The sequence below is a fragment of the Acinetobacter sp. PK01 genome (assembly GCF_022819285.1).
GTDB classification, from domain to species: Bacteria; Pseudomonadota; Gammaproteobacteria; order Pseudomonadales; family Moraxellaceae; genus Acinetobacter; species Acinetobacter tandoii.
The window spans coordinates 1,672,472-1,730,142 of the sequence record NZ_CP094643.1 but is presented as its reverse complement, the minus strand read 5'-3'; the positions used below and the strand labels follow the sequence as shown (position 1 = coordinate 1,730,142).

53 protein-coding genes and 1 tRNA gene (2 of these 54 running past the window's edge) are annotated in these 57,671 nt (G+C 39.1%); 20 read left to right on the top strand and 34 right to left on the bottom strand.

Going from position 1 to position 57,671, the window contains the following annotated elements:
* Together MP622_RS08265 and MP622_RS08260 are read right to left on the bottom strand one after the other, a co-directional pair.
* A protein-coding gene (locus MP622_RS08265) for a YbfB/YjiJ family MFS transporter (RefSeq protein ID WP_243793396.1) crosses the window boundary here: on the bottom strand, positions 1-887 show its 5' portion. It extends 313 nt beyond the left edge of the window; the window shows 887 of its 1,200 coding nt (coding positions 1-887); the start codon lies at positions 885-887; the stop codon falls past the left edge of the window.
* A 119-nt stretch (positions 888-1,006) separates the two neighbouring features.
* Positions 1,007-1,624 (bottom strand): flavin reductase family protein, encoded by a 618-nt coding sequence (locus MP622_RS08260; RefSeq protein ID WP_243793395.1) that lies wholly within the window; start codon positions 1,622-1,624, stop codon positions 1,007-1,009.
* Positions 1,625-1,754: 130 nt separating this feature from the next.
* Here MP622_RS08260 and MP622_RS08255 point away from each other — a divergent pair, with 130 nt between their 5' ends.
* The 4 genes from MP622_RS08255 (at position 1,755) to MP622_RS08240 (ending at position 7,483) form a co-directional block, all read left to right on the top strand.
* On the top strand, positions 1,755-3,143 hold the full coding sequence (locus MP622_RS08255) for an L-cystine transporter (protein ID WP_243793393.1): 1,389 nt from the start codon (positions 1,755-1,757) through the stop codon (positions 3,141-3,143).
* A gap of 156 nt (positions 3,144-3,299) precedes the next feature.
* The gene (locus MP622_RS08250) at positions 3,300-4,124 is read left to right on the top strand and encodes a PhzF family phenazine biosynthesis protein (protein WP_016167501.1); all 825 of its coding nucleotides are present in this window, start codon (positions 3,300-3,302) and stop codon (positions 4,122-4,124) included.
* A 129-nt stretch (positions 4,125-4,253) separates the two neighbouring features.
* Positions 4,254-7,019, top strand: a complete 2,766-nt coding sequence (locus MP622_RS08245) for a pitrilysin family protein (RefSeq protein ID WP_243793392.1) — start codon at positions 4,254-4,256, stop codon at positions 7,017-7,019.
* Between the two features lie 131 nt (positions 7,020-7,150).
* Entirely contained in the window at positions 7,151-7,483 is a 333-nt protein-coding gene (locus tag MP622_RS08240; protein WP_243793390.1) for a hypothetical protein, read from the top strand.
* A gap of 53 nt (positions 7,484-7,536) precedes the next feature.
* Here the strand turns inward: MP622_RS08240 and MP622_RS08235 are convergent, their stop codons facing one another.
* Positions 7,537-7,926 carry a DUF3144 domain-containing protein gene (locus MP622_RS08235; RefSeq protein ID WP_016167504.1) on the bottom strand — a complete coding sequence of 130 codons (390 nt, stop codon included), beginning with the start codon at positions 7,924-7,926 and terminating at the stop codon, positions 7,537-7,539.
* 109 nt (positions 7,927-8,035) lie between these two features.
* On the opposite strand from MP622_RS08235, the gene MP622_RS08230 reads away from it, so the two are divergent.
* A complete protein-coding gene (locus MP622_RS08230) occupies positions 8,036-8,668 on the top strand; it encodes a hypothetical protein (RefSeq protein WP_243793389.1) in 633 nt (210 codons plus the stop codon).
* A 7-nt stretch (positions 8,669-8,675) separates the two neighbouring features.
* On the opposite strand, the gene MP622_RS08225 is transcribed toward MP622_RS08230, so the two are convergent.
* Complete coding sequence (locus tag MP622_RS08225) at positions 8,676-10,136, bottom strand: CHAD domain-containing protein (RefSeq protein ID WP_243793386.1); 1,461 nt, start codon at positions 10,134-10,136, stop codon at positions 8,676-8,678.
* 168 nt (positions 10,137-10,304) lie between these two features.
* Entirely contained in the window at positions 10,305-11,768 is a 1,464-nt protein-coding gene (locus MP622_RS08220; protein WP_243793384.1) for a CYTH domain-containing protein, read from the bottom strand.
* A 368-nt stretch (positions 11,769-12,136) separates the two neighbouring features.
* Here MP622_RS08220 and MP622_RS08215 point away from each other — a divergent pair, with 368 nt between their 5' ends.
* Entirely contained in the window at positions 12,137-12,520 is a 384-nt protein-coding gene (locus MP622_RS08215) for a DUF962 domain-containing protein (RefSeq protein ID WP_151504314.1), read from the top strand.
* Positions 12,521-13,026: 506 nt separating this feature from the next.
* Here MP622_RS08215 and gloB read toward each other — a convergent pair.
* Positions 13,027-13,758, bottom strand: a complete 732-nt coding sequence (gene gloB / locus MP622_RS08210; protein WP_243793383.1) for a hydroxyacylglutathione hydrolase — start codon at positions 13,756-13,758, stop codon at positions 13,027-13,029.
* 143 nt (positions 13,759-13,901) lie between these two features.
* Entirely contained in the window at positions 13,902-15,332 is a 1,431-nt protein-coding gene (locus MP622_RS08205) for a pyridoxal phosphate-dependent aminotransferase (protein ID WP_044739460.1), read from the bottom strand.
* 229 nt (positions 15,333-15,561) lie between these two features.
* Here MP622_RS08205 and msrB point away from each other — a divergent pair, with 229 nt between their 5' ends.
* From msrB to MP622_RS08185, 4 genes are read left to right on the top strand one after another with little or no spacing between them, the layout of a single operon-like run.
* On the top strand, positions 15,562-15,981 hold the full coding sequence (gene msrB, locus MP622_RS08200; protein ID WP_016167511.1) for a peptide-methionine (R)-S-oxide reductase MsrB: 420 nt from the start codon (positions 15,562-15,564) through the stop codon (positions 15,979-15,981).
* A complete protein-coding gene (locus MP622_RS08195) occupies positions 15,978-16,460 on the top strand; it encodes a glutathione peroxidase (protein WP_044739461.1) in 483 nt (160 codons plus the stop codon). The genes msrB and MP622_RS08195 overlap by 4 nt, the downstream gene beginning before the upstream one ends.
* A gap of 5 nt (positions 16,461-16,465) precedes the next feature.
* The gene (locus MP622_RS08190; protein ID WP_213064789.1) at positions 16,466-17,344 is read left to right on the top strand and encodes an AraC family transcriptional regulator; all 879 of its coding nucleotides are present in this window, start codon (positions 16,466-16,468) and stop codon (positions 17,342-17,344) included.
* Between the two features lie 47 nt (positions 17,345-17,391).
* Positions 17,392-18,006, top strand: a complete 615-nt coding sequence (locus tag MP622_RS08185) for a LysE family translocator (RefSeq protein WP_104440817.1) — start codon at positions 17,392-17,394, stop codon at positions 18,004-18,006.
* 325 nt (positions 18,007-18,331) lie between these two features.
* Here MP622_RS08185 and MP622_RS08180 read toward each other — a convergent pair whose 3' ends face one another.
* From MP622_RS08180 to MP622_RS08155, 6 genes are all read right to left on the bottom strand, one after another.
* Positions 18,332-19,027 carry an alpha/beta hydrolase gene (locus tag MP622_RS08180; RefSeq protein WP_044739471.1) on the bottom strand — a complete coding sequence of 232 codons (696 nt, stop codon included), beginning with the start codon at positions 19,025-19,027 and terminating at the stop codon, positions 18,332-18,334.
* A 412-nt stretch (positions 19,028-19,439) separates the two neighbouring features.
* On the bottom strand, positions 19,440-20,609 hold the full coding sequence (gene dapC, locus MP622_RS08175) for a succinyldiaminopimelate transaminase (RefSeq protein WP_243793381.1): 1,170 nt from the start codon (positions 20,607-20,609) through the stop codon (positions 19,440-19,442).
* A gap of 25 nt (positions 20,610-20,634) precedes the next feature.
* Positions 20,635-23,301 carry a [protein-PII] uridylyltransferase gene (gene glnD / locus MP622_RS08170; RefSeq protein WP_243793379.1) on the bottom strand — a complete coding sequence of 889 codons (2,667 nt, stop codon included), beginning with the start codon at positions 23,299-23,301 and terminating at the stop codon, positions 20,635-20,637.
* Positions 23,302-23,327: 26 nt separating this feature from the next.
* Positions 23,328-24,542 (bottom strand): formate-dependent phosphoribosylglycinamide formyltransferase, encoded by a 1,215-nt coding sequence (gene purT, locus MP622_RS08165; RefSeq protein WP_171284944.1) that lies wholly within the window; start codon positions 24,540-24,542, stop codon positions 23,328-23,330.
* A 237-nt stretch (positions 24,543-24,779) separates the two neighbouring features.
* On the bottom strand, positions 24,780-25,127 hold the full coding sequence (gene ygaH / locus MP622_RS08160) for an L-valine transporter subunit YgaH (RefSeq protein ID WP_016167518.1): 348 nt from the start codon (positions 25,125-25,127) through the stop codon (positions 24,780-24,782).
* On the bottom strand, positions 25,117-25,875 hold the full coding sequence (locus MP622_RS08155) for an AzlC family ABC transporter permease (protein ID WP_243793373.1): 759 nt from the start codon (positions 25,873-25,875) through the stop codon (positions 25,117-25,119). Before MP622_RS08155 ends, ygaH begins: the two co-directional genes overlap by 11 nt.
* A 101-nt stretch (positions 25,876-25,976) precedes the next feature.
* Here MP622_RS08155 and MP622_RS08150 point away from each other — a divergent pair, with 101 nt between their 5' ends.
* Positions 25,977-26,462, top strand: coding sequence for a hypothetical protein (locus MP622_RS08150; protein WP_026440974.1), 486 nt, complete (start codon positions 25,977-25,979; stop codon positions 26,460-26,462).
* A gap of 435 nt (positions 26,463-26,897) precedes the next feature.
* Here the strand turns inward: MP622_RS08150 and MP622_RS08145 are convergent, their stop codons facing one another.
* Positions 26,898-27,599: a Crp/Fnr family transcriptional regulator gene (locus MP622_RS08145; protein WP_243793371.1), complete on the bottom strand. Its 702-nt coding sequence runs from the start codon at positions 27,597-27,599 to the stop codon at positions 26,898-26,900.
* A 94-nt stretch (positions 27,600-27,693) separates the two neighbouring features.
* Here MP622_RS08145 and MP622_RS08140 point away from each other — a divergent pair, with 94 nt between their 5' ends.
* On the top strand, positions 27,694-28,224 hold the full coding sequence (locus MP622_RS08140; RefSeq protein ID WP_243793370.1) for an Mpo1-like protein: 531 nt from the start codon (positions 27,694-27,696) through the stop codon (positions 28,222-28,224).
* A 198-nt stretch (positions 28,225-28,422) separates the two neighbouring features.
* On the opposite strand, the gene MP622_RS08135 is transcribed toward MP622_RS08140, so the two are convergent.
* The 9 genes from MP622_RS08135 to MP622_RS08095 all read right to left on the bottom strand — a co-directional run bounded on the left by MP622_RS08135 (position 28,423) and on the right by MP622_RS08095 (position 37,836).
* Positions 28,423-29,034 carry a superoxide dismutase gene (locus tag MP622_RS08135; protein WP_243793368.1) on the bottom strand — a complete coding sequence of 204 codons (612 nt, stop codon included), beginning with the start codon at positions 29,032-29,034 and terminating at the stop codon, positions 28,423-28,425.
* A gap of 297 nt (positions 29,035-29,331) precedes the next feature.
* Positions 29,332-30,423 carry a redox-regulated ATPase YchF gene (gene ychF, locus MP622_RS08130; protein ID WP_044739480.1) on the bottom strand — a complete coding sequence of 364 codons (1,092 nt, stop codon included), beginning with the start codon at positions 30,421-30,423 and terminating at the stop codon, positions 29,332-29,334.
* A 113-nt stretch (positions 30,424-30,536) separates the two neighbouring features.
* Positions 30,537-31,196 (bottom strand): methionine ABC transporter permease, encoded by a 660-nt coding sequence (locus MP622_RS08125; RefSeq protein WP_243793367.1) that lies wholly within the window; start codon positions 31,194-31,196, stop codon positions 30,537-30,539.
* Positions 31,177-32,247: a methionine ABC transporter ATP-binding protein gene (locus MP622_RS08120; RefSeq protein ID WP_243793365.1), complete on the bottom strand. Its 1,071-nt coding sequence runs from the start codon at positions 32,245-32,247 to the stop codon at positions 31,177-31,179. Before MP622_RS08120 ends, MP622_RS08125 begins: the two co-directional genes overlap by 20 nt.
* An 11-nt stretch (positions 32,248-32,258) precedes the next feature.
* Complete coding sequence (locus tag MP622_RS08115; RefSeq protein ID WP_104440808.1) at positions 32,259-33,101, bottom strand: MetQ/NlpA family ABC transporter substrate-binding protein; 843 nt, start codon at positions 33,099-33,101, stop codon at positions 32,259-32,261.
* 9 nt (positions 33,102-33,110) lie between these two features.
* Positions 33,111-33,953: a MetQ/NlpA family ABC transporter substrate-binding protein gene (locus MP622_RS08110; protein ID WP_243793364.1), complete on the bottom strand. Its 843-nt coding sequence runs from the start codon at positions 33,951-33,953 to the stop codon at positions 33,111-33,113.
* 31 nt (positions 33,954-33,984) lie between these two features.
* Positions 33,985-35,400 carry an LLM class flavin-dependent oxidoreductase gene (locus tag MP622_RS08105; RefSeq protein ID WP_243793362.1) on the bottom strand — a complete coding sequence of 472 codons (1,416 nt, stop codon included), beginning with the start codon at positions 35,398-35,400 and terminating at the stop codon, positions 33,985-33,987.
* Positions 35,400-36,623, bottom strand: coding sequence for an SfnB family sulfur acquisition oxidoreductase (locus tag MP622_RS08100; RefSeq protein WP_243793360.1), 1,224 nt, complete (start codon positions 36,621-36,623; stop codon positions 35,400-35,402). Before MP622_RS08100 ends, MP622_RS08105 begins: the two co-directional genes overlap by 1 nt.
* Positions 36,624-36,633: 10 nt before the next feature.
* Positions 36,634-37,836 carry an SfnB family sulfur acquisition oxidoreductase gene (locus MP622_RS08095; protein WP_243793358.1) on the bottom strand — a complete coding sequence of 401 codons (1,203 nt, stop codon included), beginning with the start codon at positions 37,834-37,836 and terminating at the stop codon, positions 36,634-36,636.
* Positions 37,837-38,207: 371 nt separating this feature from the next.
* Here MP622_RS08095 and MP622_RS08090 point away from each other — a divergent pair, with 371 nt between their 5' ends.
* A complete protein-coding gene (locus tag MP622_RS08090) occupies positions 38,208-38,978 on the top strand; it encodes a glutathione S-transferase family protein (protein WP_016167533.1) in 771 nt (256 codons plus the stop codon).
* 256 nt (positions 38,979-39,234) lie between these two features.
* Positions 39,235-39,705 (top strand): Lrp/AsnC family transcriptional regulator, encoded by a 471-nt coding sequence (locus MP622_RS08085; protein ID WP_116762633.1) that lies wholly within the window; start codon positions 39,235-39,237, stop codon positions 39,703-39,705.
* 107 nt (positions 39,706-39,812) lie between these two features.
* Here the strand turns inward: MP622_RS08085 and MP622_RS08080 are convergent, their stop codons facing one another.
* The 5 genes from MP622_RS08080 to MP622_RS08060 all read right to left on the bottom strand — a co-directional run bounded on the left by MP622_RS08080 (position 39,813) and on the right by MP622_RS08060 (position 46,331).
* Positions 39,813-40,562 carry a YebC/PmpR family DNA-binding transcriptional regulator gene (locus MP622_RS08080; RefSeq protein WP_016167535.1) on the bottom strand — a complete coding sequence of 250 codons (750 nt, stop codon included), beginning with the start codon at positions 40,560-40,562 and terminating at the stop codon, positions 39,813-39,815.
* A 116-nt stretch (positions 40,563-40,678) separates the two neighbouring features.
* On the bottom strand, positions 40,679-41,239 hold the full coding sequence (locus tag MP622_RS08075) for a 1-acyl-sn-glycerol-3-phosphate acyltransferase (protein ID WP_044739488.1): 561 nt from the start codon (positions 41,237-41,239) through the stop codon (positions 40,679-40,681).
* A 609-nt stretch (positions 41,240-41,848) separates the two neighbouring features.
* Positions 41,849-43,267 carry an FAD-dependent oxidoreductase gene (locus MP622_RS08070; protein ID WP_171284943.1) on the bottom strand — a complete coding sequence of 473 codons (1,419 nt, stop codon included), beginning with the start codon at positions 43,265-43,267 and terminating at the stop codon, positions 41,849-41,851.
* A gap of 33 nt (positions 43,268-43,300) precedes the next feature.
* Positions 43,301-44,626, bottom strand: coding sequence for an APC family permease (locus MP622_RS08065; RefSeq protein ID WP_016167538.1), 1,326 nt, complete (start codon positions 44,624-44,626; stop codon positions 43,301-43,303).
* A 208-nt stretch (positions 44,627-44,834) separates the two neighbouring features.
* Complete coding sequence (locus tag MP622_RS08060) at positions 44,835-46,331, bottom strand: APC family permease (protein WP_151504063.1); 1,497 nt, start codon at positions 46,329-46,331, stop codon at positions 44,835-44,837.
* 676 nt (positions 46,332-47,007) lie between these two features.
* On the opposite strand from MP622_RS08060, the gene MP622_RS08055 reads away from it, so the two are divergent.
* The 3 genes from MP622_RS08055 to MP622_RS08045 all read left to right on the top strand — a co-directional run bounded on the left by MP622_RS08055 (position 47,008) and on the right by MP622_RS08045 (position 49,785).
* Positions 47,008-48,444 (top strand): gamma-aminobutyraldehyde dehydrogenase, encoded by a 1,437-nt coding sequence (locus tag MP622_RS08055; protein ID WP_243793488.1) that lies wholly within the window; start codon positions 47,008-47,010, stop codon positions 48,442-48,444.
* Positions 48,445-48,506: 62 nt separating this feature from the next.
* Positions 48,507-48,983 carry an ester cyclase gene (locus tag MP622_RS08050; protein WP_044739491.1) on the top strand — a complete coding sequence of 159 codons (477 nt, stop codon included), beginning with the start codon at positions 48,507-48,509 and terminating at the stop codon, positions 48,981-48,983.
* A 346-nt stretch (positions 48,984-49,329) separates the two neighbouring features.
* Positions 49,330-49,785: a DUF2147 domain-containing protein gene (locus MP622_RS08045; protein WP_016167542.1), complete on the top strand. Its 456-nt coding sequence runs from the start codon at positions 49,330-49,332 to the stop codon at positions 49,783-49,785.
* Between the two features lie 239 nt (positions 49,786-50,024).
* Here MP622_RS08045 and MP622_RS08040 read toward each other — a convergent pair whose 3' ends face one another.
* Entirely contained in the window at positions 50,025-51,251 is a 1,227-nt protein-coding gene (locus MP622_RS08040; protein WP_243793357.1) for a site-specific integrase, read from the bottom strand.
* A 160-nt stretch (positions 51,252-51,411) separates the two neighbouring features.
* Here MP622_RS08040 and MP622_RS08035 point away from each other — a divergent pair.
* Positions 51,412-51,488: transfer RNA gene (locus MP622_RS08035), tRNA-Ile, on the top strand.
* 383 nt (positions 51,489-51,871) lie between these two features.
* Here the strand turns inward: MP622_RS08035 and MP622_RS08030 are convergent.
* A complete protein-coding gene (locus MP622_RS08030; RefSeq protein WP_044739493.1) occupies positions 51,872-52,162 on the bottom strand; it encodes a hypothetical protein in 291 nt (96 codons plus the stop codon).
* A gap of 296 nt (positions 52,163-52,458) precedes the next feature.
* On the opposite strand from MP622_RS08030, the gene MP622_RS08025 reads away from it, so the two are divergent.
* Positions 52,459-52,656 carry a hypothetical protein gene (locus MP622_RS08025; protein WP_016167557.1) on the top strand — a complete coding sequence of 66 codons (198 nt, stop codon included), beginning with the start codon at positions 52,459-52,461 and terminating at the stop codon, positions 52,654-52,656.
* A gap of 102 nt (positions 52,657-52,758) precedes the next feature.
* Here the strand turns inward: MP622_RS08025 and MP622_RS08020 are convergent, their stop codons facing one another.
* From MP622_RS08020 to mqo, 3 genes are all read right to left on the bottom strand, one after another.
* Entirely contained in the window at positions 52,759-53,244 is a 486-nt protein-coding gene (locus MP622_RS08020) for a hypothetical protein (protein WP_104440795.1), read from the bottom strand.
* Positions 53,245-53,309: 65 nt separating this feature from the next.
* On the bottom strand, positions 53,310-54,584 hold the full coding sequence (locus tag MP622_RS08015; RefSeq protein ID WP_151504029.1) for an MFS transporter: 1,275 nt from the start codon (positions 54,582-54,584) through the stop codon (positions 53,310-53,312).
* Between the two features lie 72 nt (positions 54,585-54,656).
* On the bottom strand, positions 54,657-56,291 hold the full coding sequence (mqo, locus tag MP622_RS08010; protein ID WP_243793355.1) for a malate dehydrogenase (quinone): 1,635 nt from the start codon (positions 56,289-56,291) through the stop codon (positions 54,657-54,659).
* A 12-nt stretch (positions 56,292-56,303) separates the two neighbouring features.
* Here mqo and MP622_RS08005 point away from each other — a divergent pair, with 12 nt between their 5' ends.
* Positions 56,304-56,564 (top strand): hypothetical protein, encoded by a 261-nt coding sequence (locus MP622_RS08005; protein ID WP_026440967.1) that lies wholly within the window; start codon positions 56,304-56,306, stop codon positions 56,562-56,564.
* 269 nt (positions 56,565-56,833) lie between these two features.
* Here MP622_RS08005 and betA read toward each other — a convergent pair whose 3' ends face one another.
* Positions 56,834-57,671: the 3' portion of a choline dehydrogenase gene (betA, locus tag MP622_RS08000; protein WP_243793353.1), read on the bottom strand. The gene runs 830 nt beyond the window's last position; only the last 838 of its 1,668 coding nucleotides appear in the window; its start codon lies off the right edge, out of view — the gene reads right to left on this strand; it ends in the stop codon at positions 56,834-56,836.

Sequence of the window (57,671 nt, the reverse complement as noted above, 5' to 3'; positions counted from 1 at the left end):
GAGAAGCTAAGTACAGCGATTAAAACTGCAAAAATGTAGATGCTGTATAACACTTTAAGCGTGGCAAAATTCCCAAGTCTACGCGCCAAGACGTATGCACTATACGCTCCTAAAGCACTGCCCAGACCGTATAGAATCCAATTGAAATTAATCCAGAACAAATTCAAAACCAATACATGGCTCAAGTAATCAATCCAGAATAAAGAATGGGGAATATAGGCAAATGCACTACAGGCATAAGCAATTAATAAGCTGTAGTAAATGAAACCGACTCGATCTGATTGGGATTGTGTTGCTGGAATAGCTTGGAGTTGGGCTTGAAATGGACGTACCAGAAACCAGAGTAATGCACTTATGCCAAAGGCGAAAGCACATAAGATCAACCACGCAGTAGAAATTGCAATTCGGTCAAGATAAGGCATAAACAGCGTGGCGCATAAAACCCCCAAGCCAATACCACTAAAACCAATAAAGTTGATTTTAAAGCGATGTTGTAAATCGCTACATTGAGCGACCACACTTGGAGATAGAATCATCAGTAAGCCGCCGCTGATGCCTGAAATAAAGCGCCAGATTAAATACCAAATTTCTGAAAAACTGGAAAAGGCGCAAGCAAACAGACTGATTGAACCCACAAAAGCAGCGCTAATGATATAGATGGGCATTTTAGGATTCTGTGGGATTTTCATTGCCCAGTAGGCACCGACTAAATAGCCTAAAAGATTAGCACTGCCTAAAATACTGGCAAAGTTATGACTCCATTCATAGGCTTCACGTGTTGAAGGCAATAAAGCAGTATAGGAAAAGCGCAAAATGCCGATGCCCAAGCACATACTCAAACAAAGAAATACACTGAGTTTGATGGTATTTGAGAACGTCCTGTTCATATAATTTGACTAATTGTTTGAAAAATATACTTGAACTATAAGGTGAAAAATCTAGAAAAACAATCACTGACGTTTCATCTTTAGTTGAGCATCATTCAAGGTTGGGGAAGATTAAAGCCTTAACTTTTGTTGGCATCAACAGCATCACCAATGGTGTAGTAATGACCTCCCGCAACATGATGTACGCTTTTCCAAGATGGGTCAGCTTCATGGTAATACCAATGTCCATCGCGGAACACGCGATCATCTGCATAGGCTGCAATGACTTTACCAATAAATAAATCATGTGCTTGTTGATTGTGTGGTTCGGGTATAAGTTCACAAATGAGCCAAGCAGCACAGCCTTCCACCACAGGTAAGTCAAAACCGTCAAAGTGAAAGAGTGGAGTATGACAATGCTCAAGTTTAGCTGGGTCATCAAACTGGCTGATAGAACCTAAGGCTTGTACCAACTCAATTTGCTTTAAGGTGGGAACTTGTAAGGCAAAATAACCCGATTGTTCAGTTAATTTTCTGGTTTTGGTGCTTTTATCCAGTACGACAGATACTTTGGCTGGAACCAATTCTAGCGCACATGCCCAAGCAGCAGTCATAACATTGGCTTCTTGTTCATGTTGTGCAGATACCAATACGGTTGGGCCATGATTGAGTAAACGATACGCCTTTGCCAGTTCGACAGGTTGAATGTGTGGATTTAACAGCTCAGCCATATTTAGATTCAATAAGATTATTTTCATGGACATATCATAACTCTGATTGTTGCAGGAGTAGTCTAAATTTGAACACTTGGTAAGTCTGTACTGGTAAAGCCAAAAGTCGAATTGAATTTTGATTTATAATAGGGATTACATTATTTAGGGAAAAAACATGAATATGCCCTTAATCATCAATGTCATCCTCTTTGTGGCATTGCTGTTCTTATTAAGTCGGACACGTCATACCGATTGGAGCCTTGCCAAAAAGGTGCTTGCTGGTCTCTGCTTGGGGGTAGTGTTCGGTTTACTCTTGCATGTGGTGTATGGCACAGGTTCAAGCGTGCTGCAAGAGTCAGTGCAATGGTTTAACTTGGTCGGTAAAGGCTATGTCAAGCTGCTGCAAATGGTGGTCATGCCGTTGGTCTTCGTTTCCATTTTAGGCGCGGTGATTAAGCTGCATGATGCAGGTTCACTCGGCAAGATCAGTTTTATTAGTATAGGCACCTTATTGGTTACAACAGCGATTGCCGCTTTTGTGGGTGTGGTGGTAACCAATGCTTTTGGTTTGACCGCGGCAGGTTTGGTTCAGGGGGCGCAAGAAACTGAACGTCTGAATGCCATTCAGACCGACTATGTGGGGCAAGTGACAGATTTACAAGTTCCAGATATGTTTCTCTCTTTTATTCCCACTAATCCTTTTGCTGAACTCACTGGTGCTCACCCGACTTCAATTATTAGTGTGGTAATTTTTGCTGTATTCCTAGGTATGGCTGGCTTGAATTTAATTAAGGCGGATGCAGAGAAAGGGAAAAAATTGCTTGCTGCGATTGAAATTATGCAAGCATGGGTGATGAAATTAGTCCGCTTAATTATGACCCTTACGCCGTATGGTGTATTTGCCTTAATGACCAATATTGTGGCGAATTCAAAATTGGCGGACATTCTGAACTTGGGTGGCTTCCTTGTCGCATCTTATATTGGTCTGGGCATCATGTTTGCTGTGCATGCACTCATTTTGTTGCTTACAGGTGTCAATCCAGTTCAATTCTTTAAAAAGGTTTGGCCTGTATTAACTTTTGCTTTTACCAGTCGCTCTAGTGCAGCCAGTATTCCACTAAATATTGAGGCACAAACGCGCCGTCTGGGCGTGCCTGAGTCGATTGCCAGTTTCTCAGCTTCTTTTGGGACAACCATTGGTCAAAATGGTTGTGCGGGTTTATATCCTGCCATGTTGGCGGTGATGGTAGCACCAACCGTTGGGATTAACCCATTAGATCCAATCTGGATTCTAACTTTAGTCTGTGTCGTAACGCTCAGTTCTGTCGGTGTTGCAGGTGTGGGTGGTGGTGCGACTTTTGCTGCCTTAATTGTATTGCCGATGTTGGGCTTACCCGTGACTTTAGTGGCGCTACTCATTTCGATTGAACCTTTGATTGATATGGGACGTACGGCATTGAATGTGAATGGCTCAATGACTGCCGGAATGGTCACCAGTCAAGTCTTAGGGCAAACTGATCAAACCATTTTTAAACAAGAAAATGTTGATTTAACCGAGAATTAATTTCGCCGTTACGTCATAAATAGGAAAGTCAGTATTTTGGATATTGGCTTTCTTTTTTTGTGTCAGGCAACAATTGTATCCATAAATCAAATAAATTTGTATCTGTTATTGTTTGCCTGTAACGGCATAATCATAATGAAACAATGGAGACAAATCATGAAAATGTATCAAGTCGATGCTTTTAGCAATGCATTATTTAAGGGGAATCCTGCGGCAGTAATTGTGACTGAACAATGGTTAGATGAAGTACTCATGCAAAATATTGCTTTGGAAAATAATCTGTCTGAAACTGCATTTGTAAAAAAGATTGATGCCGAACATTTTGAAATTCGTTGGTTTACACCTACAGCAGAAGTTGATTTTTGTGGGCATGCAACTTTAGCCAGCAGTTTTGTGCTATTTAAAGATTTTACTCCAGCCAAAACCATTCATTTCCATGTGAAAAAATTGGGTGTTTTTGTTGTGAGTCAGGCGGACGATGGAAAAATTTGTATGAATTTCCCAATCCGCCGTGCTGAAAAAGTAGAAGATTATCCTGAACTTTTAACTCAGGCACTGAGTAAGCCATTTAAAAATGTGTATCTGAATCAACAGGCTTTTATTGTTGAGTATGAAAGTGTGCAAGACGTTTTGGATGAGCAACCCAACTTAGAACTGTTAAAGCAATTGGGTTCTTTACGTACTGCTATTACCGCACATAGTTCAAGTGTAGATGTTGCTATTACTGCTTCAAATGCAGAGTATGATTGTGTGTCACGTTATTTTGCCCCTGCAATAGGCATCAATGAAGACCCTGTTACAGGTTCTATTCACACTGCGATAGCGCCATTGTGGGCAGAACGATTAAACAAAACAGAGTTGATTGCATATCAAGCCTCTGCGCGAGGTGGCGAATTGTATTGCAAAATTCTAGATCAGGAGCGGATTGAAATTTCGGGCTATGGCAAACTTTATATGCAGGCAGAGTTGTTCTTAGATTAAACATATTCGAACAAAGCAACGCTCAAAACTGAGGGTTGTTTTGCAAAACTTAACTATAAATCCCATTTTTGATTCCGTAAGATAGGCAGCTTATAAAATATTTATATGACTGAATATATTGGAATTAACATGTTAATGCGGTTGAAAAAACTTACTTTCTCTCTGTTTTTTGTTGGTTTAAGTTCGGCTGCTTGGGCACAGCCTGTTTTGGTCAAATCAGATCATCAAATTGAAGAATATAAATTAGATAACGGTTTTCGCGTGATTTTGGCACCGAATGATAAAGAAAATAAAGTCTATATGAGCACCATTTATCTGACAGGTTCATTGAATGATCCACAAGGTAAAGGGGGCTTGGCACATTTATTAGAACACCTTGCATTCAAGGGCACACAAAATGTTAAAGGCGAAGAATTCCAGCGCAGATTGGATCAATACACTTTAATGACCAATGCCAGTACCGACTATTATTCAACCCGCTATATCAATGTTGTCCGTCCTGAACAAACGGCTTTGAATGAAATCTTGCATTTAGAAGCTGAGCGTATGGATAAATTGGTGCTGCAAGAGAAGTTTGTTCCTTCTGAAATTGCCATTGTGAAACGTGAGCGGGAAGTACGTCTGGATCAACCTTTTGCCGTATTGATGGATCAGATGTGGAAATCGGCTTATGGCAACCAGTATTTAGGACGTTTACCCATTGGCGATTTAAAAGAATTGCAGTCCATCAAAATGAATGAACTGAACCAGTTCTATCGCACGTGGTATGCACCGAATAATGCAGCAATGGTGATTGCAGGTAAATTCGACAAAGGGCAAGTGTTGAAACAGATTGATCAGCAGTTTAGTTCAATTCCTGCACGTCAGATTCCTGCTCAGGTTCAAGTACCGCAGTTGGATGCAAGTAAAATTAAACAGCGTGAATTTACTGTGGCAAAGGGCAGTGATTTAGCCAAATTCAATATTTACTTAAATGGTAAAAATGAACAGATTAAACCCGCTTTAGCTTTATCTCCATTGTTGTATACCATGCAGCCGAGTGGTCATTTGTATCAAAATATGGTGGAAACAGGCACCAGTACTATGGTGCAGGCAACCACATGGCTAGATCGTGATTTTAACTTGGTGTTTATGGGCGCAATTTATGCACCGAATCATAATGCTGAGCAGGTCGATCAAGCGCTTGATCAAGGGGTGGAAAAAGCCCAAGATTTTAATGAAACTGAATTAAAACGCGTGAAAAGTCTCATTCAAAATCAGGCGGATAGCATTCAAAGTAACTCTGCGGCTTTAGGTTCACGTCTGGCGGATTATTTTGTAGCGAGTCAGGGACGTTGGGATCAATATTATGTCGATCTCAATAACATTCAAAACTTAAGTCTGAATGAGGTCAATCAGACCTTAAATCAGTTCTTGGTGAAAGAGCATCGTATTACAGGTGATATTCAGCCAACTCCTGAAGATCAGAAAAAAGCTAAGCAACAGCAGCAGGCAAAAGCGCCAAAGCAGACCTTAGACCAACAGGCTCAAAAAACAGAACCACTCAAAGATGTGAGTGTGTATCAACAAGAAGTAGCACAATATGTTGCAAGCTCTCAGCAATATTTGGAAAAGAACGAGAAGAATATTCAACGCGGTGTATTAAAGAACGGGATGAAATATGCGCTTTATCATGTTGCGACCCGTGACAATAAAACCTATGCCACCATTAATGTTGAGTTCGGTACAGCCCAAAGTTTGATGAACAAAAGTGAAATTATTGATTTCACTTCTTATTTATTGCTCCGTGCTTCAGATAAATACAGTCTGCAAGACATTGCCGATAAATCGATTGATGCAGGTGGTTCAGCAACAGCATCGTCTAATGGCAACGGTATGACCATTCAAATTGTGGCGAAAAAAGAAAAATTTGAAGACTTCTTTAATTATATTGTAGAGGTCATGAAGAACCCGAAGTTTGAGCAGTCACAGTTTGATTTAATCAAGTCACAAACGTTGTCGAGCTTAAACCGTCCATATACGGAACCTGAAACGGTAGCAGCGTTGACGATTGCACGTTTAATCGAAATTTATCCGCAAGGAGATTTGCGCTATCACTTCGAACCTGAATATGCCAAGAAGCAATACCAAGCTTCTACCAATGAGCAAGTGAAGCAGTTGTATCAACAATTTTTTGCCATGAATAATGCACAAATTGCGATTACAGGTGAGTTCAATGCGAAGAAAATGTTGCGCAAAGTAAAGCAGCAGTTTGGTAATTGGAAAGGGACTCAAGCTTATACACAACTGACTTCTGAATATACCCCGTATAAAGCGCAGAAGAAGCATGTGCTGTCTGAACAACGTGAGTTTGGTAGTTATCAGAGCTTACTCACTTTCCCGCTAGGCGAGGATCACCCTGATGCTCCAGCGATGCTGGTTTTTAGTTACATTCTTGGAGATTCTCAGCTCTCTTCACGTTTAGCACAAGAATTACGTGAGAAGAATGCTTTGGTGTATGGTTTTAGCAGTGAAATTCAATTGGATGATTGGGTCAATTCAGGAGCACTGAGCATTGATGCCAATTACACCGCAGGTAAAGCCGAGCAAGTGTCGCAGGCTGTGCATAAGGTTTTACAAGAACTGTTAGATCATGGTGTAACAGAACAAGAGTTAGAAGCGGCTAAAGCTGATATTCTAAAAAACCGCGTAACGGCTTTGGAAGATGAACGCAATATTCATCAAATGTTGACTTCACAGTTGGAACGAAACCGCGATTTATTGTTTCGTAAAAAGCGTGATCAAGCGATTGCCAACTTAACCAAAGCGGATGTAGACCAAGCCATCAAAAAATACATTCATCTTGATCAATTGGTTGAAGTGATGGCTGATCAATATGGACAGCCGAATGACTAAACTTTAAGGTTCTAATCCACTTAAAAACTTCTATAAAAAGTCACATTTTTGTGGCTTTTTATTTTAAAACTTGAAGTTAAGTTAAACAGATGATAAAAAACTTTATATAAATTTTTAATAATGAAAACATCATGTTAATTGAGTCTATCTATATGAAGAAAATTCTAAAAATTTCTGGTTATCTTCTTTTTGTATTTGTCATCGGTACTTCATATGCTACAGCAGCAACTGAAACGCGTACCATCCGTACTGAAAATGGGCAATTGGTATCTCTTGGTGATAGCTATATTCAACTGGTACAGAATATGCAGCAATCGCCAATCTCGGTGCGAAATTACGAGTGGAAAGAAGGTAGAAAGCAGCTTACTACATCGAACCCTGTGTATTTGGTGGGGAATGCTTATTACACTGTTACCATTATCGATAACGTTATTAAAAAGATCGTGTGGGATCGTAAAATTTAAGTCATAAAAAAGCCCTGAGTCTAAACTGAGGGCTTTTTTATTACACCATTAAATTAATGGTCATGATCATGCTTGTTGGCATGGAATTCTTCATTATGACGGAAACGTAAATAATTTTCGAACTGTTCACAGTATTCGTCATAGTTATCTTCCAGCATCATTTGGAATTGCTGAAGGATATAAGACATCACTTGCTCTTTGGCATCACGCATTTCGTTGCCATCTTTGAAATTATTGGCTGCAACCCAAGTATTAAAACGTGCTGTTGCAAACAGCATAGAAGCACTGACTTGACCACGAATTTCAGTGGGCTTGACTTGTTGTCCTTTGGCTGGGCGACAAAATTCATTGGCATGTTTAATAAATTCATCTGCACGTTCAAAAAAAGCAGCATTCAAAGCTTCTTCTTCGGTAACATCGGTAGCGTCAATCTTTTGAACCATGACTGTTCCTAGCTAAAATTTCATTCTGCATTATAGGCAAAGCCTTGCAGAAACAAAACCTTTGACTTAATCTAAAAATAGCCTAAGCATTATAAAAATGGAACACGTTATGTCAGATGCTATTGCAATTCAAAATCTTAAACATGATATTGCACTTTTGCGCCAACAAATTTGGCCACCACAAACTTTGGCAAATGTCGAAGGATTACCCATTTATTATGGTTCGAAAGAAGATGTCGCACACTATTATCAGCAATGGCAAGATTTAATCGAGCGTGCACAACTGTTGAGCCAACCCTTTTTAAATGATGAAATGGTCGATGCCATTCATTTACCCAGTCATCTGAATTTACCGTTGTTTTATTTTCATGTAGATCGGATTCGAATTAATAAAACACGAGCTAAAGAGTCGAAGACTTTCAGGGGGATCGCCAGTTTATTAGATAAATGTGGAGAATATTCCGCAGAGCAGGTTGCAGCGATGCAAGCCTGGTTAAATAGTGATGATCAGGCAGCACTGGTCGCACACCGAGAATTCATTGACCTTAGAACTTATGTGTTTCAGCATGGGCAAAGTGAATATACGCGTACCCGATTTTATGTGAATGGTATTGTGTTAAGTACTGAAGAACATTTTAAGTTGGTGGATGCACGCGATAAGCCACGTAAGCAACGCAGTGATAGCTATAGTGATCCACTGGCGGATAACAAAGTATGGAAAGTCTTTGGAAAATACCGCTAAGTTGTTCTCAAGACCAGAACGGTTTAATTTTCTTGAAGGCTTTGAGTTGCTTGTCGATGTGTTTGAGTTGTTGCTTTTCCTGTTGATTGAGCCAGTCTATCGCACAGTGAATTTCTTCATTTTCAGGCAGTTCATGGAAGAATTGCTCAGCAACCAAAAGATCGTTGTATTGCCCCAAAAGCTCTTGAATCGGTTTAATTGCTTTGAGGTAATCTTTCACTGCTTTATTGCTGTATAGGCTACGCACAAACTCAATGTTGTAACGTAAATGTTTGAAGCATTTACGGAGTTTGTGCTTTTCTTCATCTTCTAGTTGTGAAAAATGACCAATGTCATCTGCAATGCGTTGATGGGTTTTCTTTAAGTTTTTCTCAGCATATTTTAAAAACGGTTTTTTCTTTTTATTTTTGGGACTCAGTTCTGAAGTCATATAGTCCATTAGTTCTAATATTAATTGATTGGTTTCGGTGGACTGGAAAATCCACATCACCTGATTGTGATAACTCTCGGCAGTTGGAATTTCTAAGTGTGAACAGCCCGCTTGCTGTAACTGGGGCAGAAGGGTTTCACGAATGGCATCGGTATCACGCGCATTGCCTAAAGATTGAAATATGATACGGAGCTGAGCTGCCCAGTATGGAGGAATGTCATGAACCAAGTTGGCATAACTTTTTAAAGCACTACGCATACGCCGTATCGCCACACGTGCCTGATGTATATGTTCGCTGTTGTAAAAGCCACTAGCAAGGGCAGTCGCATTTGGCAAGAGATGCTTAAAGGTATTATTTAAGATAGCATGTACAGCGGCATTTGGTGTCATGGCTTGATCTAAAACGACAGGCTTCGCATATTGTGGCAGTAACATATCCTGTTGTTGTAGATATAAATCCCCTCGTTGTGATTTACTTCGTGTGTCTAGCCAAAGTTGATATTTATTCATCCATGGCTCTATGCAGCGAATTAAGTCATGAATGGAACCTTGTACCAGTTCAAACTCAATTTCAAATATTCTTAATTTTTCTTGTTGAAAGACCAAGTGTCCAATGTCGAGGCAAACTTCAATTTCAGACTGATTAAACAGCAGAATTTTTGATATCCGTTCAACATCGGTAGAAAATTTGATTTTAAAATTTTGTGATGCATCTTCAGTGGTGAAAAGAGCAGGTAGTTCGTCTATATGATCCTGGTACAGGGCTAAATTGAGTTTAGGCTGTTTTTTCTTACCAAGGTCAGATTCAAATTCAAAACGCTCGATATGTTGCTCGGTTTTGTATTTTAAGGTTTGAATCCAGTGTCCTTGTTCTAAGCGTAATCGCAGGGCAATCGACTGTTGCGCCAATTGAAAATCTGGAGTGTCGTAGTAGTGGGCGAGTAGGCGTTGCTTATATACCTTAGAGGCACAGAAGTCTTGATAAATCATGTCCTGAAAAGCATCTGGAATCTGAAATTTGAGTTCAATTTCTGACATGTTCTAGCCCTCGCACTGGAGTTTTTAAAATTATTTTAATGGCGCTAAATTTATATCTTGGCTAAAGTGACTGAAGAAGTCCAGTAAAAATATAATTTGTCTATTTTTAGAAGTAGAAATGAAGTACATCCACAAGCTTTGCCCGTGGATGTTGGTCTGTCTAATGGCTTAGAATTTAAGGAACTTACGACTCACCATAAATTGTTCAGTCGCATCTAAAAGCGCTTGAGCATACACTTCTTGTTTGGCGGTTAACCAACCTAAAACAAACCAGTCACTTGCCTCTAATTCGGTTTGCTGTATATAGGCAGCAGATGAACTGAGCGTCAAGTATTCTTCAGCAGCTTGGTGCGCTTCATTTAATGCCTTGCTATATTTTTGCAGGTTTTTCACATCATAAATTGAAGTAAGAATTGGGAAGCTGAATTTGAGTTCGCGAATGCGTTGAGAGAGCTGTTCTAAGCTTTCAAAATTGGTTACATCGGTTTCTGAAAGTTGCTCATGAATCTGTTTATATTGCTGTTGCAAGGTGTTCTGCGCATAGCCTTTTAAATCTAGTTCTTGCGTGGCAGTACTGCTTTGTAAGCTAAACATTAATAGCTCTAAAAAGTGATGTACATTCAGTGTTGAGCGCACTAAATTATTCAGCTTTTCTTGAGCATATAAAATATCTTTGGTTAGGCTTGCTGCTGTGGTTGGGTTTTGCAACAACGCTCCTAGGGTATTCTGCATGTGCTCAAGTTGTTGTAAGTTCTCAAAATGATGTTTAAATGCTGCCAATTGATAGGCCCATTTATCAGAAACATCCTTGCTCCACGTTTTAAATAAAGCTGAAGTTAAATAGAGATGATCCAACGCTACATAGGCTTGCTCAAGATGTTCCTTTTCTGCAACGCCTGCGGAGATGGCTGCAATATTTGGAAGTAGGTGCTGTAACTGTTGCGCGATGAGCGAGCGGACATTGCAGTCGGCACTGTCTTTTTTCACCAGTTGAAATGCTTTGGCTTGCTTGGCTGGGCTCACTGCTTGCTGAGTTGAAAGTAAATGACCCATTTCAGCTTTACTACGAACATCTAACCACAATTGGTATTTTTTTACCCATTCAAAACTAAAGGCAAGCAAAGACTGAATAGAACCTTGTTTGAGTTCAAACTCAACTTCGTGAACTTCTCTTTCTTCAGTTTCAGTGGCTAAGCGGCCAATATCGAGGCTGACTTCAATTTCTGCCTCTTCGAAGTGAATCACACGATAAGTGCGCTGAATATCAGACTCAAATTGTAATTTTAATGAAGCAAACTGATCACCCAAAGCATTTTGCAAAATGGCTAATGCTTCAGATTCATCTTGATAAATCGTTAAATCTAAAGCAGGAGCATGTTCAGAAATACCAAAATCATGATTATGTTCAAAGCGGTGCAAATGGCTTTTTCCGGCTGCTTTTAAGGTTTGAACCCAATGCTCACCTTCAAGGCGTAAGCGTAGGGCAACACCATGTTGTGAAAGTAATTTATCTGGCGTGTCAAAGTATTTGGCTTTCAGATGAATCAAATTTGATTTTTTGGGGTCTAAGGCTTTAAGGAGCATTGTTCTTTTTGCTGTAGGAATTTGAAATTTTAATTCAACTTCAATCATAAATTTGCCTTAGATTACGGTTCAAAAAAAGGGAGCAGCTTTTATTAAAAACTGGTGTGGCTCTTTGGTATTAAATTTTAGCTGAAAAATTCTATGCTGTACGCGTTGATGAGAGAAATTATCGGCAGTTAACTATGCCAAATGGAGGTAAAAAAATACTGCCATTAAAAATCCAAGGGTTATTACATTTTTAAATGTACAGACAGAAAGATTGTCGGATTTGTAATGAAATAGCAATGATAAAATGAGGTTTGCCAATTTTTCAGCAGGAACATGAGCAAAAAGTAATTGACCAATTGAATATTACGCCCAATGATATTGGTGCAAAATCAGAAAACATAATTCAAAACAATCAGGATGATTTGAATATGAATGCAAATGTTCAAGCAAATAGAAGTGTACAGCACCTTCAATCGCCGCAATTACCCATTCGAAATTATAATGAATTTTATCGTTTTTATTTAACCGAGCACCGTAATATCACCAGCAGACGCCTGCATGTGTTAGGAAGTGTCATCGGTGGATATTGGATAGCAAAAGCAATTCGCCATCGTAAACCTAAGTATGTTTTGTATGGTTTAGTGCCTGGTTATGCATGTGCATGGATTGGACACTTTGTCTATGAAAAGAATAAACCTGCGTCTTTCAAACAGCCATTTTACAGTTTTATCTCGGACTGGCGTATGTTGTCTGATATTGTGCGAGGCAACTTGAGTTTAAAGTGTCGTTCATTAGATAAAATTCCAAGTTAATTTTCATTCTTATTAAAGTGTATTTATCTAATAATATTTGATTGAAAATTTAATATAACTATATGTTATAAATTAGCTTTTAGTCTTATATGAAGTATATTTTTCAAATATTTTTAATAAAAATGGCTAGGATGTTTTATCCTTCTGATGTAGTATAAGTTTCGGATTTTTAGATAGTCTGGTATACCACTAAGACATTACAAGTTTCCAATGCCTAGAGTGACCTTTCTCTGGGCTTTTTTTATTTTGAATGTAAATAAAGTAACTCGATTAAAAAATTGAGGCTATACATTGAAAGACTCTCTAATTTTTTGCCCACATTGCCCGTGTGGTTAGTGCAAAAAATTAGAGAGTCATGTTTATTTTCAGTTATTGTTATAATTATTGAAAATAAACAAAATCTTTCGGTTTTATCGTTGTATTTTATTGCTTTTATGACTTTATTAAACCGTGATTTTGATACTTGCTCTATCCCCAGAACTAGGGATTTTTGTTAAATACAAAAATTAAAAGTTATCTTTTAATTCACGTAATTTTTGAAATTCTTCGACACTTTGTACTCTTAAAAAAGGATTGGTTTCGAGTTCAATGGCAATATTGCTGGGGAGTGTGGGTTGACCAAGCATGCGCAAGGCCTCAACTTGTTCAAAACGTTGTTGAATTTCTAGATTATCGGGTTCTACATGTAGCGCAAATTTAGCATTGGAGAGCGTATATTCATGAGTGCAATACACTTGAGTTTGTGGGGGTAATGCCGCCAAACGATTTAAGGAATGATACATTTGTTCAAATGTTCCCTCAAATACCCGACCACAGCCCATTGCAAATAAAGTATCCCCACAAAACACTAGATCTAAAGCATCACTAAAATAAACGATATGTCCTAAGGTGTGTCCTGGCACTGCAATCACATCTATACGAATATCATGAAAATTAAAATGCTCACCATCCGTAAGAGGGTGGGTAATAAACAGAATCTTGCTCAGCTCGTCTCTTGGGCCATAGACTGGAATGTTGCGATTGACCAATAGCGCTGCTACTCCGCCAATATGGTCTTTATGCCAATGCGTCAGCCAGATTTGCTTCAGGTGGAGTTGGTGTTCTTGACAATAATCCTCGACCAATTGTGCTTCGGTTGGGTCTACCGCAACCACTTCATGAGTTTCAGTGTGTTCAAGTAACCAAATATAGTTTTGTAATTGATTTTTTACATCAATGATATGGACTTGATAAGTCATGTCATGCGCTCGTTATCACTTGGCATCAAGTTTAGCATTGAATAGCTTAGGCTCACTATTTCAAGGTTGTAATTAATCAACTTTGGGAAACAGATAAAAGCAAAAAGCCGCATTAAAATGCGGCTTTTTTGTAAATATGCGACTTAACGCAATTTTGCTAAGAAACGACCTACTCGCGTGATGGCTTCACGAAGTTCATTTTCAGCAGGTAAGAATACAACACGGAAATGGTCTGGTGTTGGCCAGTTAAACCCTGTGCCCTGAACTAATAAGACTTTCTCTGCACGCAGTAAATCAAGCATGAGCTTTTCATCGTCCTGAATTGGGTATATCTCTGGATCAAGTTTAGGGAAGCAATACATTGCACCTTCAGGTTTGACACAAGAGACGCCAGGAATTTCATTTAACATTTCCCATGCAATATTGCGCTGTTCATATAAACGACCACCTGGGCGGATTAAATCATTAATCGATTGATAACCACCTAAGGCTGTTTGAATCGCATATTGTGCTTGATGGTTGGCACACAAACGCATAGATGCAAGCATATCCAAACCTTCGATATAATCAGTTGCGCGTGATTTATCGCCTGTAATGGCCATCCAGCCTGAACGATAACCTGCAATACGATAGGCTTTTGATAAACCGTTGAATGAAATACACAGTTGATCGCCTGCTAATGCTGCAACGGAAACATGTTCGATACCGTCATAAATAATTTTGTCGTAGATTTCATCTGCAAATAAAATCAGGTCGTACTTTTTCGCTAAAGCGACAATTTGCTCTAACACATGACGTGGATAGACAGCACCCGTTGGGTTATTTGGGTTAATAATCACGATACCACGGGTATTTGGCGTGATTTTACTTTCCATGTCAGCAATGTCTGGATACCAGAAATTTTCTTCATCACATTTGTAATGAATCGCTGTACCACCCGATAAGTTGACTGCTGCCGTCCAAAGTGGATAGTCAGGCATTGGAACCAGCATTTCATCGCCATCGTCCAATAAGCCTTGCATGGCCATAACGATGAGTTCAGAAACACCATTACCGATATAGACATCATTCACGTGCATATCGAAAATGCCTTTTTGCTGGTAATACTGGCAAATGGCTTTACGTGCGGGGAAAATCCCTTTCGAGTCGGTATAACCCACAGCATTTGGCAGGTTTAGGGCGACGTCGTTAATAATTTCTTGTGGGGCTTCAAAGCCGAATGGAGCAGGGTTGCCAATATTCAGCTTAATAATTTTATGACCTGCTTCTTCCATCTCGATGGCCGCTCGTAACACTGGTCCACGGATGTCGTAGCAAACATGCTCGAGCTTAGACGATTTTTTTATTTCGCGTGGAGTTTGGATAGTGTTCGGCATTTTGATGTTCTCGGAAAGAGTGGAGGTCACTTTTGCATAACGATATAAATAACTTTTAAATGTTTCAGTTGTTACCAAATCGAGATCATGTTCATCTCGGAGTAAAGCAACAATTTTTTCATGCGTATAACCCGCCTGTTGATATTGTTTAATCACAGGTAGTAGATGTTTAAAAATAACGCTCTTTTTCTGCGACATTTTTTAATCCTGAGTAAGCATGATCGCAAGAATAACACCAATTTTGCTCACAAAAAAGCATTAATGAAATAAAAATGCTTACCATAATTATTGCGTTTGCTTACTTTTTGCTTTTATTGGAATTATAAGTCTTTTGTAAATTGTTAACGAAAGACTAGAAATTTTAAGATGAATGACGTAAATATAAGATTATCTTTTTTGAAACAGCAAGATAGAAAGGGAAATAATCATGGGAAAACTCAGTAAAACAGACCGAGAATGGCAAAGAGAGTTATCACCAGAAGAATTCCGTATAACTCGACAAAAAGGAACAGAACCTGCTTTTACGGGAAAATACTGGAATAGCAAACAAGAAGGAACTTATGTGTGTCGTTGCTGTGGTACACCGTTATTTTCATCGACGACGAAATATGACAGCGGTTGTGGCTGGCCAAGTTTTTTTAAACCAATTGCTGGAGGAGCAATTGATGAATTACAAGATAACTCACATGGTATGGAAAGAACTGAAATAGTTTGTCATCATTGTGACGCACATTTAGGGCATGTTTTTGAGGATGGTCCGCAGCCGACAGGATTACGCTATTGCGTAAATTCGGCTTCATTAGAACTACAATCACAAGAAAAAAATGACGAGGAAACCTATCCATGACCAACATTTATCAGTTTGAAGCTGAGTTGCTAGATGGAAAAAATAAATCTTTTGCCGATTATGAGGGGAAGGTTTTATTAATTGTAAACACTGCCAGTAAGTGCGGGTTTACTCCACAATTTGCTGGCTTAGAAAAGTTATATGAAAAATATAAGTCTCAAGGGTTGGAAGTACTTGGCTTTCCATGTAATCAATTTGGTGGGCAAGACCCAGGCTCAAATGACCAAATTGGAGCTTTCTGCCAGAAAAACTATGGAGTGACTTTTCCAATGTTCTCCAAAGTGGATGTCAAAGGTCCTGAAGCTCACGCCATTTTTCGCTATCTCACCAATAACAGCAAAGGAATTTTAGGCAGCGGTATTAAATGGAACTTTACCAAGTTTTTAATTGGTAAAGATGGCACAGTATTAAACCGTTTTGCACCAACCACAAAACCAGAAGCTTTAGAGGAAGAAATCGAAAAGGCATTACAACAATAAATGTCATGTTGAATAGATTGCAGCCTTCCAATGATACCTCCAAAGCTCAGACTGAGTTTTGGAGTGACCCGAATATGCCTTATGTAGAAACACGTAAGGCATGTCATAGTCGCGCCTGTTATCATGCTCATAGTCATCCAACCTTTTCCATAGGTGCTGTAGATCTTGGGCAAAGTGTTTTCAGTAGTCGCTTTATAGGCACACAAGAAATTGAGTCAGGAACATTGGTTTTAATTCCTGCAAATGTTGAACACTCTTGTAATCCTGAACCTGATCAGGCGTGGAGTTATCAGATGATGCATCTGGATATGCTCTGGTTACGACAGTTACTACATGAAACTAAACAGGATTTTCGTTGTGACGCAGTTCCACAGTATAAACCTCAACTTTATCAATCAGAGCGATTGTATTCAGTTTTTTGTCATTTAAATCAAAACTTATTTGATTCTTCCATTTCATATTTGCAGAAAGAACAGTTGCTAATTCAGACCTTAACTGAGCTGTTATTTCCCAATTTGCACTTGGAATTGCTTACTGAAAATAGCTATGCGCAGCAGGAGTTCCAATTGCTAATTTCTAGGTTGAGTGGCAATGATGAGTTTTTATCCTTAAAGCAATTGTCTGAGCAAAGTGGTTTGAGTCGTTACGCGATTATTCGTTTATTTAAGTCGAATTTGGGTTTAACTCCACATGCCTATCAACTCAATTTAAAAATTAATCAAGCAAGAACGCTTTTAAGACAGGGTAAGGATATTATTGAGTTGAGTTATCAGTTGGGTTTTAGTGATCAGAGTCATTTTCAGCGTGTATTTAAACAGTTGACAGGGACCACGCCGAAGTTTTATCAAAAACAGCACCGTCGCGCAATTTTATACAATAATTAAATCTAAACACTGATTAGGCTTGTCTCAAAATTTAGTTGAGATGAGTTATGGAATTATTCTTTTTTATTGCAGTTACGCATTTTATGGCACTGCTTTCTCCCGGACCTGATTTTTTTCTCATATTAATTCATTCAATGCAGTACGGTTCGAAACTAGCCCGTTACACGGTATTAGGGATTGCAAGCGGGAATGCGCTCATATTATTGATGATCTTTATATTGTTATGGTGGTTAGGACAAATTCATCCCATATTATTGCAACTATTTCGTTACTTAGGCATCGCCTATTTACTGTATTTGGGATGGCAATGTTTACGTTATCGTGAAGCTGAGAAACAGTCTTTTGAAGATCATAATGAAATACAAATCAAATCATCAGGTGTTCTATGTTTTGTTCAAGGTTTGCAGTCCAGTCTACTTAATCCTAAAAATGTGATGTTTTATAGTAGTCTTATTTTATTGGTTTACAGTCAATTTAGTGTTAAACAACTGTCTTTGGTTTGCTTTTGGATGGTAAGTGTCGTTCTATTTTGGAATTTATTTTTGCTTAAATTGCTTAATTCTAGGAGTTGGAGTCAGTTTTTAAAAAGGAATACGAAGATATTGTATAGGTTTACAGGTTGTTGTTTTTGGGGGTTTGCTGTGGTTTTGATGGTGCTCTAATCCATCACAGAACCAGTCTATTTGATTTTGTAATGAATTGAGCTAACGGTTTGTCTTTTCTATCGCCTTTCAGATGAAGAAACCACTATAAATTTTCATATAACTTAATAAGGGTTCAGTTGATAAAAAAATTAGATAATCATAATTCAGTGGCACTTTGAAATGCCTCTGATGGTTTTAGCTGCTTATGGATCGGAAGTTTCTATGGTTAAATTCCTTCAATAACTCGTCAAAAGATATTCATTTTGATAAGTCCTGATCTTAACAGACTCAAATTAAATAGTTGGATAAGAGCGATTTTTGGCCACTATCAAATGTAAAGCTATTAACGAGTAAGAAATGTTGCAGCTTCATCAATTAAATCAGCAATTACTTTTGGTTGAGATGCAAGGGATGCATGGCTGGCATTTAAAGAAATGACTTTTTTTGCATTTAACCGTGCAGACATCATGGTTTGATTATCAGGATGGATCATACGGTCTTCGGTTGAAATTTGATACCAAGATGGTTTGGTTTTCCATGCTGGCGTTGAAATCGTATCGCCAAATGTACTGGCTACAGGTGCCTTCTGTGTGATGCTCATGACAAGGCCTTCATCATGAGTTAAATCCTGACAAAAATTTTCGTGATACTTATCGACTTTTACCCAAAGGTAACCGTCACTATCTGGCTCTAAATGAGGTGCACCTTCAGGTAAATGTTGTTGTGTAATACTGCCAGGACTCTCACCTGTATCTGGTGCAAAAGCTGCAATATATACTAACCCAACCACATTGGGGTGATTGCCTACTTCGGTAATGACAGCCCCACCATATGAGTGACCAACTAAAAGGACATCACCTTTTACTTGAGCAATCATTTTGCGTGTGCGTTCAACATCATCTGCTAAGGAAGTTAGAGGAAGTTCAACCGCACGTAATGCAGTATAACCTCGGTGAGATAAGTCAATGATGACCTTAGACCAATGGGCTGCGCCACCCCAAAATCCATGTACTAAAATAATTGTAGGCTTATTATTCATCTTTTATTTCCTAGTGTAAAAGGTCGTCTTATAGTTAAAGATATTATTCTGTGAACTTCAACTCGGTTTTAAATAAAATGACGGAATGCGGTTTTATTTTTGTAAGTACAATCGTTGGAGCACTTGCTAAAATAAATCCAATTTAACTATCAACAGATAGATTTGTCATTTTAATTACGAGTTATTGCCCTTGGTTTATGACATAGGTTGGTTAAAGTATTGCTGTTCAATAGACCAAAATGGAACAGAAAATGCTGTCTATAAAATGTGTGTATTTGAATATTTCTTAGAATTTTAAAACTTAGATCAATTTCAAGAAAAAGTGGGAGCACAAGTTCTTTATTATTATTTTTGCAAAATTTAACCAATAAAAAACCTCCTTATTGGAGGTTTTTTATTGGTTAAATGGGGGTTAGAGAATCTTCTTTAACCGTACGATGGCTTGTTCACATTGCGCAATATCAGCCACTAATGCCATACGCACGTGGTTTTCACCCGGATTACCCGTCGCAGTATCACGCGATAAATAACGACCTGGAAGCACTTTAATATGAGCCTTTTCCATCAGCATTTTGGCAAATGATTCATCATTATCTACTTTAAGCCAATAATAAAAGCCAGCATCAGGTTTCTGAAGTGGTAAAAGATGTCCCAATTCATTTTGAAATAAATCAAACTTGGCACGGTACTGCACGCGATTTTCCTCAACGTGTGCTTCATCATCCCATGCTGCAATAGAGGCCAACTGATGTTGAACAGGCATGGCTGCACCATGATAAGTGCGGTATTGCAAATAAGGTTTCAGCAAGGCTGCATCACCCGCAACAAAACCAGAACGCATACCCGGTAAGTTTGAACGTTTTGACAATGAATGGAACACGACACAGTTTTTATAGTCATCACGTCCAATTTCAGCACAAACTTCTAATAACCCTGTTGGTGCCTGATCAAACCATAGCTCTGAATAACATTCATCTGATGCAATCACAAAACCGTATTGGTCAGATAGTGCAATCAGCTTTTTAAATTGTTCTTTAGAAAGCACTGCACCTGTAGGATTGCCAGGGGTACAAACAAACAAGAGTGCCGTTTTTTCCCATACTTCAGCAGGAACTGCATCAAAATCGCCTAAATAGCCATTTTCTTCGGTACAGTTGATGAAGTAAGGCTCTGCACCTGCCAGTAAGGTTGCACCTTCATAGATTTGATAAAAAGGGTTCGGCATGACTACATAGGGTTTTTCATCCCGATTAATCAACGCTTGTACAAAAGAAAAAATCGCTTCACGGGTGCCCGAAACAGGTAGAATTTCCTGTTCAGGGTTAATCTGATTGAGATGAAAACGACGCGCTAACCAGTTGGCAATACTAAGACGTAATTCAGGTAAACCTTTGCTGTTCGGATAGGTCGACAGATGTTGGAAATTATTAATAATTGCCTGTTTCACAAACTCTGGTGCAGGATGCTTTGGTTCTCCAATTGACAGGGGGATCAAAGGTAAATCTGCGGGTTGTACATCCTTAAAAAGCTTATTTAACTTTTCAAATGGATACGGATGTAATAGGGATAAACTAGAGTTCATGAAACGAATACCCGAACGTTAAAAATTAATGTTGACCACAGACCTGATTAGAGGCTTCATCCAATGCGAGCTTCAGTTGATTGGCAAATAATACCGTTTCTTCTTCTGTCATTGGTAAGCCATCTTTTTTGGTGACAAAGAAAATATCTTCGGCACGTTCACCTAAGGTGGCAATTTTAGCAGAGTGAATGTCTAAACCCTGCATCATAAACAGACCACCAATTTTCGCAAGTAACCCAGGATGGTCAAGTGTTGAAATTTCCACCATGTTTTGTTGCAAGGCTTCGTTCAAGGTCACATCCACCGTATTTTCAATATCAAAATGGCGAAGCTGACGTGGAATTCGACGTTGCATTAAGCCAGGATATTTATCTGATTGACGTAAGGCAGATGTCAGAGAGTGAATCACGGTGGCTTCACGTTCTGGGTCGGTCAGTAGAGTACCGAAACGATCAAGTACCACATAGGTATCTAAACTAAACGCAGTGGTTGCAGTAATAATTCTTGCATCCTGAACATCCAGATTCATTCGGTCTAAAATGGCCACAGTGGTTGCGAATAAGTTGGGTTGATCGCGCGTATAAATAAAGATCTGCACGGCATCTTGTGCTGATTTACGATGTGCTCGCATTAATACCAGAGGTGCTGGATTTTCACCGTGTTCTAATATTGCACGGGTATGCCAAGCAATTTCATCAGCAGACTCTTTAATGAAATATTCATCGCCGAGTTCTTGCCAGACTTTTTCTACATCAGTCAAAGAGAAATCATTCACTAACATTTCACTGGCTGCAAATTTGGTGTCCTCAATCAGCATTTGATAGTCCACAGGACGACCAAGACCAGTACGAATAATGTCACGGGCATGGGTATACAGTTGACGCATGAGTGATGCACGCCATGAGTTCCATAATTTTGGATTAGTCGCATTAATATCAGCCACAGTGAGGGTATAGAGATAGTCTAAATGCTCCATATCCCCCAGTTTTTCCGCAAAATCTTTGACTACATCTGGGTCAGAAATGTCTTTTTTCTGTGCCGTCAGTGACATGAGTAAGTGATTGTGAATCAACCATGCCACCAGTTTGCATTCCCGTTCGGTAAAGCCATGCACGCGGCAGAATTCTATTGCATCTTCCGCACCAAGTTCACTGTGGTCACCGCCACGTCCTTTGGCTATGTCGTGGAATAAGGCAGCTAAAAACACAATGTCACGTCGTGCTAAGCGTTGGAAGACTGAACTGACCACTGGGAAATCTTTGGCAAATTCCGGCTCTTTAAAGCGGTTTAAATTGCGTAACAATAGGAGCGTATGCGCATCGACAGTATAAATATGAAACAAGTCATATTGCATAAGTCCCATAATTTGTCCGAAAGCAGGAATATAATTGCCTAAAACGCCGTAACGTTTCATTGCAACCATGGTGTCGTATAAACGGTAAGGTGAACGAATAATCGCCATAAACAAGGCTTGATGTTCTGGATTATCCCGATAGGCTTGATCAATGCGTTTGGCGGCTAAAATCAATAAACGTAAGGTGCGTGCGCGAATGCCTTCGATTTCTGGACGGTTCGCGAGTAAATAGAATAATTCTAAAATTGCACTTGGATTTTCTGCGAAAATTTTATGGTGTTGAACTGCTAACTTACCATCGACCAGTTTGAAGTTGTCATTAATTTCCACAATCTGACGTTCATATTGTGGCAGTCGAGGGGTGATGACTGATTCACTAAAATATGCCAATAACATTTCATTCAGGGTAGAAACCTGCTGCGCAGTACGGTAGTAGCGCTTCATGAACTGTTCAATTGGATAATTAGGTGATTTGTCTTCTTCACGCACATAGCCAAACATAGCGGCAATGTCACGTTGATAGTCAAATAATAAACGGTTTTCATCACGTTTGGTTAGGCGGTGTAAGTGATGGCGAATTTCCCATAAGAAACTCTCGGCTTCTTCGAGCACACCCAGTTCAAATTCGGAAATAAAGCCCAAATGGACTAAATCATAAATACGATTGACCCTAAAGTGGCGCTTTGCAATCCAGCCAATTTGGTTGATATCTCGGATACCGCCTGGAGCATTTTTAATATCAGGTTCTAAATTGCTTTCGGTATTGTTGTGCTGCGCATAGCGACGGTGTTGCTCTTCCATCTTTGCATCAAAGAAGGTTTTATCTGTCCATGTTTGTGAAACGATACGACGCGGCCAACGCGCGAGATGTTCATAGCCGATAATTAGTCGTGCTTCAATTAGGGTAGTGGCAACAGTGAGATCATTGGTAGCTTCTTCGACACATTGGCGAATACTGCGCACACTGATGCCTGGTTTAAAATTGCCAACATCCCAAAGTGAAGAAATAAAAATAGAAATCAGTTTTTCTTGATCTGCGGTAATTTCATCTTCCGACAAGATCATGATATCGACATCTGAGTACGGCAGCATTTCACGGCGACCATAGCCGCCCACTGCAAATAGACCGAGTTTGGTTTGATCTAATTCGGCATGTTGCCAGAGAAATTGTAACGCTTCATCAATTAGATGAGATCGCGCTAAAATGACATCACGAATGGACTGTCCATGTTCAAAACTTTCCTGTAATTGTTTTTCTACATCGGTACGCCATTGGTTAATTGCTTGAATATCATGGTTACTTTTGACGTAATTCAACAATGGTAAAGTATTGATCATGAACAGTGGTCCGTAATATGTATAAGTTAGTTCTGATTCACAATGACTTGATCCGCAGCGTGTTGTGCCAACTCACGTGCTTGATCCGTAGTTTCAGCACGTGCAGTAGCAACACCCATACGACGGCGTTTAAAGCCTTCAGGTTTTCCGAACAGGCGTAAATCAGTATTTGGATTTGCCAAAGCAAGATTTAAGCCAGAGAAGGAAAGATTGGTATCATCCACACCCGCGTAAATGACAGCACTTGCAGCAATACTGTGGCGAGTTGTATTGACAGGCAAGCCTAAAATGGCGCGAGCATGTAATTCAAATTCGCTTTGATATTGGGAGGCTAAAGTCACAAGACCTGTATCGTGTGGACGTGGTGAAACTTCACTAAACCATACTTTGTCACCTTTGACAAACAATTCCACGCCAAAAATACCACAACCGCCTAAAGCAGTTGTGACTTTGTGAGAAATTCGTTTAGCTTCTTCCAATGCCACGGCTGTCATGGCTTGGGGTTGCCAGCTTTCTACATAGTCGCCTGAATCTTGACGATGACCAATTGGGTCGCAGTATTGGGTTTCGATTTCACCTGTTTCGGCATTTTTGGCGCGAACAGTAAGAAGGGTAATTTCAAAATCAAAATCAATTTGCGATTCAACAATCACTTTACCCTGATTCACACGACCGCCCGTTTGTGCATATTCCCAAGCTGCATCAACTTCGGCAAAGCTTTTTACGCGTGATTGACCTTTGCCTGAAGAAGACATTACAGGTTTTACAAAGTTTGGATAACCAATGTCATCGCAAGCAGCACGGAAAGATTCGAGAGAATCGGCAAAACGGTAAGCAGAGGTGGGTAAGCCAAGTTCTTCTGCCGCCAAACGACGGATGCCTTCACGGTTCATGGTGAGGTTTACGGCTTTTGCAGAAGGAATGATCGTTGCAGTTTGGCTTGCTTCAATTTCAACCAGAACTTCAGTTGCAATCGCTTCAATTTCAGGAACAATAAGGTGAGGTTTTACTTGTGCAATCAGTTGTTTTAATTCTTCAGGATTTGCCATATTTAAGGTGTATTGATAATGCGCAACTTGCATGGCAGGAGCATGGTCGTATCGGTCAGCAGCGTGTACTTCGACACCCAAACGTTGCAGTGAAATCACCACTTCTTTTCCGAGTTCACCTGACCCTAACAGTAGAACTTTAAATGCAGAAGATTGAAGGGGAGTACCAATAGTCACGCTCATGTGATTCATCCTTGCGTAAATGGGGTTTTAGCATAGCAGAACTCAGCGTAGTGTTCAGGTATGATTCACATAAAATGATAAGATTGTCGAACAATTTCTTTTAAGTTTACGCTGATTAGAATCTTAAGTTATAAAAGGAAAATATGATTACTTTCATAAAGTAAGTTTATTTTATATTTTTAGTTGATCACCTGAAAATTACTCTCAAGTGATTAATTGTGCTGTGAATCATTCGTTCAAAATAAATTAAAAATGAAAAGGCATATAGGTATAAACTAAGCCGTAGGTCAAAGCAGCAGTTAAGGTTGCAGGGACAATTTTCTTAAATTTGAAATATAAGCCCGTCAGAACCAGAAACCCTATCAGCATTGCTAAACTTTTGTTGGGTGTTTCTAACAGTGGAGGAAGTGTCGCAACGACCAACATGGAGCTAATAGCTGAAATCCCAATCGAGCCCAAGGCAATTTTTAACCACAATGCACCGCGCTTTTGCGAATTTTGTTGAAACTTCTGAATGACAAAAAAAGGACCAAAACGTGAGGCAAAATTTGCAATACCGACCACAATTCCTACCAATATGATTTCAAGATTCATGTGATGCTCCTGTAAGTTCTGCATCATGTTGTTTGAGGACATAGTGCTTAAACAAACCTGCAAATATACCTGATGAAATACCAATGAAAATTGCCGCAGAGAGATCTATGAAATAGCAGGCGATCGCAGATACTAAAATCGTCACACTGACTACAAAGGTATGTTTTTTCTCAAAAGCAGCCAGTAGGAAACTGAGGAATAGCGCGGGCAATAAGAAATCCAGTGCCGCCTGCAGAAATTGCGGTAGATTGCTGACTTGATCTGCAAACAGTCCACCCAAGAATGAGCCAGTTGCCCAAGATAACCAGCTAAATAAACTCAGTCCCAACATCCAAGATTCAGACCATTCTTGGCGTCGTTGAGAGAGTTTGATCATGCCTGAAGCAAATACCTCATCTGTCAGTCCCCACGCCCAAATTGCGGTTTTTTTTAAATTCAAACGATCTTGAATTAAATTTTGTAGGGCAGGTCCATATAGTAAGTGACGAATGTCTAGGGCAATGACAGTCAGTGCCGTCATCCAGATGGAGGTTCCACTACCAAGTAGTGCAACCACCAGAAATTGGCTAGCACCCGCATACATGGTACAAGAGAGAAATAAGGCTTCCCAAGCACTAAAGCCAAACTGTGTTGCTGAAACCCCAAATGCAAAAGATACAGGTAAATAAGTAAAGATAATTGCTTGGCTATCTTTGGCACCTTGCCAAAAGCCCGCTTTTTGCGTGGGTGTTAATTTGTGTTGTGACACGACACACCTTGTTAGAGTTAAACGATAGGTCAAATAAGATTGTGTATTGTAGCCGAATTTACTAGCATAGTACTTACTCGATTGTTGCGGTGATTCCCTAAATGCGAATACTTAGAGCGCCTGTGCTTGTTGTTTCTGTAATAAGTAGTGCTTTGTTTTTACAAGGTTGTGGTCAATCTTCAGATCATGCTGAAAAGAAAGCAGAAATTAAAGCTGCGCCTAAATTGACCAATGATGCGACCACTTATGCACATGAAGCATGGCGATTCATGAACGAGGCGGATCCTTATGTATATCGTAAGCAACGTAATTTAATAGAAGAAAAGGTGCGTAAACCTGCGCGGAAACTCAGTACTGATTGGCGTATTAACGTCAAAATGACAGATTCGGTCACCGAAGGAAAATATGCATTGTGTCGTAAGGCTTTGACCAGTTTAGATGTTTGGGCGCGTGAAACCATGGAAAACTCAGCGACAGTTTCTCAGACAAAAGCGGATTACGAACGAGACAAAGCACAATGTAAAGATGCACTAGAGCATCCAGAGTTAGGTAACACCGACCCAAAGAAAAAAGCTTTTAGTTCATAAAAGTTGAAGATCTAAAGCAGCATTGTAGTCTTGAAGATTGCAATGCTGTTATCCAATCAATAACGACAATAATAGAAAATAACACTGATTTGATTAATTTAATGCATTATCTCAATGTGATAAAAAGTGTATAATTTACGTGAAAAGTCACATTTATTATCTTGAGGTTATCGTTCTATGCGGAAAATATCTGTCCTAACTTTTAGTCTTTTATGCGCATTCAGTTCAACTGTGAATGCACAACTTTTACAAGTGCATACAGTTTTGCATGATTCTGTTGCACAAGAAGTTGCACCTTGCACCAATGGCTTTGATGACGTTAATGTCTGTCAATTAACCTCTTAAATTAATGTTGCTTTTTGGTGCTTTTAATATTTAATGCACATTTATAGTGAAGACTTTTGCACCATAAAATGACAGTTGATGTTGGTGAAATCAACTCTGTCGAGTATGTGCCAAGCGATGTAATTGTTCCTGATCTAAAATTTCAATTTTTTTAAATGCCAGATTTAACACCCCCAGTTTTTCTAAAGCCTGCAATTCCTGATTCACCGTTTGCCGTGAGCAAGTTAGCATCTGCGCAAGTTGTTCTTGACTGAGTTGAATGACATTTTTTTCAATCAGTACATGATTGCCATAGCCTTGTAAAATCAGCATTAATCGTAGAGCAAGCCGTTGTCTGATGGTCTGAGTTTGAATTGAAATCAGCTCTAAAAAGGCAATACGTAATTTCTGGCTGGTTAGCTGAGCAATATGAAACCAGAACTGAGGCTGTGTAGTGAGTAAAGTGTGGATAGCCGCACTAGGAATATGCAGGATTCGTGTTTTTTGAATCGCAATGGCATCGTGGGAGCGCGGTTGCTGATCAATTAAAGAGATTTCACCGAACCACATGATGGGTTCTGCAATTGCAGCAATAGATTCTGTCCCTTCAATATCGACATAACCTAAACGTACAGCACCATCGAGTACCGCATAGATTCCATCAAAAGCATCTCCAGAATAAAAAATAGCTTGTTCTTTCTGATAGTGCTGTATAAGCGCATGTTCCTGAATAAACTGCTGAAAGGAGAGCGGTAATTCAGAATACCAACGGTTATTGGCAAGATGTTGAAGATCATCCATTTGCAGTGACATGGGCATCCTTATTTTTTGAATTGTCGGCTAGGTGACAACTATAAAAATGATTTTTTTATATATTGAGTTTATGCATCTTACAAGGACGATCCCAATGAGTAAATTAGAACAACTTTTAAGCCAGTATGCGGCTTATCATCTTGATCATAAAAATATTTTAACGCACTTTGTCGGGATTCCGCTGATTGTGTTCTCCATTATGTGTTTGACTGCACGGGCAGGGTTTCACTTTTCAGGATTTGAAATCACCTTAGCCTTGGTCTTGATTATAGTGAGTTGTGTGTATTATTTGAAATTAGATCTCTGGTTTGGCTGTATCATGTTATTGCTATTTTCTGCGGTCTATCCTTTGGCATTAAAGATTGCTGGTTTTGGTTTGGCGACGTGGTTAATGCTCAGTATTGGTATTTTTGTGGTGGGCTGGGTATTTCAGTTTGTAGGACATTTTTATGAAAAGAAAAAACCAGCCTTTGTCGATGATTTAGTTGGTTTGATCATTGGTCCGTTATTCGTATTAGCCGAAGCGATATTTATGATGGGCTTTAGACAAGAATTGCAACAACGTATATTGGAACAGGCACGAAAGCAACGCGCAGCAATGGATACGAAACCAGTTCAGATTTAGTCTTTAAATTCAGCCTGCCCAATGCTTTGCATGATTGATAGAGACGCATTCGGCAGGATTCTTCAACGTTAGAATGCATTTAAGGATGTTGCCACTTTATAAATGCAAAGTAAGGCACCACTTAGCAAAATAAAAACACCCAATATAAAGCGTAGTTGATGAAGTGCTGTCATAGGTAGGTCAGTGGCTACGTGCATATTACTGAATGGCCTGTTCATAACGACGGTTGACTTCTTGCCAGTCGATAACATTAAAAAAAGCTGAAATATATTCGGGACGTCTGTTCTGATATTTGAGGTAATAGGCATGTTCCCAAACATCGAGTGCCAAAATGGGCGTGTGACCCTGCATGAGTGGTGAGTCCTGATTGGCACTGCTCTCTACCAATAATTTTTGATCTGGGGTAACTGTTAGCCAAGCCCATCCACTACCAAAGCGGGTGAGTGCCGCTTTGGTAAAAGCCTCTTTAAAGTTGTCAAATCCGCCTAGCTCAGCCTCTATCGCTACCGCAATTTTGCCTATAGGTTGTCCACCGCCTTGAGGACTCATAATGGTCCAGAATAAGCTGTGGTTGGCATGTCCACCTGCGTTGTTGATGATATTGTTTTTGAGTTGTGTAGGAACATTATTTACCTGAGTGACTAATTGCTCCACAGTTAAGTTTTCCCACGGTGTCCCTTCAATGCCTGCATTAATATTATTGATGTAAGTCTGATGATGCTTACTATGATGAATTTCCATGGTTTTCGCATCAATATGCGGTTCGAGTGCATTATAGGCATAAGGTAAATGGGGAAGGGTATAAGCCATAGCATCATCCTTTCAATCTAAGTTTTTAGTTATGTATGCATAGGAGTGTAGGCGATGTTGGATTTAATGTAAATATAATGATAATTATTATCATTATATTTATCAAATAAAGCTTTACTTAACCTGAGTCACTTATGTTTGAATGATGCTAAAGATTTCAGGCGACAGAAACGGGAGAGGCACTCTGCATCTTATGTACACGAAGTTAAGTGCTGTTGTTGCTGAGCTTGGTTAACTCATATTTAGGATATAAAAAAGCCAGTGTTATCACTGGCTTTTAGCAATATCTAAATGAAATTAGACATTGAAACGGAAATGTAAAACGTCGCCGTCTTGTACCACGTAAGTTTTACCTTCTAAACGCCATTTACCAGCTTCTTTGGCACCCGCTTCACCGTTGTATTGAATGAAGTCATCATAAGCAATACATTCAGCACGGATGAAGCCTTTTTCAAAGTCAGTGTGAATCACACCCGCAGCTTGTGGTGCAGTTGCACCTACTTTTACAGTCCAAGCACGTACTTCTTGTACGCCTGCTGTGAAGTAAGTTTGTAAGCCAAGTAATGCATAACCTGCACGGATCACCACGTTCAGACCAGGTTCTTCCATACCCATCGCTTCAAGGAATTCAGCACGGTCTTCATCTTCAAGTAATGAAATTTCAGCTTCGATTTGGTTGCACAGTGGAACCACAATTGCATTTTCTTCAGCAGCAAGTTTTTTAACTGCGTCTAAATGCGGATTGTTTTCAAAACCATCTTCAGCCACGTTAGCGATGTACATGGTTGGTTTTAAAGTCATTAAACCAAAACCACGTACCAATTTACGTTCATCGTCATCAAGCGTGGCAGCACGAGCTGGTTTACCTTCATCTAATAAAGGTAGAATTTTGTCTAAAACAGCTTTTGTTGCAATCGCATCTTTATCACCACTTTTCGCTGATTTAGCTAAACGTGTTACTGCTTTGGTTACAGTTTCCAAGTCCGCAAGTGCAAGTTCAGTATTGATGGTGGCAATATCATCTAAGGGGTCAATTTTACCATTCACGTGAATGACGTTTTCATCTTCAAAACAACGAACCACGTGTGCAATCGCATCAGTTTCACGGATGTTGGCAAGGAATTGGTTACCTAAACCTTCACCTTTAGACGCGCCAGCAACCAAACCTGCGATGTCTACAAATTCCATTGTGGTTGGAAGCACACGTTGTGGTTTTACGATGGCAGTTAATTTGTCTAAACGTAAATCTGGAACAGGAACAATCCCTGTGTTTGGTTCAATGGTACAGAACGGGAAGTTTTCTGCCGCAATTGCTGCTTTAGTTAACGCATTGAAAAGGGTAGATTTACCAACGTTCGGCAAGCCGACAATACCGCAATTAAAACCCATGAAATGACTCACAACGTATTATTTAAAAATTGGCGCTGATTTTACATGAAAGCCATGACAAAGTCAGGTCATGGCTCGTATCTTTCTTTTCGGCACCTTCAAGTGCATGATTGTTAAACTTTTCGTTTGTCTAGTTGTTGTGCAAGTGCATCTCCTGTTGCTTGTACTAACATAACCAGAACCACTAAAACTACAATAACCGTGAGCATGATTTGCATATCGAAACGTTGATAACCATAACGGTAGGCAATATCACCTAATCCACCTGCGCCAATGGCACCGGCAATCGCAGAGGAGTTAATCATGGTCACAATGGTGACGGTAAAGCCTGCCACAATACCCGGTAGGGCTTCAGGCAGTAATACATGCCAAATGATTTGTTTACGGTTACAACCAATGGCTTGCGCGGCTTCAATTAGGCCTTGATCAACCTCACGTAAGCTCACTTCAGCAATACGTGCAAAGAATGGTGTTGCAGCTAAGGTGAGGGGAACGACTGCTGCCCAAACACCATAACTGGTGCCAACAATAAAGCGTGTTAACGGAATCAAGGCTACCATTAAAATCAGGAAAGGCACCGAACGGGTAATATTCACCACCCAACCCAAAGCTTGGTTAATCGGTTTTGAGGGATAAATGCCGTGTTCACTGGTATTTACCAGTATGACTGCCATAGGTAAACCAATTAGGAAAGCTAAAATTGCCGATACGCCGACCATAATCAGCGTATCAACAGTTCCTGTGAGCAAAAGGTCAATGAGTTGGTCGTGCATAGCCTAATACCTCAATTTTGGCAAACTGGTGTTGCAGTTGTTGTTTAAGCTGATGGATATCCAGATCATGCTGTGGCACAGCCACCACAAATTTTCCAATCAAATGTTCCTGAATTGAATCAATATGACTTTGATACAGATGAACAGGGCGATCGATTGCCGAGAATATCGAATTTAGATCTGGTGCATGTTGCAGGGGTGAGGCATAACTTAATCGCAAGATCACCTGACTCGATTCTGCTAGTGGTTGCTCGTGTAACTGAAAGGGCAAATCTAATTGTTCTAAATTGAGCAACTCTTGAGTAATTTGCTGCTGAGGATTGGAAAATACCGCCCAGACTTGTCCAGACTCCACGATTTCACCGTGTTCAATCACCACAACTTGGTCGCAAATTTCACGGATCACTTGCATTTCATGAGTAATCAGGACAATGGTAATACCGAGGGTTTGATTGATTTCCTTGAGCAGCGATAACACCACTGAGGTACTTTCTGGATCAAGTGCGGAGGTCGCTTCATCACATAATAATATTTCAGGATGATGTACCAACGCTCGGGCAATACCAACCCGTTGTTTTTGCCCACCTGAAAGTTGGGCAGGATAGTTTTGTGCTTTATTGGTTAAACCAACCAGCTCTAGTACTTCACTGACCCGTTGTTGAATTTCAGTGGTACTGTAATTGGCAATTTTAAGCGGTAGCGCGACATTGTCCCACACCGTTTTGGCAGACATTAAATTGAAGTGCTGAAAGATCATACCAATGCGCTGACGTAATTGGATGAGTTCTGCATGATCGAGTTCAGCCAAATTCTGTTGGTGGATGTGAATGCTACCTTCACTGACTTTTTCTAGGCCATTGAGTGTACGCAATAGGGAAGATTTTCCCGCACCACTTTTACCAATAATGCCGAAAATCTTACCTTCAGGAATATCCAAATCGATATTCTTTAGTGCATGGACTTGTTGGTTTTGTACTGCATAATACTTGTTCAAATTACGGATTTTGATATGTGGAAGGGAAAAATCCACATGAGAACCAAAACTCACCATTGTCTTTCTCCTTATTTCCAGCCTTCAAACCACATTTTGCTGCCAAAATCTCGGTCTAAAATCTCTTGAACTTTTTTAGAGTTTTGGAAAGCTTTAACGAAAGTGGCTAATTTTTGATTGTGATCGCTATAGTCTTTACGCGTGACGAACAAAATTGCATATTTTTTATCGATAGGGTCGAGAAACAGAGCGCTATGCGGATCGGTTACTTTCGCCATTTTTAAGTAATGTGGAAAACCAAAGATGAGGTCGGCATCGTTATATGCATGTGCAGTTTGTGGCCCTTCAACTTCAATAAATTGCAGTTGTTTCGGATTTTGGATGATGTCCTGCACAGTCGAAAGTTCGTTATTGATGTCTTTCAATTGAATCAAACCTGCACGGTGCAGCAAAATCAGTGCGCGGGCAGAGTTTACAGGATCATTCGGAATGACCACGCGGGCTTTGTTTGGGAGTTCCTGTAAGGACTTATATTTTTTAGAATATAGTCCAACATGACTGCCTGTACCTGTGGCAAAGGCATGTAAGTCATATTGAGTTTCACGAATTGCATTGCGTAAAAAGACGCTTTGCTGGAAAAAGTTGGCATCAATATCGCCGTTTTGTACTGCGACATTGGGTGCATGCCAGTCAGAGAATTCGACCAGTTTGACCTGAATCCCTTGTTTTTTTACATCATCTGCAACACTTTGCAGCAGTTCTGCATAAGGTGGGCTAATGCCAATGGTTAAAACATCTTGTTGTGCCTGACTTTTGCTGTAGCGGTAAACCGCTACAGCAGCAATCAAGATTACAACGGTCAGTCCAATCAGCCATACCTTACGATTTTGGGGCTTAAAAACTGAATCTGTCATTGCTCAATCTCACTTCCAACCAGGGAACCAAAGTTTTGAGCCAATCTCATCATTCAAAGTTTGTTTAACTTTGGCAGAAGTCTGATAAATTTTGATAAATTTTTCTAATTGTGCTGCTTTCTCTGGATGTTGCTGTTGGTAGTCATCGCGCACCACAAATAAAATCGAATAACGGGTATTGGTATTGTCATCTAAAATCAGCGCATCATTCGGGTCAATGGTTTTGGCAAGACGTAAATAATGTGGGTAACTGAAAACTAAGTCAGCATCATCCACTGCGCGTGCCGTTTGCGGCCCTTCAACTTCAATAAATTGTAGCTTTTTAGGATTGGCAGCAATGTCTTGTAAGTTAGATAAATGATTCTCTGGATTTTTTAAGGTAATTAGTTTGGCTTGTTGTAACAGCAACAATGCACGACCTTGATTCACAGGATCATTTGGAATGACTACGCTAGCTTGATCTGGTAGTTCATCCAGTGAATGGTATTTCTTGGAGTATAGGCCAACATGGGTTGTGACGCCTTTATCCAATGCTTTTAGTTTGAATTGAGTTTCTTTGATAGCATTGTCCAAGAAGGGTTGATGCTGGAAATAATTGGCATCAATATCACCATGATTCAAAGTAATATTCGGGGTATTCCAGTCGGAAAATTCCACCAGTTTGACATTGATCCCTTGTTGTTTCGCCTCTTCGACGGCAACCTTTAATGGGTTAGCAAAGGGTGGGCTAATACCAATCACTAACTCGGTATTGCTGGTCTTTTTATGGTAACTCCACGCCACCAGCCCAATCACCAGTGCAGCGACAAGTACCCCTAAAAAGGTAAATTTATTTTTTGCAGTTAAAGCCATGTTATCTCTCGTATTTTCAAATTTACAGCTGTTAAGCTGTCTGTTTTTCTGAATGTGTGGTTAAGTCTGGAGACGAATTTGAGCTTAAACATCGGAACTGCTGTACAGGATGATGGTCGGCAAGATGGTCGCCTTGTTGAAATAGTTTGTGTCTTAAACTGCCTTCGCTGTAGCTTGTTTTGTAGCGCCCACGTTGTTGCAATTCAGGGATGACATAGCGAATAAAGTCTTGATGTGATTCTGGGGCAACCGTGCGGGTCAGATTAAAGCCATCGATGCCTGTTTCATCGATCCACCGAATCAGTTGTTCTGCCACAGCCGCGCCACTTCCAATAATGAGGGGATAACGTCCACCCAAGACATGCTGTGCTTTTAAGTCATTGCGTGTAATGGTTTGTTCTTTAAACTTTTGATTGACTGAGGCAATGCTATTGGTTTTTTGATAAGGAATCGCTTCATCATCAGCAAATTTGGATAAATCGATGCCTACCGAACTGGAGTAATGTGCTAAACCCGCTTCAGGACTGGCATAGCGGATATATTCAGCCAATTTTTCTTGAGCCAATGCATCCGTTTCTGCAGTCACAACAGTAATGCCAACAAAGATTTTAACGTTATTTGCATCTCGACCTTGAGCAACTGCGAGGGCACGAATTTTATCGACCTGTTGCTTAATCTTCTCTGGTCGATCTCCACCAATAAAAATACCTTCTGCATGTTGAGTCGCAAATGCTAAACCACGTGGCGAAGCGCCTGCCTGATATAAAACGGGGGTACGCTGTGGTGAGGGAGAGACTTGAAACACCCCTTGACTTTGATAAAACTGTCCCTGATGCTGAATGGCATGTACTTTAGCGGGATCGGTAAAAATACGCTGTGCTTTATCTTTCAATACCGCGTCATTTTCCCAAGAGCCTTCCCAAAACTTATAGCAAAGCTCAAGAAATTCTTCGGCTTGGGCATAACGCAAGTCGTGTTCTTTTAGGCCTTTTTGTCCCACCAATCGTTCTGCGCTATCCAAATAGCCAGTCACAATATTCCAACCGATACGACCTTGGGTTAAATGGTCTAAACTGGCAAAACGACGGGCAAATTGATATGGATTTTCATAGCTTAAATTAACCGTAACACCAAAACCCAAATGTTGAGTTGCAGCAGCCATAGCTGAAACCAAGGTACTTGGATCATGACTAGGCAACTGGATCGATTCTTTCAGAGTTAAATCAATGCCATTCTGATAGACATCATAAACACCCGTAATGTCGGCAATAAATAGACCGTCAAATAAGCCTTGTTCTAAGGTTTGTGCCAATTCAGTCCAATAACTGAGTTCATTAAAACGGTGCGATTGATCTCGCGGATGTGTCCATAAACCATGATTGATATGCCCAACCGAATTCATATCAAAGGCATTTAAAATAATCTTTTTTTGCGTTTGTTGTGTCATTATAAGGTCCCCCGACGTGGAGGGCGAATGCCGTTGAGAGTGTAATTGGCAATGAAGTAATACTTCCAACGTGCCGCATCATGCAGGGTATGCACGCGGGCGTTACGCCAGAAACGATCTAAACCATCTACACGCTGGCTACCACGGCTACCTGCCAGTTCAATCAGTTTGGACGATGCTTTAAGTGCTGTTTCACTACTATGGGCACGTACTTTGGCAACGTCTAAAGACGCTTGAGTAATGCTGTCTTCGGTGGGTTGCGGTTTGGCGGCATCGATAGAGCGAGCAGCTTGTTTTAATAACACTTCGCTAGCGCGAACATCTGCCACGACACGACCTAATTCTAATAAGGTGAGTGGGTCTTGGGTTGCAGCATCTACACCTGAATCAATCCAAGGACGGGCTTGACGAACGCGAATCAAGGTTTCTTCAAAAGCAGCACGGGCGATGCCTGTTTCAATTGCCGCATGCATAATTTGGGCAAAAGGTCCAACCAAAGTAGGCTGTTGAAAGGCTTGATCGAAAGGAATTACATCTTCTGCAGCAACAAAGACTTGATGGAATTTAACCGTACCGCTGCCTGTAGTGCGTTGTCCAAATCCCGACCAATCATCAATCAGCTCCAAGCCTTCACTGTTACGCGGAATAAAGGCCAGAAATTCACGATCATGGGCATCTTTGACCAAAGTTGGAATACGATGTGCAAACAAACTGCCAGTGCAGTAGAATTTTTCACCATTTACGATAAAACCATTTGCTGTCGGAGAAATTGCAGTTTGTTTTTGTGCGGCATTCTTAGTTTTAAATTCTGCAAGCGCATTACCAAAGCGCGCACCTTGCAATACCTCCTGATACAGTTTTTGTTTTTGTTGTTCAGTACCTGTATTACGCAGTACTTCAAGGGCGTAGAAATGATTTTGTGGGATCTGACCGATTGAACCATCCACACCACTCATAAGGGCAATAATCTGCGCCACGGTATAGCTCGAAACTTCAGCACCCCCATATTGTTTAGGTACCGTAATGGCCCAAAGTCCAGACTGGCTATAAGCTTCAATTTCATCAAAAGGCAAAATGCGCTCAGCATCGCGCAGAATCGCATTGTGCTTGAATTGTTCTGCCAAGGTATACGCAATTTCTAAGGCTTCGGCATCGGATTGAATAATATGTGCAGGTGCAAGTTGTGCTGCCTGTGCAGGGGAAATACTTTGAAATGAAGTCATGTTATTCTCCTTAAATCCATGCATGGCGGGCAGGTAATTTATGATTCAGGTAATAATCACCTAGCGCATGCAGTTTCCAACGCACAGGATCATGTAAGGTGTGCACACGTGCATTACGCCAGTGCTGATCTAAATTGAATTGACTTAAACTCGAACGACTGCCCCCGAGTTCGAGCAGTTTTTCAGAAATATTCAGTGCCGCATCATTGGCATAAATTTTGGCTTCAGCGACGAGAATAGAGGCACGTGCAGCTTGCTCATCGGTTACACTCTCAAGCTTATCTAACTCATCTAAATACTCTGCGGCTTCATCGAGCAGTAAAATAGCGGCCTCAAGTTGAATTTGCAGTTTGCCTACTTCTTGTAGGGTGTAATGTTCAAAGCTGGCTTTTTCCACTTGGGCATCGACAATTGGACGCGCCTTTTTGATGGTTGCCAACGTATCTTCAAAGGCAGCCTCAGCAATGCCGACATCAATCGCGACTTGTAACAGTTGCGAATAAGCACCACGATAGGTAGGTGCTGCCGTTAAAGGACGTTCATCAAAGATCAGGAAAGGATCAATTTCCACATGGTTCAGACGGACTGAGCCACTCGATGTTGTACGTTGTCCAAAACCATCCCAATCATCAATGACTTCAATGCCTTGCGCTTCACGATTTACGATGACGAGTACTACATGACCTTCAGGATGAATGGCTTTAATGGCTAACCAATGCGCGAAGCTGCTGCCTGTGGAATAGAATTTTTCACCTTGAAGATAGTAGTGGCCATTTTCAATACTCAAAATGGTATTGAGTGTTTTAGAGTCTTTGGTATGGCGCTCAGGACCACCATTGGCAAGGCGTTTTCCTGCTAAAATTTCTTGAAAAATGAACTGCTTTTGCGCTTCTGTGCCCATCAAGTCAATGAGATAAAGTAAGCTAATTTGATTTTGAGGGATTTGCCCGATGCTCGAATCGGCTTTATTCAAAATACGGAATACGCGTGCCAGTGTTTTATTGGAAACATAAGCACCGCCATATTGTTTGGGAATTCTTAAACCGCCTAAGCCTTTTTGGCTAAATTGTTCAATTTCTGCAAAAGGTAATGTACGGGTTTGATCTCGAACATTTCTTTCCTCGAGTGCAAAATCTGCAACTTGGTAAGCTGCATTAATTGCATCCTGATCATTTTTGATGATCTGTATGTTTTTAGAATTGATATAAGCCATGATGACACCTTCGAAACAATGTCAAAACGTTAATATCTCAGCTTTAAAAAATTAACTGACTGATTTCTATGTACTTATGAAAAACAATGTTTAAAACTTAAAGTGGTAAAGTTTGAATAAAAACAGATAAGTCAAATAATTGATTTTAAATAATAATTTAAATTTTGAAATTTCGGATATTGAATTTAAAGTAGCGGGTTATCTTGTTTAAAGATATTTAAGCCACAAAATTATATAACCGTACAAGGCTCAGCTATATTTATTTTGGGATAAAAATGACATTGTGTTTCTGGCTTTGACTGACTAAAGTAACAGACTGAAAGCGTTGGTTTTCTCAAAAATCAATGTTCCGATCAGCTTTAGGAGTGTTTATGCGAATTTTATACCAGTTTCCTTTATCTCATTATTGTGAGAAAGCTCGCTGGTTACTCGATCATAAACAACTTGATTTTGTTGCACAGAATTTAATACCTGGTGTGCATCGTGCTTTTGCCCAACTTAAAACAGGACAAAATAAACTTCCGATTTTACGAGACAACGAACATTGGGTTGCAGATTCAACACAAATTGCACTGTATTTAGATCAAACTTATCCTGAACATGCTTTATTACGTGCAGACCCACATTTAAGAGAAGCTGCATTAGAAATTAATGCGTTGGCTTCCGAGCTTGGCTTACATGTACGCCGTTGGGGGTTAGCACAAAGTCTATCGGAAAGTGATGAAACTTTAGACATTATGATTGGTGAAAAAGGTTATCTGCGCCAATTTGAGAAATTTTCTAAACCTATTTTAAGAACACTGGTGTCTAAGAGCTACCAGCTTGATGCCGAAAAAGTTGAATATTCTAAGCATCAGATGGAACAGCTCATTAGTGTATTGAATCAGAAATTATTAGAAAATGATGGACGTTATTTTGTGGGTGAGCGTTTAGGGTTTGCAGATATTTCGGTCTGTTCCATGCTAGCACCCTTATTGGAAATAGCGGGAACCCCTTGGGAACGTGAAGAAGACTATATTTCAGGAAGTTCGGAAGATTTTTATATCTTCAAGCATCAACTTTTGGATTTACCTTTAGGGCAATATGTACAGCGTATATATTATACTGAACGTAATGCGCGTGTAGACTGGCGTGGTATGTAATCTTTGCTGTATTACTCATTGAAAAAAGATGTGTAATGATCACCCTTGAATAATTTTTAATTTGTATTCAAGGACATTTATGGCATTAAATTTCTATAAATCTAATGCCTGATAAAAATATCTAGTATGCATGACTTTATTTTTAGTGGAATAAACGAAATAATCGTCTTAGATATTGAACACGTATCTTGCATAATTCAAATAATTCTTCCATGTGTTCTTATCTGTATTTTATTATTTTATCTTGGAGCCAGTGATGGAATTAGACCGCTTTGACAAACAGATTCTGGAAATATTAACCCATGAAGATGTGAATCTGAATGAACTGTCAGAGCGAATTAATCTTTCGGTCAGCTCAGTTCATCGCCGTATTAAACATTTGATTGATACCAATGTCATGACCAATGTACGTCGAGACATCAATTATCAAAAACTGGGTTTTAGCTTACATGTATTACTGCAAGTTTCTTTAAGTAAGCACGATTCCGATACCTTTTCCAAATTTTTAGAAGAATTGGAAAGTATTCCAGAAGTGATTAATGCTTTTCTAGTCACAGGGCAGTCCGCAGATTTTATTGTGGAAGTGATTGCACGTGATATGGAAAATTACAGTCAAATTCTTCTCAATCGAATTGGTAAAATTGAGCACGTTGTTGCTTTACATTCGAGCTTCGTCATTAAGGAATACAATGTATTTAACTGTCGTGGTTTATTGAATAAGGTTTAAACTTTCAAAATTTTTAATGTCATTTTAATCGCTGATATAAGCAATACCATGTGTATTCATCAATAAAAAAACGCGCTTATCAGCGCGTTTTTTTATTTCTTGAAAGATTACTCATCTAGCTGAGCTAAAACTTCTTCTGTAAATTCAACGTTCGTATAAACGTTTTGCACGTCATCTAAGTCTTCAAACATATCAATCATTTTCACGATTTTTTTCGCTTGATCGATATCAGAAATCAATGCTTTAGTTGAAGGGTTCATCACGACTTCAGCATTGTCAGATTTTAAGCCAGCAGCAGTCAAAGCATCCTGTACATCACCAAACGATTCAGGTGTAGTAATGACTAGGATTTCATCTTCAGTCACTTCAATATCTTCCGCACCTGCTTCTAAAGCGACATCCATAATTTTATCTTCTAAAGAAACATCTTCAAAAGTAATTTCGCCACGTTTAGTAAACAAGAATGCCACTGAACCATTGGTACCTAAGTTGCCATCGGTTTTAGAAAAACAGTGACGAACATCTGGCACAGTACGGTTTAAGTTGTCAGTCATTGTTTCTACAATTACAGCAACACCACCTACGCCATAACCTTCGTAAGTGACCTCTTTTAAATCAGCATTTTCTTCACCACCAACACCACGCTGGATTGCACGGTTGATAGTATCACGTGTCATATTTGCGACTAATGCTTTCTCAACGACAGCACGTAAACGTGGGTTAGATGCAACATCACCACCGCCTAAACGGGCAGCTGTAACGATTTCACGAATGAATTTTGTGAATACTTTAGCGCGGCTCGCATCTTGTTTTGCTTTACGATGCTTAGTATTAGCCCACTTGGAATGACCCGCCATGCGAAATATGCTCCTTGTAGATTGGCTTTATGCCAAATCAAATTGAGCAGATTCTACCATAAGCCCTTTTTTCAGAGAAAGGGCTTAAGTTTGAGTTTTTAAACAATTGAACGGTGCTATTTGGGTTCAGGAATAATAATTTCCAATCCCACATTTTCTTTATAGAGTTTTTGCATTAAAGCAAGGTCATGGTGCAATTCTGTAGGGTAAATTTTACCAAAAATACCGCCTTGTTTGGTTTGTGAATTGGCATACATCAATACAATAGGCACATTGGCAGCTTTAGCAATATGCCAAAAGCCTGTGCGGATAGGTTTGCGCGCTTCACCATTTTTTGCTCGCGTTGCCTCAGGTGCAATGACCAAATTAAATTTTTCATGAGAAGCAAAAAGGTCGACCATTTGTCCCACAATGTCTTGGTTCGATTTGCGGTCGACAGGGATGCCACCAATCGCTTCTAACAAGGGTTTTAAAGGGCCTTTAAACAATTCTTTTTTGATAAGTGTATGAATTTTAATATCGTAAATTTGGAATAAGGCAAGAGATAAAACAGCATCCATCATTGATGTGTGCTCAAAACCTACAATTACTTGTTTGTTTTCGAGGGTATTCGGTTCTACGTGATATTGCCAGCCCGCAAGTTTAAATGCGGATTCGCCAATCATTTTTTTTAACATAGCGGATCTTAATGTTATGGGGTTAATCAAGCCTGCTAATGTCTGCCTATTTCAAAATAAGGTCAATGGCTGGAATGATGTAATTGCGCATATAAAATACAAATGTATATTTGAACTTTTTCTGTTTTGTAATGGTGTTGTGCTTATGCAAATAAATTAGCTTATTTATTGATTTTACTTATCAACTCATTGAAAAAAAGTCTTAATTTATTGGAAAAATCACTATTCATTACATTTAAACCATATTAGACTTTTGTCGTAGATGAAATGGGACTTCACTAGATATCTTTCGTTTTACCAAAGCAAGTTTAGGATTGAACAAGATGATGTATTTTTCCGCTTTTCTGTTGGTATTTTTCTTTTTTTTATTGGTTGTCATTTGGTCTTCAATTGAATTTTATTTAGATTATCGAAAAAAGAAATCGGTTAAACCTTAAGGCTATAATTAAAAAATGTCTATTTAAATTTTTGAGTCTTATCGTTTTGATAAGTTTCGTTTAGGGTAATTAAGTAAATTAATAGATGAGCTTTTTACAGAAGAGCATGATGTGCAACTCTTTAAATCAAAAGGCTGCACATAGGCAGCCTTTGAACTGATCTTAAAATGAATTAGAAAGACACCATTTTCCCTGGATTAATCATGGCTCCAATGCCATACATACTTTTGGCAATTGGAATCACAATCGGTGCTAAGGTACGACCCATTGGAATATTGATGTGCTGAATTTTGGTCAGCATTTCAAAGTCATCCGATTGACCACAGAAATCGTCGGCAATGGCTTTACCAATACGTACTGTTTGCGCCACTCCATGACCACTCCAACCGTGAACTGCATAAATTGGAAATTTATTGCCAGACTTACGGCTATCGGTTGCACCATTCACGGTTAAGTCCGTTTTTCCACTCCAAACAAAGTCAATCTCAACCTGCTTTAATTGAGGGAATACATGTTTAATACGTCCCAATAAATAGTCATGAGTTTGCTGTGCATCCCAACAAGAACCTGTGCCTTCACCCCCAAATAATAAACGGTTTTGAGATACACCACGGTAATAATCGATCTGGAACTGCGTGTCATAAACAGGCATATCAGTTGGTAACAATTCTTTTAAATCAAGTTCCAACGGTGCTGTGGTACATACGTAGGTATAAAAAGGAATAGTGGTTTGTTTACGTTCTTCCAATAGTGTAAACGACGCATGATGCACCGCCATCACCACACTTTTACGTGCTTTAATCACGCCATTCGCTGTCGTAACATAAATACCATCTGCACGTTCTTGAATAGACTGCACTTCAGTTTGCTCATAAATTTTGCCACCATTTTGACAAAAACCATAAGCCAAACCACGGGTCAATGCTAGGGGGTGAATATGACCACCGAGATGATCCAACAAGCCACCAAAATAATTTTCAGAACGAATATGCGTATGCAATTCATCCTGACTAAGCATGGACGTATTTTTTTCTTCTAAATATTCACGTGCTTGCATACCTTCACGTAAAGCATCTAAATGTCCTGAATGAACCGCAGCCGTGATATGACCGCGTTTGCGTTGCAAACTCAGGTCATATTTTTCACTAATGTTGTCAATTAATGACATCGCTTCTGTAGAGGTAAAGTGCCACAATTTTTTTGCATCTGCAAAACTGAAGTGCTCTGCCATGGTCTCGGCCTCCCAGCGTGCCAAGCCAGGAGTGAGTTGTCCACCATTACGCCCAGAAGCGGCACTACCAATGCGGTTTTTTTCAACCAGTACCGTATCTACACCTTGTTCTGCCAAATGCAGTGCGGTCGAGGTTCCTAATAGTCCACCTCCTATCACAAGCACATCACACTCGATATTTGCATTCAGTACATTAAAAGTATGCCAATCTTGCAATGAACTTTCATAGTAGTTGGCAGGATGTTCGAACTGACCGCGTGAAGCTGCAATCCAGTTCCATTCTTTACCAGTTTGTTGATATTGGCTGGCTTTAAATGTGACATCGTTGAGTAAAATGGGTTTAGTCACTTCGATAGACATATGGAACTCTCTTTTTAAATTTGGTAAATAAGCTTAAGCATTGCTCAGGACGATACTTTGTTTGCGAACTTTCTTATACACAAACAACACGATACCCACAGTTAGCCAGCCGAGACCAAAATGTAGTGCACTGGACTCAAGATTGAGCCACATTGCAACGAGGGATAGTACTGATAACGCGGGTAAAAAAAGATTTAAGAAGAATGATTTAAAGCCTGAACGTTGTTTTTCATGTATATAAAACTTCATAAATACAGAGAAGTTCACAGCCGTAAATGCAATTAAGGCACCAAAACTGATTAAATTCAGAACAGTAGATAAATCTAAAAACATCGCTGTCATAGAAACCATACCGATCGTGAGCACAGAATATAAAGGAGTACCTAATTTATGGTTCACAGAACCAAAAATGCCTTTATGGAAAATACCATCGCGACCCATGATATGAATTAAGCGTGCTGCACTAGCATGAGAAGCTAATCCAGAGGCAACAGTATTCATGATTTGTCCAACCAAAAATAATGCTTGGAATAAGGCACCGCCTACATATAAAGCAATTTCTGGTAAAGCCGCTTCTGGGTCTTTAAAACGGGCGTTATCAGGGAAGTAAAGCTGAATAAACCATGATGCCGAAATGAAGATAAATCCGCCCAATAATGTGGTCAACATGACAGCGCGAGGAATGGTTTTTTTGGGATCTTTAGTTTCATGAGATAGTGTTGTTACAGCATCAAAACCTAAAAATGAGAAACACAGAATAGATGCACCTGTAATTAATGGCACAATACTGGTATCACCATTAAATAATGGTTTTAAAGTTAGTACATGCTCATAGCCATTAGAACCAATGCCACTAATCACCAGATATATAAAAACGACAAGTAAGATTAATGGTACGAATACAAAAAGGAGGGAAAGGTTTGCAAGGATATGAATTCTAAAACAATTTACTAAAGTGACCAATCCTGCCGCAACAAATACCCATGCCGCATAAGGTATTGCTGGCATTAAGGCATGTAGATAAATTCCAGCCAATAAGGCATTAATCAAAGGCAGCAGAATGTAGTCTAATAATGAACACCATCCAACAAAGAAACCTGCTGAATTTCCACAACTTTCAGCGGTGTAGGTATAGGCAGAACCAGGGCGCTCAGTTTGCTGGCTTAATCGGGCATAACTGAATGCTGTGAGTAACATAGCGAAGAGGGCAAACAAGTAGGCGAGAGGAACTCGACCATTGGTAATGTCCGACACAATCCCAAAAGTGTCAAAAACAGTCATTGGGGTCATATAAGCAATACCCACAATAATGACTTGCGCTAATGTGAGTTTGCGAATGTTAATACTGCGATTGTCCATGTATTAAAACCTGTAAATCGTTTTAAATCATTTGGAAAAGTCATCCATGACTTAAAAAGCTGTAAATAAGGTATAAATGTCTATAGAGCGCAGTATTCAAAGAACTCATTTCTTTAGCTACCACGCTCTGAACATGTGTTTTCAACACGCTATAAAGGCAAGTTTTACGGTTGAATGATGGATTTACCTTGCTTCTTATGAAGAAGAATTAAGCTGCATTACGTTTTTGGCGTAGTTCAGCCGCATGTGCAATAGCATCATTTTCAGGTGCTTGTGATTTGCCATAAGGTTTTGCAATAAACATGTAGAGCAAACCACTGACAATTACGAAACCTAAACCAATCAGTACAATCCAACGGTCAAAGAAAGAAGGGACATCGGCAGGTTGAGCAAGTAGATAAATTGCAACTACACCATAAGCCAGAGCCAGAGCATTGATTGGCAAGCCCCAAGCACCGACACTCCACTCGCCCGCAGGTTTCCAGCCTTTTAAGCGGTTTTTCAGCGCAGCAAATACAACCATTTGGAAAGAAACATAAATACCGATGACAGCAAAGGCAGTGATTCGCGCCAAGTTATCGGGTGAGAAATACACCACAACACAGAAAATTAAAGGCAATAAGCAGCTTAGAATCATTGCGTTATCAGGTACATTTTGCTTCGATAATTTTGCAATCCATTTATTACCAGGCAGCATTTGGTCGCGTGCGAACGAGAACAAAAGACGGCTTAATGCAGCTTGTAAAGACAAGATACAAGAGAGCATCGCAATAATGGCAATCACAATAAACAGATTTGCGCCATGCGTACCTAATGCATCACGTAAAATAAATGGAATAGGATCAGTCACTTGACCATTTACAATCGCTTGTAAGTTTGGTGATGCAAGTAAATAGCCCAATACCGAAACCATTGCAGAGATACAACCGAATACAATACTCAAAATCATTGCCACTGGAATTTGGCGGCTTGGATTTTTGACTTCTTCAGCGACGTTACCGCAGGCTTCAAAACCAAAGAACATGAATAAGCCAAGTAGCGAAGCAGAGAAGAAAGCTGTGGTGTATGAACCATCTTGTGCAAGAACGCCCATAGTGTCAAATACAATAGAGAACGGTTGAGCACGATGGAAAATCAATAAGTAGATCCCCAACGCGATTACACTCACTATTTCACACCAGAAACCAATTCGAGCAACACGTGCAAGGTTTTTGGTGCCAGACATATTTACAACCATACATAAGATTAACAATACGATGGTCGTGAGTAAGCAATTCATTGCTGTTGGTTCATATTGGAATAATGAGGCAACAAATCCTGCACTATATTCAGCAATAGAAGTCACAGTTACGACCAATGCCCAAAGGTAAACCCATGCAGCCATCCATGCATATTTTCTCCCCCATAGGCGTCTAGCCCAAGGATAAAGTCCACCTGTAATAGGGTATTGTGAAGCTGTTTCACCAAATACGATTGCAACTAATAATTGACCAAAAGCAGCAATCATAATCCACCAAATTGATGGAGGGCCAGCAAGTGTAATCGCGAGGGCAAAGAGTGAGTAAACAGCAGTTAAAGGCGATAAATAGGTAAAACCAAGTGAGAAATTAGAGATCAATCCAATTGATCGTTCGAATTGTGAATTTTGGACAGACGAAGAACTCGTTTCTTGTCCTACATTTTCACCTATAGGAAGGTCATTCATGCAATTTCCTTATTTAGCAATAAAGTTCAATACCTAAGTATTAAAATTTTCCCAATCCTGTTTTGGGAGCGTGGAATATTTTGGGTATAAAAGGTTTTCAATTTGAATCTAGAAAATTTAATCCTTTGATGAAGATCAATAAAATTTCCTGATTTTAAATGAAATCCATTTTCTATGATTTGAGGTCTAATATCATTTATTCCCTGATATTAAAGGTTCAAATCACTATACATCTACGTAGTCTAATTTGTCTTTTTTTATAATTACAAACGAGAGCCAATTTATTAATTGGAGCAGGAGCCAATTTTTTTTAAAATAATTTTTTTGCCGTATTATTATGTTGTTTTTTATATAATGTTTGTTGATTGTTTTATTTTATTTTTTTAATTAAACTTAAATAAATCAATATATTGAAGTAAATTTACATTATGTAAAAATGTAAAGTTAAAATAAAAATGTAAAGTTAAAATGAAAAAATGTAAGTATATTAATTATAATTTTAGGATAGGTTTGTCTTAGCTTGTGTTTAAAATATTCTTGACAAAAAAAATCATAAATAATAAATAAGCAGTTGTGGTGAATAGATAGATATTTTATTTAAATTGCTGAATAAGGAAATTGCATGACAGACCTACATATTGGTGAAAATTTAGGACAGGCGAATGGATTTGTTCAAATGCACGTTAAACAATTAAAGCATTTTATTAACGGTGAATTTGTTCAAACAACAGGGGTTGAATTCTTTGATTTAATTAGCCCTGTGAACGGTCAGATTTATGCACAATCGCCAAATGCGACACAGCAAGATGTAGATTATGCCTACGATTGCGCAAAAGCTGCATTTAAAGTTTGGAGACGTTCAACACCTTCAATGCGTCAAAAGGCATTATTGGACTTTGCGGATGCATTAGAAAAAAATGCAGAACAACTGGTAGAGACGCAAAGTATAGAAACAGGTCAGCTTAAACACATGATCGCCGCAGAAGAAATAAAAACATCTGTTGATCATATCCGTTTTTTTGCGGGTGCGGCTCGTTGCTTAGAAGGGAAGGCAACTGCTGAGTATTTAGATGGTTTTACTTCAAGTATCCGTCGTGAACCTATTGGTGTGGTAGGCCAAGTTGCACCATGGAACTACCCATTATTAATGGCAGTTTGGAAAATTGCGCCTGCTTTAGCTGCTGGTAATACCGTTGTATTAAAGCCAAGTGACACCACCCCAAATAGTACTTTACAACTTGCTGAAATTGCAGCTCCGTTTTTCCCTAAAGGTGCCATTAACGTCATTTTAGGTTTGGCAGATGCAGGTTCAAAAGTTGTTTCACATCCAGTACCTGCAATGGTTTCAATTACAGGTTCAGTGCGTGCAGGACTTCAAGTTGCTGCCTCTGCTGCAAGTAATTTAGCAAAAGCGCATTTGGAACTTGGTGGCAAAGCACCTGTACTGGTATTTGAAGATGCTGACTTAGAAAAAGCAACAGATGCAATCAGCGTAGCGGGTTTCTTTAATGCAGGACAAGACTGTACCGAAGCAGCACGAGTTTTAGTCCAAGAAAGTATTTTTGATGAATTTGTGGAAAAAATGGTTGCTAAAACCAAGCAAATTCATTGCGGTTTGCCAGATGACGAAACAGCTTTATTTGGCGCACTTAATAACCAACGTCAGCTTGTACATGTAAAAGGCTTTTTAGATCGCTTACCAGCGCATGCCAAAATTGTCACAGGTGGTAAACAAGTGACTCAGTACTCTGGTTTCTATTTCGAGCCGACCATCATTTGTGGTTTAGAACAGCACGATGAAGCCATTCAAAATGAAATTTTTGGACCAATTGTGACGATTCAAACCTTCAAAGATGAAGCAGACGCATTAGACAAAGCCAATGATGTTGAATTTGGTCTTGCTTCAAGTGTTTGGACCAATGATCACAGCCGTAGTATGCGTTTTAGCCGCGATTTAGATTTTGGTACGGTTTGGGTCAATGCCCATATTCCGCTTACTGCTGAAATGCCACATGGCGGTTTTAAAAAGTCAGGTTATGGCAAAGATTTATCAAGCTACGGCTTTGAAGAATATACCCGTATTAAACATGTGATGAGTGCTTACGAAGATTAATTTTCCGCATGATGCACCTGCAATCATCATTTATTAACATATTTTTTCAGAAGGGAATATACATGAAAAATATTTTACAAGCGCTTATTTTAGTTCCTGCGATGGCTGGTGTCACAGTTGTTCATGCAGCTGTACCACCTAAGCAAATCGTTACATCATATATGCAAGCTTGGAATCAACATGATGCCAACAAAGCAGCCTCTTATTTTGCTAAAGATGGTGTATTTTATGATGCTACGGTAGGCACACCACAAAAAGGGCAAGTGGCAGCACGAGATAATGTCATCAGTGTATTTATTAATGCTGTGCCTAATTTGAAATGGGAAATGACGAGTGCTCCAATTGTGAGTAAAGATGGTATTTCTTTCCAATGGCGCTTTACAGGGAATAACACTGGTGCATGGAGCAAAGATACGCCAGCAACAAATAAGCCAATTAACTTTGAGGGTGTAAGTTTTGTTCGTGTTAAAAACGACAAAATTGTTTATCAAGGTGACTACTACGATGCTGCTACTTTGAATAAACAGCTAGGTTGGTAATTCGTTAGACATAACCCAGACTCTACCGCATATCATTTATGCTCTTATGAATGAGTGAAGTTGAGTTTGGGTTATGTACTTTTCATGGTTATGGAATTTCATCTTTCGGACATGACTCGAAATTTTTGAGTGAGAACAGGGAGTAAAAAACTAATACAGCATTTGCAAGCACTAATTAATTTAGAGCAATTCCTATACGCTATGACAAGCTCAAGCAGATCTATAAAAATTCAAAAAAACGAAGCTGTATACGATTTCAGCAAACTATGCATATGATTTAAAATAATAATTCTATCGAGGATGTGCTTTGCTATAATCCCGAGGCTTTTTAATATATGACAATTTTATGAAATTTAGAATTTTATTTGCTTCGACTTTATTGTTAGGTTCAACTCAATTTTTAGCAGCAATGCCTGTTGATCAACTATTAGGCTCATGGAAGGTAATTGACGATAAATCAGGAAATTACATTACAGAAATTGCAATTCGTAAGAATTCTAAAACTCAACAATATAGTGCAGCCATCACTAAGTCGTATGCATTACCTGGTACGGCAGCCACTGATGTTTGTACGAAGTGTACAGGAGCCTTAAAAAATAAATATTTGTTTGGTTTGGAAATCCTCACTAATATGCAGGCAACGTCAAAAAATAAATTTAATAATGGGGTATGGGTTAACCCACAAAATGGTCTTGTTTATATTATTAATGCGGACCTAAGTAATACTGGTGAACAAATGAAGGTTTTCGGCAAGTCAAAGTCTGATAACACTACGACAATGATGACTTGGAAGAAATTATAAAGCAGTCTCCGAATCTCGCTATAGGAAGTCACTTTTTCATTCGTAAAAAACCATCATTTGATGGTTTTTTACATGAATAGAAGGGCGAAAATCATCAACCGATTGTTTGCTGTCTATTCTGAGGATGTCTCCGAGTTAGAATTATTCGTAACATAGAAACATAATTTCTATATTTTCCATATCAACAGTAACTCGCTTACTATCATTTGGTGCGAAGAAAAGGTAGCTGTATCCTTCGTTCAACTTTTTTTGTAATCACCTAAAATAATATCTTCAATAGTATTCATTGCTTCTCTTAATTTTCTGTCGCTGACTTGAACAAAGTCTCTTGTTCTATCTCGATCATCATTAATGTGATTCAGGAGGCGATCAATTGTGTACTGATCATAGCCCAGGTTTTCTGCAATAGCGCCAAAGGTTCTACGCAAATCATGGAAGCTGAACTCAATGCCACAGGATTTATTAATTTTCTGGCGTACTTTGGAAATATTTACAATATGACCAGAGGTCGATTTGGCAGAAGGGAATACCCATTCATTTGTGGCTTGATCATAACGTTTTGTCATGAGGGTAAATAGAAAGTCACCCATAGGTAAAGTGTATGGTTCACGATATTTTGCATCTATTAAGGTGATTCGACCATACTTTAAGTCGATACTGGACCAAGTTAAAGATTCACATTCTTCACGTCTAAATCCTGTAAGAACTAAGGTAAGTAAAAAATCCCGATTGGTTTCTAGCTGTTGACCACGGTCTTTATATTCAAATACTGCTTTAATCCATTCAGGGAGTTGATCTTGATGAATATAGGTTTTACGGCTGCGAATTTTATTCCAAGCTTTTTTAGCATTCAGTGTATTTATCGGATTATCTTGATCCAAAATAGATTGGTCATTTTCATCTCGATAATGCTCAACTGAGTAATTATAGATAGCTCGGAAAACACGCATCGCCATATTTGCTTGAGCCAAACTTCGTTGTGACAATTCAGAATGTTTTGCTTGAATCATAGATTTGGAGATTTTATCCAGTGTTATGTCATTCCAATCCTTTAGATAGTTATCAACAACCATTGTGTAGTCTTTAATTGTTCTAGGCTTAAGGGTTTTATATAAAAGGTAATGCTCAAATGCTTGTTTTAATGTTGGTTTAATTTTGAGTAAATCTAATTTTAATTTTTCTTCAGCAATAATTTTTCTTTTAACTTCATTTGGATTGATGCCCTGAGCCATCAGCGCAAGTTTATCTCTGGCTATATGACGTGCTTGGGCTAGGGTTAAATTTCCATGTAGACCAATTGTTGAGCGTACAGTCCTACCAAGGACTTTTTTCTCAACAATATAGGTTTTATAGGTATTATTTACCCGAATAGCAAAGCCAATGAGGTCACTGTCTCTGTAGATAGCAGGCATCAGTTCGAGTTGATCAATAAATGTCTTTGTTAGCTTTACTCTTTGAGATGACATCGCTAGAATCGCAATCAATTGCAATATTTAGCAATATAGCACAATATTTTCTAGCGTCTACTATGCGTCTACAAGCAAAAAATACTTGCTCAATAGGGAAATGTTAGATAGTATTGCTGCACAGCCAAACTATTGAATATAATGGTTTTGCAACAATATAGGGCCTATAGCTCAGTCGGTTAGAGCAGCGGACTCATAATCCGTTGGTCCCCAGTTCGAGTCTGGGTGGGCCCACCAAATTCAACCTCGTAACTCATTGAGTTACGAGGTTTTTTAATGACTATTATTTTAGACCAACAGATTTTTCAGTCTATTTTAAGGTCCATCCGTTTGGGAGTCCTTAAGTTTGTGTAAGTGTTTGGCTTTTTTACATTTGATGTTTTGCACTTTTTCTAAAATGAAACAAATGTAGATAGAAGATAGACTATTTGTTTTATTCTTCTAGATTTCACATTGTTAATGTAGCTCACCATTGACTATTAAGACTTTATTAAGATAAGGCCGATTAAAAGTTTTAAATAATTTAGTAGTTCAAGACGCAGCGCATAAAAAAGGAAACCCCCAAAGGAGAGTTTCCTTTTTATTTTCTTATTGTAGGGTTAAATGATAAAAATATTGCATCATAAGAGCCAATTCTCTTTAGAACCATTATCTACGTATTCCCAAAATTGATGCACTCCATTATCGTGAAATTTTAAGGTAAAGGGTTTATCAGTTATCAGTTCAGTTACACAATTTTGATATGAAACAACAACTTTCGCAAAAATTTCATGATCATTATTTTGATAAAAGTTTATTGTTGGGCTTTGGTTTTCTAGGAAATAACAATTCTCTGGCAAAAATACCATTTGCTTTGCTGTATCAATCGCTTCATGACGATCTTTGTCAGAAAAGAATACATCGAAATTCATGAGCTTTGAACCTCTTTTTCTTATCCCTTTCTTCATTGTAGAAGTAAATCTATAAAATGCAAAACAAATCACATTAAATTAATATAATGATACATAAAGCAATTTAATTTATTTATATGTAAAATTAATCATATTTATGGGGTTGTGGTTTTACAAAATTTTTATCAATGAATTTCATCTATTTAATGAGTTTTTATTTATAAAACAGTGATGTATTTATCATAAAATTATCATATGTTGATAAAAATCAACATATATGCTAGAATTTAAGCTAATTTAGGCAGTTCGAGGTTGTTATGATCTTTTTTGACGGAGAACAAGTTTTCCCAGATCGAGCAAATAACTTTAAAACTTTCTTAAAAAAATATCTTAGTGAACAAGATGGCGAATACTTATTAGAAGAAAAATCTTTTGTTTATGATGCTGAAAATGATGAATTTCTAGAATCAGAGATTCAGGCATTTTATTCACTCTGGTCTGCAATTTTAGACTAGTAAAAACCGCCTTAAAGGCGGTTTTTTTGTATGCAATAACACGATGAATCAGAAGTAGGCCGGTAAAATTTTAACAAGGGGAGTTTTTTGTTCGAGTTGTTGTTATAACGCGCCAAATTGCTGCCAAGTCTCCCCGTTATGTAAAGAGTCATAATAATTTTGCAGTTCAACTAAATCATAATATTGACTATAAGCCACGAGCAGTAAGCTGATGACCAGTCCGATTTTAAGACAGGCAAGTCTGTTAGGCTTTCTATATAAATTATCTAGTCCAAAGGCAGTTAAAATTAAAGCAGGAACCAACACAATGGCTTTTAAATGGTTTAGAAAGTCCAGTCCATGTGTATATAGTAGCCCAATAATAAGCAGTACAACTCCTAAACTGGCGTAAATACGGCTGTCCAGAGAAGTGCGTAATGCAAAAATACATTGAAGGGTTAAAATAAAACTGGCAAATAAATAAAAAGTAGTTCCACCAATAATGACCGTATAAATTGCATTGAGTACGCAATACGCCAATATAAGAAAGATGATTAAAAAGTACATGAGCGTATAAAGTCTATGGGTTAATTCGGTTGTTTTTGCCATAAAAATCAATCCTTATCCAAACTCATTACGCTTAAAATAAGCATAGGCATATTCTCTGTAAGCTTCTATTTTTCTGTTGTAAGTATTGTATATTTCTCATGATTTAATGATGTTTTTAGTAAATTTCGGGTAAGAAAGTAACTGATGAAACAGAGGCTTAAACAAAGACTCGCACCAATCAATAAAGCAGGTGTGATGGATAAATATCGGGTTATAATACTGCTTTGTAACCCTCCTAATTGATTTCCAGAAGTCACCAATATGCCATTCAGAGCAGCGACACGTCCTAAAAGTTGTTTCGGTGGAAGCTGTTGTAATAAGTGTTGACGTATAACCATACCAATACAGTCGAAAGCACCGATGAATATTAACAAGATGAACGAAAGCCAGAGTAATTTTGAGAGTGCAAACACCAGTGTCAAAGTTGCTATGCCTGTAGTGATGAGCAACATATTCCGTAAAGCATTTTGCGCAGGAGAAAAATGCAGCAGAATGAATATCATAATACAACTGCCTAGGGCAGGTGCCGCTCTTAATAAGCTTAAACTCTCAGCACCAAGCTGTAGGACGTCTTGAGTAATAATCGGCAGTAATATTACAACGCTGCAAAATAATGCCGCGATGAGGTCAAGTAATAGGCTCCAAAACAACACGCGTTGTTGCAGCATAAAGTACAATGCTTCTTTTAAACTACGATGAAGTTTGGTTTCAAATGTGGTTGGGAAAGTACGTTTTGAAAGGTGAAAAAGGCTTACACTTCCTAAACAGCAAAAGATGAATACCACCATAAGTGTGAACTTGAGTCCAAACTGACTCAGTAAAAGTCCCGCACATAGTGGTGCTGTGATTGCTCCGAACTGCCATATACCACTTGTCCAAGTAGCAGCATTTGCTTGTGCATGAGTTGGAATTAAAAAAGGGCGTAATGAATTGAATGTAGGGCTGTAAATTCCACGTATGACGCCTAAGCAAAAAATTAGAAAATAGATGCCTGTTAATAATAAATTTTGTGTAATTTGTTGTTCTTCATAGCTTTTAAAAAGGACAATAAAGAGTAATGGAACTGCACAACTGCAACAGAAACTGCATTGTAAAATTTTCTGACGATTATAGTGATCGGCCCAATGACCGCTCATAAAAGAAAAACCAATAAATGGAATTAACTCTGCAACAGCAATTAAACCTAAACTTAAAGGGTCTTGGGTAATCTGATAAAGCGCGTAACTAATGGCAATTTCTTGCATAACAAGAGCAAGCACCAGACAGAGTTGATTGATACTGAGTAAGGAAAAATCGCGCAAACGAAATGCAGTAAATGCATCGGAGCGTAAAAGAAACATAATTAAAAACAGTAACGACGGGAAAGGTCAAAAGGATGAACCGAAGTCCATCCTTTTGTATTTTAGAAAGGCTTATTGTGCTTTCGCTACAGCAGCGGTTTCGTCATTTGCAGCTTTTGCCATAGGTGTGTATTTCAAACCTAGGGTCGTGCTAGTGTAATGGCGAACTTGGTCAAGCAATACAGGGTTTGTGCTTAACTCCTGTTGGTACGATTTTACAATTTCATGTAATTTCGGGTTCCATTGGCCTTGTACTTGTTGCGGGAATGCTTTTTCAAGCAAGCTCAACATAATATAAGGTGAAGTTGAAGCACCTGGTGAAGCACCTAACAAGGCGGTTACAGCACCATCTTTAGAGGCGAAAATTTCTGTACCAAACTGAAGTTGGGCTGGTTTACCATCTTCTTTCTTAATGATTTGAACACGTTGACCACCTTGATTCAAATGCCAGTCTTCTGGTTTTGCATCAGGATAGTATTTTTTCAACTCATTAAAACGATCTTCATCAGACATCATGACTTGGCTCACTAAATATTTCACCAAATCAAGGTTTTCCATGCCTACAGCAGTCATTGGCAGCACATTGTTCTTTGTGGTCGATTTTAATAAATCTAGCTGAGAACCTTGCTTTAAGAATTTATTTGAATAGGTCGCAAATGGTCCGAAGAGCACATATTTTTTACCATCAATATAACGGGTATCAATATGTGGAACAGACATTGGCGGAGCACCCAATTCGGCACGACCATAGACTTTCGCGGTATGGCCAGCAGTGACCTTAGGATTGTCTGTCATTAAGAACACACCACCTACAGGGAAGCCAGCATATTGTTTTGCTTCAGGAAGACCTGTCATTTGCAAGAGTTTAACTGCTGCACCACCTGCACCAATAAACACAAAACGAGTTTTGACATGGTTGGTTGCACCTGTTTTCAAATTTTTGAATGATACAGTCCAAGTTTTGTCATCATTTTGGCTAATGCCAGTTACTTCTGTTGAGGTTTGCAGTTGGAAGTTAGACTGCTTCTTAAGGTGATCGACCAATTGTGTGGTGATTGAACCATAGTTCACATCAGAACCCACATCCATACGTGTTGCAGCTACTTTTTGTGTTGCATCACGGCCATTCATCACCAAAGGTGCCCATTGTTTAATTTCGGCAGCATTTTCAGAGAACTTCATGCCGTAGAACATTGGGTTTTTAACCATAGCTGCATAACGTTTTTCTAGGAAATTCACGTTGTCACCCCATACAAATGCAATATGAGGAACAGGGTTAATAAAGCTATTTGGTTTGCCTAAAACACCTTGTTTGACTTGGTATGACCAGAATTGTTTTGCAACTTCAAACTGTTCAGCAACTTTTACAGCTTTAGTAATGTCCATTTTGCCATCTTTTTCAGAGGTATAGTTCATTTCCATAAAGCCAGAGTGACCTGTGCCAGCATTGTTAAAGCCATTTGAGCTTTCTTGGGCAACTTGATCCAGTCGTTCGTACATACGAATTTGCCAGTTTGGCTCAAGCTCAGTCAAATAAGTACCTAGGGTAGCGCTCATAATTCCGCCACCAACCAAGACCGCATCAACGACAGGTTCATTATTTGAGGTTTGAATTTTTTTAGACACAGTTGGTCGGAATAAAAAAATCAATACTGCAAGCAAAAGCAGTACGACAAATACCGCGAGGTATTTTAAAAAAGTTTTCATGCGATTTTGACCTTGGGAGCAGGTTTTTGCATCGCTTTAGAGCGAATAGAGGGTAATAGCAAAAATAAAAAAGAGGTTGACGGAAATGGTGGCAAACTAAAAGTTCAGAAGAGAGGGAGTGAAATACATGAATCCTTAAGACTAAGAAAAAATGTACCTTTTAGTTTAACCACACATTTCCAATCGGTTGCCATTTTAGACGAAATAAGTATTGACTCAGTAATTTTTATTATAAATGTAGATATAATATCTATAAATTTGAGTGATGGTTAATTTATTTTTTATGAATTTCAGTGATTTAAGGTGAATTTATTTCTTCTATAAATCAATAAACTAGAGATTTTTTCCAATATAACCCTGTTTTTTACTGTCATTACAGCATAGTACTTCTGCAAAGATAATGCGGAAGTACTAAGCCATTAAAAGAATGAAAATATATTCAAAATATATCTAGTTATGATACCTAATAAATATAAAGGAGTCATAAGACCACCAGAGTGGCTCTTAATAATGTGGTCTTACGATATATCCAATCAACTAGACTATGTCGTTTCAAGCGCTTGATAATAGGGTGCAGTGGATCGTGCTAAAGGCTGCTGACCACGGATTTGATCGGCAATTTTTTCGGCCATCATAATGGTGGTTGCATTTAAGTTGCCCGTGATAATCAGTGGCATAATCGACGCATCAATCACACGTAAATTTTGCATACCATGCACGCGGCCTTGTCCATCGACTACAGCCATTTCATCTTCACCCATTTTACAGCTACAAGAAGGATGGTATGCCGTTTCTGCATGATTACGCACAAACTCATCCAACTCAGCATCGGTTTGTACATCTTTTCCTGGGCTAATTTCTTCACCACGGTAAGGGTCTAATGCAGGCTGCTGCATGATGTGACGAGTAATTCGAATGGCATCCCGAAACTCTTGCCAGTCTTGTTCTGTCGACATGTAATTAAACAAGATACTTGGATGGTCGAAAGGATTCTTAGATGTTACTTGTACACGGCCTCGTGAAGGCGAACGCATTGAGCCTACATGTGCTTGGAAACCATGTTCTTTGACTGCATTGCTGCCATTATAGTTAATCGCCACAGGTAAGAAGTGGTATTGAATATTCGGCCAAGCAAAGTCTTTAGATGATCGAATAAAGCCGCCAGCTTCAAACTGATTGCTTGCCCCGATTCCTGTCCCATTAAATAGCCACTCCGCGCCAATGGCAGGTTGGTTGTACCATTTTAAAGCGGGATAAAGAGAAACAGGTTGCTTGCACTTGTACTGTAAATACATTTCTAAATGATCTTGCAGGTTTTCACCCACGCCTGGTAAGTCATGCACGACTGGAATATCCAGTGATTGAAGCAAAGAGCTTGCA

Coding starts and splice junctions, on each gene's coding strand:
- MP622_RS08260 (WP_243793395.1), bottom strand. CDS start 1,624: ATGAAAATAATCTTATTGAATCTAAATATGGCTGAGCTGTTAAATCCA.
- MP622_RS08255 (WP_243793393.1), top strand. CDS start 1,755: ATGAATATGCCCTTAATCATCAATGTCATCCTCTTTGTGGCATTGCTG.
- MP622_RS08250 (WP_016167501.1), top strand. CDS start 3,300: ATGAAAATGTATCAAGTCGATGCTTTTAGCAATGCATTATTTAAGGGG.
- MP622_RS08245 (WP_243793392.1), top strand. CDS start 4,254: ATGTTAATGCGGTTGAAAAAACTTACTTTCTCTCTGTTTTTTGTTGGT.
- MP622_RS08240 (WP_243793390.1), top strand. CDS start 7,151: ATGTTAATTGAGTCTATCTATATGAAGAAAATTCTAAAAATTTCTGGT.
- MP622_RS08235 (WP_016167504.1), bottom strand. CDS start 7,926: ATGGTTCAAAAGATTGACGCTACCGATGTTACCGAAGAAGAAGCTTTG.
- MP622_RS08230 (WP_243793389.1), top strand. CDS start 8,036: ATGTCAGATGCTATTGCAATTCAAAATCTTAAACATGATATTGCACTT.
- MP622_RS08225 (WP_243793386.1), bottom strand. CDS start 10,136: ATGTCAGAAATTGAACTCAAATTTCAGATTCCAGATGCTTTTCAGGAC.
- MP622_RS08220 (WP_243793384.1), bottom strand. CDS start 11,768: ATGATTGAAGTTGAATTAAAATTTCAAATTCCTACAGCAAAAAGAACA.
- MP622_RS08215 (WP_151504314.1), top strand. CDS start 12,137: ATGAATGCAAATGTTCAAGCAAATAGAAGTGTACAGCACCTTCAATCG.
- gloB (WP_243793383.1), bottom strand. CDS start 13,758: ATGACTTATCAAGTCCATATCATTGATGTAAAAAATCAATTACAAAAC.
- MP622_RS08205 (WP_044739460.1), bottom strand. CDS start 15,332: ATGTCGCAGAAAAAGAGCGTTATTTTTAAACATCTACTACCTGTGATT.
- msrB (WP_016167511.1), top strand. CDS start 15,562: ATGGGAAAACTCAGTAAAACAGACCGAGAATGGCAAAGAGAGTTATCA.
- MP622_RS08195 (WP_044739461.1), top strand. CDS start 15,978: ATGACCAACATTTATCAGTTTGAAGCTGAGTTGCTAGATGGAAAAAAT.
- MP622_RS08190 (WP_213064789.1), top strand. CDS start 16,466: ATGTTGAATAGATTGCAGCCTTCCAATGATACCTCCAAAGCTCAGACT.
- MP622_RS08185 (WP_104440817.1), top strand. CDS start 17,392: ATGGAATTATTCTTTTTTATTGCAGTTACGCATTTTATGGCACTGCTT.
- MP622_RS08180 (WP_044739471.1), bottom strand. CDS start 19,027: ATGAATAATAAGCCTACAATTATTTTAGTACATGGATTTTGGGGTGGC.
- dapC (WP_243793381.1), bottom strand. CDS start 20,609: ATGAACTCTAGTTTATCCCTATTACATCCGTATCCATTTGAAAAGTTA.
- glnD (WP_243793379.1), bottom strand. CDS start 23,301: ATGATCAATACTTTACCATTGTTGAATTACGTCAAAAGTAACCATGAT.
- purT (WP_171284944.1), bottom strand. CDS start 24,542: ATGAATCACATGAGCGTGACTATTGGTACTCCCCTTCAATCTTCTGCA.
- ygaH (WP_016167518.1), bottom strand. CDS start 25,127: ATGAATCTTGAAATCATATTGGTAGGAATTGTGGTCGGTATTGCAAAT.
- MP622_RS08150 (WP_026440974.1), top strand. CDS start 25,977: ATGCGAATACTTAGAGCGCCTGTGCTTGTTGTTTCTGTAATAAGTAGT.
- MP622_RS08145 (WP_243793371.1), bottom strand. CDS start 27,599: ATGTCACTGCAAATGGATGATCTTCAACATCTTGCCAATAACCGTTGG.
- MP622_RS08140 (WP_243793370.1), top strand. CDS start 27,694: ATGAGTAAATTAGAACAACTTTTAAGCCAGTATGCGGCTTATCATCTT.
- MP622_RS08135 (WP_243793368.1), bottom strand. CDS start 29,034: ATGGCTTATACCCTTCCCCATTTACCTTATGCCTATAATGCACTCGAA.
- ychF (WP_044739480.1), bottom strand. CDS start 30,423: ATGGGTTTTAATTGCGGTATTGTCGGCTTGCCGAACGTTGGTAAATCT.
- MP622_RS08125 (WP_243793367.1), bottom strand. CDS start 31,196: ATGCACGACCAACTCATTGACCTTTTGCTCACAGGAACTGTTGATACG.
- MP622_RS08120 (WP_243793365.1), bottom strand. CDS start 32,247: ATGGTGAGTTTTGGTTCTCATGTGGATTTTTCCCTTCCACATATCAAA.
- MP622_RS08115 (WP_104440808.1), bottom strand. CDS start 33,101: ATGACAGATTCAGTTTTTAAGCCCCAAAATCGTAAGGTATGGCTGATT.
- MP622_RS08110 (WP_243793364.1), bottom strand. CDS start 33,953: ATGGCTTTAACTGCAAAAAATAAATTTACCTTTTTAGGGGTACTTGTC.
- MP622_RS08105 (WP_243793362.1), bottom strand. CDS start 35,400: ATGACACAACAAACGCAAAAAAAGATTATTTTAAATGCCTTTGATATG.
- MP622_RS08100 (WP_243793360.1), bottom strand. CDS start 36,623: ATGACTTCATTTCAAAGTATTTCCCCTGCACAGGCAGCACAACTTGCA.
- MP622_RS08095 (WP_243793358.1), bottom strand. CDS start 37,836: ATGGCTTATATCAATTCTAAAAACATACAGATCATCAAAAATGATCAG.
- MP622_RS08090 (WP_016167533.1), top strand. CDS start 38,208: ATGCGAATTTTATACCAGTTTCCTTTATCTCATTATTGTGAGAAAGCT.
- MP622_RS08085 (WP_116762633.1), top strand. CDS start 39,235: ATGGAATTAGACCGCTTTGACAAACAGATTCTGGAAATATTAACCCAT.
- MP622_RS08080 (WP_016167535.1), bottom strand. CDS start 40,562: ATGGCGGGTCATTCCAAGTGGGCTAATACTAAGCATCGTAAAGCAAAA.
- MP622_RS08075 (WP_044739488.1), bottom strand. CDS start 41,239: ATGTTAAAAAAAATGATTGGCGAATCCGCATTTAAACTTGCGGGCTGG.
- MP622_RS08070 (WP_171284943.1), bottom strand. CDS start 43,267: ATGTCTATCGAAGTGACTAAACCCATTTTACTCAACGATGTCACATTT.
- MP622_RS08065 (WP_016167538.1), bottom strand. CDS start 44,626: ATGGACAATCGCAGTATTAACATTCGCAAACTCACATTAGCGCAAGTC.
- MP622_RS08060 (WP_151504063.1), bottom strand. CDS start 46,331: ATGAATGACCTTCCTATAGGTGAAAATGTAGGACAAGAAACGAGTTCT.
- MP622_RS08055 (WP_243793488.1), top strand. CDS start 47,008: ATGCACGTTAAACAATTAAAGCATTTTATTAACGGTGAATTTGTTCAA.
- MP622_RS08050 (WP_044739491.1), top strand. CDS start 48,507: ATGAAAAATATTTTACAAGCGCTTATTTTAGTTCCTGCGATGGCTGGT.
- MP622_RS08045 (WP_016167542.1), top strand. CDS start 49,330: ATGAAATTTAGAATTTTATTTGCTTCGACTTTATTGTTAGGTTCAACT.
- MP622_RS08040 (WP_243793357.1), bottom strand. CDS start 51,251: ATGTCATCTCAAAGAGTAAAGCTAACAAAGACATTTATTGATCAACTC.
- MP622_RS08030 (WP_044739493.1), bottom strand. CDS start 52,162: ATGAATTTCGATGTATTCTTTTCTGACAAAGATCGTCATGAAGCGATT.
- MP622_RS08025 (WP_016167557.1), top strand. CDS start 52,459: ATGATCTTTTTTGACGGAGAACAAGTTTTCCCAGATCGAGCAAATAAC.
- MP622_RS08020 (WP_104440795.1), bottom strand. CDS start 53,244: ATGGCAAAAACAACCGAATTAACCCATAGACTTTATACGCTCATGTAC.
- MP622_RS08015 (WP_151504029.1), bottom strand. CDS start 54,584: ATGTTTCTTTTACGCTCCGATGCATTTACTGCATTTCGTTTGCGCGAT.
- mqo (WP_243793355.1), bottom strand. CDS start 56,291: ATGAAAACTTTTTTAAAATACCTCGCGGTATTTGTCGTACTGCTTTTG.